General features: G+C 41.1%; 43 protein-coding genes (1 of these 43 running past the window's edge). 17 read left to right on the forward strand and 26 right to left on the reverse strand.

Features of this window, described 5'->3' with window-relative positions; all coding sequences use genetic code 11:
• Both HY063_08980 and HY063_08985 read right to left on the reverse strand, forming a co-directional pair.
• Nucleotides 1-372: PLP-dependent transferase (locus HY063_08980; protein ID MBI3501915.1), on the reverse strand; the 372-nt coding region annotated here is incomplete at its 3' end.
• Nucleotides 356-784, reverse strand: coding sequence for an OsmC family protein (locus HY063_08985; protein ID MBI3501916.1), 429 nt, complete (start codon nucleotides 782-784; stop codon nucleotides 356-358). The genes HY063_08980 and HY063_08985, both read right to left, overlap by 17 nt.
• A gap of 61 nt (nucleotides 785-845) precedes the next feature.
• Between HY063_08985 and metX the strand changes: the two genes are divergently transcribed.
• Nucleotides 846-1,856 carry a homoserine O-acetyltransferase gene (metX, locus tag HY063_08990; protein ID MBI3501917.1) on the forward strand — a complete coding sequence of 337 codons (1,011 nt, stop codon included), beginning with the start codon at nucleotides 846-848 and terminating at the stop codon, nucleotides 1,854-1,856.
• Here metX and HY063_08995 read toward each other — a convergent pair.
• The 3 genes from HY063_08995 to HY063_09005 all read right to left on the reverse strand — a co-directional run bounded on the left by HY063_08995 (nucleotide 1,853) and on the right by HY063_09005 (nucleotide 5,653).
• Complete coding sequence (locus tag HY063_08995) at nucleotides 1,853-2,512, reverse strand: CoA transferase subunit B (GenBank protein MBI3501918.1); 660 nt, start codon at nucleotides 2,510-2,512, stop codon at nucleotides 1,853-1,855. The genes metX and HY063_08995 overlap by 4 nt on opposite strands.
• A gap of 42 nt (nucleotides 2,513-2,554) precedes the next feature.
• Nucleotides 2,555-3,262 carry a CoA transferase subunit A gene (locus HY063_09000; protein MBI3501919.1) on the reverse strand — a complete coding sequence of 236 codons (708 nt, stop codon included), beginning with the start codon at nucleotides 3,260-3,262 and terminating at the stop codon, nucleotides 2,555-2,557.
• A gap of 90 nt (nucleotides 3,263-3,352) precedes the next feature.
• Nucleotides 3,353-5,653: a transglycosylase domain-containing protein gene (locus HY063_09005; GenBank protein MBI3501920.1), complete on the reverse strand. Its 2,301-nt coding sequence runs from the start codon at nucleotides 5,651-5,653 to the stop codon at nucleotides 3,353-3,355.
• A gap of 152 nt (nucleotides 5,654-5,805) precedes the next feature.
• Between HY063_09005 and HY063_09010 the strand changes: the two genes are divergently transcribed.
• The 3 genes from HY063_09010 (at nucleotide 5,806) to HY063_09020 (ending at nucleotide 10,819) form a co-directional block, all read left to right on the forward strand.
• Nucleotides 5,806-6,741, forward strand: coding sequence for a ribose-phosphate pyrophosphokinase (locus tag HY063_09010; GenBank protein MBI3501921.1), 936 nt, complete (start codon nucleotides 5,806-5,808; stop codon nucleotides 6,739-6,741).
• An 89-nt stretch (nucleotides 6,742-6,830) separates the two neighbouring features.
• Nucleotides 6,831-7,223 carry a hypothetical protein gene (locus HY063_09015; protein MBI3501922.1) on the forward strand — a complete coding sequence of 131 codons (393 nt, stop codon included), beginning with the start codon at nucleotides 6,831-6,833 and terminating at the stop codon, nucleotides 7,221-7,223.
• 113 nt (nucleotides 7,224-7,336) lie between these two features.
• Nucleotides 7,337-10,819 carry a T9SS type A sorting domain-containing protein gene (locus HY063_09020; GenBank protein ID MBI3501923.1) on the forward strand — a complete coding sequence of 1,161 codons (3,483 nt, stop codon included), beginning with the start codon at nucleotides 7,337-7,339 and terminating at the stop codon, nucleotides 10,817-10,819.
• 124 nt (nucleotides 10,820-10,943) lie between these two features.
• On the opposite strand, the gene HY063_09025 is transcribed toward HY063_09020, so the two are convergent.
• Genes HY063_09025 through HY063_09035 form a run of 3 tightly spaced genes read right to left on the reverse strand, consistent with a single transcriptional unit; the run spans nucleotide 10,944 to nucleotide 13,904 of the window.
• Nucleotides 10,944-12,878, reverse strand: a complete 1,935-nt coding sequence (locus tag HY063_09025) for a tetratricopeptide repeat protein (protein MBI3501924.1) — start codon at nucleotides 12,876-12,878, stop codon at nucleotides 10,944-10,946.
• Between the two features lie 51 nt (nucleotides 12,879-12,929).
• A complete protein-coding gene (locus tag HY063_09030) occupies nucleotides 12,930-13,334 on the reverse strand; it encodes a DUF1987 domain-containing protein (protein ID MBI3501925.1) in 405 nt (134 codons plus the stop codon).
• Nucleotides 13,335-13,337: 3 nt separating this feature from the next.
• Nucleotides 13,338-13,904: a hypothetical protein gene (locus HY063_09035; protein MBI3501926.1), complete on the reverse strand. Its 567-nt coding sequence runs from the start codon at nucleotides 13,902-13,904 to the stop codon at nucleotides 13,338-13,340.
• A gap of 107 nt (nucleotides 13,905-14,011) precedes the next feature.
• Between HY063_09035 and HY063_09040 the strand changes: the two genes are divergently transcribed.
• Nucleotides 14,012-14,722 carry a UMP kinase gene (locus HY063_09040; protein MBI3501927.1) on the forward strand — a complete coding sequence of 237 codons (711 nt, stop codon included), beginning with the start codon at nucleotides 14,012-14,014 and terminating at the stop codon, nucleotides 14,720-14,722.
• On the opposite strand, the gene HY063_09045 is transcribed toward HY063_09040, so the two are convergent.
• Both HY063_09045 and HY063_09050 read right to left on the reverse strand, forming a co-directional pair.
• A complete protein-coding gene (locus HY063_09045; protein MBI3501928.1) occupies nucleotides 14,719-15,741 on the reverse strand; it encodes an acyl transferase in 1,023 nt (340 codons plus the stop codon). The genes HY063_09040 and HY063_09045 overlap by 4 nt on opposite strands.
• 9 nt (nucleotides 15,742-15,750) lie before the next feature.
• Nucleotides 15,751-16,272: a hypothetical protein gene (locus tag HY063_09050; GenBank protein MBI3501929.1), complete on the reverse strand. Its 522-nt coding sequence runs from the start codon at nucleotides 16,270-16,272 to the stop codon at nucleotides 15,751-15,753.
• A 107-nt stretch (nucleotides 16,273-16,379) separates the two neighbouring features.
• Between HY063_09050 and HY063_09055 the strand changes: the two genes are divergently transcribed.
• The 6 genes from HY063_09055 to HY063_09080 all read left to right on the forward strand — a co-directional run bounded on the left by HY063_09055 (nucleotide 16,380) and on the right by HY063_09080 (nucleotide 23,321).
• On the forward strand, nucleotides 16,380-17,426 hold the full coding sequence (locus tag HY063_09055) for a PorP/SprF family type IX secretion system membrane protein (protein ID MBI3501930.1): 1,047 nt from the start codon (nucleotides 16,380-16,382) through the stop codon (nucleotides 17,424-17,426).
• Nucleotides 17,427-17,579: 153 nt separating this feature from the next.
• Complete coding sequence (locus HY063_09060) at nucleotides 17,580-18,263, forward strand: succinate dehydrogenase cytochrome b subunit (GenBank protein MBI3501931.1); 684 nt, start codon at nucleotides 17,580-17,582, stop codon at nucleotides 18,261-18,263.
• A 3-nt stretch (nucleotides 18,264-18,266) separates the two neighbouring features.
• Entirely contained in the window at nucleotides 18,267-20,249 is a 1,983-nt protein-coding gene (locus tag HY063_09065; GenBank protein ID MBI3501932.1) for a fumarate reductase/succinate dehydrogenase flavoprotein subunit, read from the forward strand.
• 57 nt (nucleotides 20,250-20,306) lie between these two features.
• Nucleotides 20,307-21,050, forward strand: coding sequence for a succinate dehydrogenase/fumarate reductase iron-sulfur subunit (locus tag HY063_09070; GenBank protein MBI3501933.1), 744 nt, complete (start codon nucleotides 20,307-20,309; stop codon nucleotides 21,048-21,050).
• A 3-nt stretch (nucleotides 21,051-21,053) separates the two neighbouring features.
• Nucleotides 21,054-21,383, forward strand: a complete 330-nt coding sequence (locus HY063_09075; protein MBI3501934.1) for a YbjQ family protein — start codon at nucleotides 21,054-21,056, stop codon at nucleotides 21,381-21,383.
• 15 nt (nucleotides 21,384-21,398) lie between these two features.
• Nucleotides 21,399-23,321, forward strand: coding sequence for a tetratricopeptide repeat protein (locus tag HY063_09080; GenBank protein ID MBI3501935.1), 1,923 nt, complete (start codon nucleotides 21,399-21,401; stop codon nucleotides 23,319-23,321).
• Here the strand turns inward: HY063_09080 and HY063_09085 are convergent.
• Together HY063_09085 and HY063_09090 are read right to left on the reverse strand one after the other, a co-directional pair.
• The gene (locus HY063_09085) at nucleotides 23,315-23,833 is read right to left on the reverse strand and encodes an FKBP-type peptidyl-prolyl cis-trans isomerase (protein MBI3501936.1); all 519 of its coding nucleotides are present in this window, start codon (nucleotides 23,831-23,833) and stop codon (nucleotides 23,315-23,317) included. The genes HY063_09080 and HY063_09085 overlap by 7 nt on opposite strands.
• Nucleotides 23,834-23,889: 56 nt before the next feature.
• Nucleotides 23,890-24,798: a toxin-antitoxin system YwqK family antitoxin gene (locus tag HY063_09090; GenBank protein MBI3501937.1), complete on the reverse strand. Its 909-nt coding sequence runs from the start codon at nucleotides 24,796-24,798 to the stop codon at nucleotides 23,890-23,892.
• 404 nt (nucleotides 24,799-25,202) lie between these two features.
• Here HY063_09090 and HY063_09095 point away from each other — a divergent pair, with 404 nt between their 5' ends.
• Nucleotides 25,203-26,720 (forward strand): M28 family peptidase, encoded by a 1,518-nt coding sequence (locus HY063_09095; GenBank protein ID MBI3501938.1) that lies wholly within the window; start codon nucleotides 25,203-25,205, stop codon nucleotides 26,718-26,720.
• On the opposite strand, the gene HY063_09100 is transcribed toward HY063_09095, so the two are convergent.
• The 4 genes from HY063_09100 to HY063_09115 all read right to left on the reverse strand — a co-directional run bounded on the left by HY063_09100 (nucleotide 26,721) and on the right by HY063_09115 (nucleotide 31,098).
• Entirely contained in the window at nucleotides 26,721-27,380 is a 660-nt protein-coding gene (locus tag HY063_09100) for a LysE family transporter (protein MBI3501939.1), read from the reverse strand. It abuts the gene before it with no gap.
• Between the two features lie 8 nt (nucleotides 27,381-27,388).
• Nucleotides 27,389-28,927, reverse strand: coding sequence for a GH3 auxin-responsive promoter family protein (locus HY063_09105; protein MBI3501940.1), 1,539 nt, complete (start codon nucleotides 28,925-28,927; stop codon nucleotides 27,389-27,391).
• Nucleotides 28,928-29,041: 114 nt separating this feature from the next.
• Nucleotides 29,042-29,893, reverse strand: a complete 852-nt coding sequence (locus HY063_09110) for a hypothetical protein (GenBank protein ID MBI3501941.1) — start codon at nucleotides 29,891-29,893, stop codon at nucleotides 29,042-29,044.
• Nucleotides 29,894-29,988: 95 nt separating this feature from the next.
• Nucleotides 29,989-31,098, reverse strand: a complete 1,110-nt coding sequence (locus HY063_09115) for a M42 family metallopeptidase (GenBank protein MBI3501942.1) — start codon at nucleotides 31,096-31,098, stop codon at nucleotides 29,989-29,991.
• A gap of 260 nt (nucleotides 31,099-31,358) precedes the next feature.
• Here HY063_09115 and HY063_09120 point away from each other — a divergent pair, with 260 nt between their 5' ends.
• Complete coding sequence (locus HY063_09120) at nucleotides 31,359-32,063, forward strand: glycosyltransferase family 2 protein (protein ID MBI3501943.1); 705 nt, start codon at nucleotides 31,359-31,361, stop codon at nucleotides 32,061-32,063.
• Nucleotides 32,064-32,102: 39 nt separating this feature from the next.
• On the opposite strand, the gene HY063_09125 is transcribed toward HY063_09120, so the two are convergent.
• From HY063_09125 to HY063_09145, 5 genes are all read right to left on the reverse strand, one after another.
• On the reverse strand, nucleotides 32,103-35,627 hold the full coding sequence (locus HY063_09125; protein ID MBI3501944.1) for a SpoIIE family protein phosphatase: 3,525 nt from the start codon (nucleotides 35,625-35,627) through the stop codon (nucleotides 32,103-32,105).
• 30 nt (nucleotides 35,628-35,657) lie between these two features.
• Nucleotides 35,658-41,099: an SBBP repeat-containing protein gene (locus HY063_09130; GenBank protein MBI3501945.1), complete on the reverse strand. Its 5,442-nt coding sequence runs from the start codon at nucleotides 41,097-41,099 to the stop codon at nucleotides 35,658-35,660.
• A 17-nt stretch (nucleotides 41,100-41,116) separates the two neighbouring features.
• A complete protein-coding gene (locus tag HY063_09135; protein MBI3501946.1) occupies nucleotides 41,117-42,577 on the reverse strand; it encodes a T9SS type A sorting domain-containing protein in 1,461 nt (486 codons plus the stop codon).
• Between the two features lie 104 nt (nucleotides 42,578-42,681).
• Nucleotides 42,682-44,118 carry a T9SS type A sorting domain-containing protein gene (locus HY063_09140; protein MBI3501947.1) on the reverse strand — a complete coding sequence of 479 codons (1,437 nt, stop codon included), beginning with the start codon at nucleotides 44,116-44,118 and terminating at the stop codon, nucleotides 42,682-42,684.
• Nucleotides 44,119-44,234: 116 nt separating this feature from the next.
• Entirely contained in the window at nucleotides 44,235-44,546 is a 312-nt protein-coding gene (locus HY063_09145; protein ID MBI3501948.1) for a hypothetical protein, read from the reverse strand.
• A 508-nt stretch (nucleotides 44,547-45,054) separates the two neighbouring features.
• On the opposite strand from HY063_09145, the gene HY063_09150 reads away from it, so the two are divergent.
• Nucleotides 45,055-45,714 carry a hypothetical protein gene (locus HY063_09150; protein MBI3501949.1) on the forward strand — a complete coding sequence of 220 codons (660 nt, stop codon included), beginning with the start codon at nucleotides 45,055-45,057 and terminating at the stop codon, nucleotides 45,712-45,714.
• A 159-nt stretch (nucleotides 45,715-45,873) separates the two neighbouring features.
• Here HY063_09150 and HY063_09155 read toward each other — a convergent pair whose 3' ends face one another.
• The 5 genes from HY063_09155 to lpxK all read right to left on the reverse strand — a co-directional run bounded on the left by HY063_09155 (nucleotide 45,874) and on the right by lpxK (nucleotide 53,151).
• The gene (locus HY063_09155; GenBank protein ID MBI3501950.1) at nucleotides 45,874-49,185 is read right to left on the reverse strand and encodes a PKD domain-containing protein; all 3,312 of its coding nucleotides are present in this window, start codon (nucleotides 49,183-49,185) and stop codon (nucleotides 45,874-45,876) included.
• A 102-nt stretch (nucleotides 49,186-49,287) separates the two neighbouring features.
• The gene (locus HY063_09160; GenBank protein ID MBI3501951.1) at nucleotides 49,288-50,526 is read right to left on the reverse strand and encodes a PKD domain-containing protein; all 1,239 of its coding nucleotides are present in this window, start codon (nucleotides 50,524-50,526) and stop codon (nucleotides 49,288-49,290) included.
• Entirely contained in the window at nucleotides 50,513-51,100 is a 588-nt protein-coding gene (locus HY063_09165) for a sigma-70 family RNA polymerase sigma factor (GenBank protein MBI3501952.1), read from the reverse strand. The genes HY063_09160 and HY063_09165 overlap by 14 nt, the downstream gene beginning before the upstream one ends.
• Before the next feature lie 193 nt (nucleotides 51,101-51,293).
• Nucleotides 51,294-52,118, reverse strand: a complete 825-nt coding sequence (locus HY063_09170) for a purine-nucleoside phosphorylase (protein ID MBI3501953.1) — start codon at nucleotides 52,116-52,118, stop codon at nucleotides 51,294-51,296.
• Nucleotides 52,078-53,151: a tetraacyldisaccharide 4'-kinase gene (gene lpxK / locus HY063_09175; protein ID MBI3501954.1), complete on the reverse strand. Its 1,074-nt coding sequence runs from the start codon at nucleotides 53,149-53,151 to the stop codon at nucleotides 52,078-52,080. The genes HY063_09170 and lpxK overlap by 41 nt, the downstream gene beginning before the upstream one ends.
• 112 nt (nucleotides 53,152-53,263) lie before the next feature.
• Between lpxK and HY063_09180 the strand changes: the two genes are divergently transcribed.
• The 3 genes in view from HY063_09180 to HY063_09190 are tightly spaced (at most 35 nt apart) and all read left to right on the forward strand, a layout consistent with a single transcriptional unit that may run on beyond the window.
• Nucleotides 53,264-55,003, forward strand: coding sequence for a tetratricopeptide repeat protein (locus HY063_09180; protein ID MBI3501955.1), 1,740 nt, complete (start codon nucleotides 53,264-53,266; stop codon nucleotides 55,001-55,003).
• A 14-nt stretch (nucleotides 55,004-55,017) separates the two neighbouring features.
• Complete coding sequence (locus HY063_09185) at nucleotides 55,018-56,982, forward strand: tetratricopeptide repeat protein (protein MBI3501956.1); 1,965 nt, start codon at nucleotides 55,018-55,020, stop codon at nucleotides 56,980-56,982.
• A 35-nt stretch (nucleotides 56,983-57,017) separates the two neighbouring features.
• Nucleotides 57,018-57,671: the beginning of a tetratricopeptide repeat protein gene (locus HY063_09190; protein MBI3501957.1), read on the forward strand. Its footprint extends 1,260 nt past the window's final position; 654 of the gene's 1,914 nt are visible here — the first part of the coding sequence; the start codon lies at nucleotides 57,018-57,020; its stop codon lies beyond the right edge, outside the window.

Here is a 57,671-nt window from a genome sequence, read left to right on the forward strand (position 1 = left end):
AATGCCCCACTTCGGAAAATATTTTACGAGCATGGTATGCGTGCTTCCGAAAATTGCGCGTGCGGAAATAATATGGTCTCCTGTTTTCAGAAATGCCATGAAACTTGCGAACACAGCAGCCATTCCCGTTGCGGTGGCGTAGGCGGCTTCCGTTCCTTCGAGCAGCGCCATTTTATCTTCCAACTCTTTTACGCCCGGATTTGAAAAGCGGCTGTAAATATTTCCTGCTTTTTCTTCGGCAAACACCGCGCGCATTTCTTCTCCTGAATCAAAGGTGAAACCGGAGGTGAGAAACAGAGGAGAAGAATTTTCTTTCTCCTGCGTTTGCTTCACGCGCGTGCGGACGGCTATGGTTTCAAATCTTTTTTTCATTCACTGAAACTTTATATTCAACCTTTGCTCCTGCCATCCGCAATGTTTTTGCCACCGAACAATATTTCTCTATCGAAAGTTCAACGGCTCGCTTTGCTTTTTCGGATTCAATTTTTCCTGAAAAAATAAAGTGCGCTTTCACAGTTGTAAAAACGGCTGCACCTTTCACGTGCTCCCTTTCGCCTTCTACTTCCACTTCAAACGATTTTATTTCCTGTTTTTGTTTTTTCAGAATAGAAACCACATCAATCGCGCTGCAGGCAGCCATTGACATCAGCAAGGTTTGCATCGGTCGAACGCCCTTGTTATGCCCGCCAATTTTTTCTGCTGCATCATAGTGAACAGTTCGTCCATCTTCATTCCTGCCTTCAAAATGAAAAGCATCGTCAATCCGTTTGAGAGAAACTTTCATAGCGGAGCCAAAGGTAATTAAAGAATTATATTTGCGCGGTGCGGATAACGAGTTTTTAAGAATGCTGAAAAAGTTTACATATAACCAGCGTTTCCTATTAGAATCAGGAGAGGAATTACCTTCGCTTGAAATTGCTTTTCATACTTACGGTGAACTGAACAAGAAAAAAAACAATGCGATTTGGATTTGCCATGCGCTCACCGCAAATTCCGATTGCGCGGACTGGTGGAGCGGTTTGGTTGGAGAAGGGAAAATTTTTGACACAAAAAAATATTTTATTGTCTGCGCGAATATTCCCGGCTCGTGCTATGGAAGTTCCGGACCGCAAAGTATAAATCCAAAGACAGGCAGAAAATATTATTCGGAGTTTCCGCAAGTAACAATTCGCGACATGGTGAACGCGCATATTCTCCTGCGAAAACATTTGGGCATAGAAAAAATATTTATTGGCGCGGGCGGAAGCATGGGTGCTTACCAGATTTTGGAATGGTCGGTAATGGAGCCGAAAATTTTTGAGCGGATGATTCTGATGAATACTTCTGCAAGAGAATCTGCCTGGGGAATTGCCATTCACTCTGCACAGCGGCTTGCAATTGAAGCCGATTCCACCTGGAAAAAAGAAGCGGATGAAGCGGGCGCAAAAGGATTGAAAGCCGCGCGCGCAATCGGAATGCTCACGTACCGCAATTACCAAACTTTTGCCGCGCAGCAAACCGATGAAGACAATGAGATGCTGGACAGCTTCAAAGCATCTTCCTATATAAATCACCAGGGAGAAAAATTAGTGAATCGTTTTAATGCGCAGTCATATTGGATTTTGACAAAAGCAATGGACTCGCACAATCTTGCCCGCAGAAGAGGGAAAATGGAAAGTGTTCTGAAAAAAATAAAATCAAAAACGCTTCTACTTGGAATGAGCAGCGATATTCTTTGCCCGAACGCGGAACAAAAATTTCTTGCAAAACATTTGCAGAATGCCTCTTTGAAAATTGTGGACTCTTCTTACGGACACGATGGGTTTTTAATTGAGTGGGAGAAGTTGACGAAAATTATTTCAAGATGGCTTCGTTAATTTAATTGCATCTCCAGAATTTCTCCTTCAACTATTAATTTACCTGCAGTGGATTTTTTTATATGGTCGACCGAAACCCCGGGAGCTCGTTCAATAAGTTTAAATCCTCCTTCAGGAACAATATCATACACGCCAAGTTCGGTTACAATTTTTTTTATGCAGCGAACTCCGGTAATCGGCAGCGTGCATTTCGGAAGAAGTTTTGATTCGCCCGCTTTGTTCACCTGCTGCATGGCGACAATAATATTTTTTGCGCTCGCCACCAAATCCATTGCGCCACCCATTCCTTTAACCATCTTGCCGGGAATTTTCCAGTTGGCAATGTCTCCGTTCTCGCTTACTTCCATCGCGCCTAAAATTGTCAAGTCAACTTTCTGCGCGCGTATCATTCCAAAACTCAAAGCGGAATCAAAAATGGAAGCGCCTTTCAAAAGCGTAACCGTTTGCTTTCCTGCATTAATTAAATCCGAATCTTCTTCGCCTTCATAGGGAAAAGGACCCATTCCCAAAATTCCGTTTTCGGATTGAAGAACAATGTCAACTCCTTTTGGAACATAGTTGGCGCACAATGTCGGAATTCCGATTCCTAAATTTACATAGTAGCCGTCTTTAATTTCTTTCGCGATTCGTTTTGCGATGCCGTCTTTATCTAACATTTTTTATTTCGTATTTTTCGTACAGTTTCGTTTTTCGAAGATTTATTTTTTTCTTACGGTTCGTTGTTCAATTCGTTTCTGATAATTACTGCCTTGGAAAATTCTATGAACATAAATTCCCGGCACGTGAATGGAGTCAGGATTTAATTCTCCCGGCTGAACTAATTCTTCCACTTCGGCAATCGTAATTTTTCCGCTCATCGCTACAAGCGGAGAAAAATTCCGTGTGGTTAATCTGAAAACTAAATTTCCTATCGTATCGCCCTTCCATGCTTTCACTATGGCGAAGTCGGGCTCGAAAGCGTATTCCATTAAATAATCTTTTTCTGTTCCGTTGAATTTGAATCTCCGCACTTCTTTTCCAGCCGCGACTTCTGTTCCCACTCCCGCAGGAGTATAAATCACCGGCATTCCATAACCGCCAGCCATTAATCGTGTTGCTAACGTTCCCTGCGGAATCAAATCCACTTCCAGTTCTCCGCTGAGCATTTGCCGCTCGAACTCCGCATTTTCTCCTACGTAAGACGAAACCATTTTTTTAATTTGCTTTTTGTGAAGCAGCAAACCCAAACCGAAATCATCCACGCCCGCATTGTTGGAAATGCACGTGAGCCCTTTCACATTTTTTTTCACCAGCGCTGAAATGCAGTTCTCCGGAATTCCGCACAAGCCGAAACCACCGAGGGCAATGGTCATTCCGTCCTGTACATCTTTTACTGCTTCGTCAGCGTTTTTTACTGTCTTGTTCATATTTGAAATTTTTTCTGGTAACGAAATAACGAATTTTGTTACGAATATTACAAATCATTTCTTACTGCCAACTGCCGCTGCTACTGCCGCTCAGAAATTCTCATCTTCAGTTTTATCCCCTTCTTGTCCGCCTCCTTGTTCCATTTCTTTATTATACTTATCGCAATCCATTTCCACATTTATTTTTCCTGCGGGCTTTTCAAAATCTCCCTGGTACAAATTTATTTTTTTATCGGCATATACTTTCTGCATATAATAAGCAAAAATCGGAAGCGCCATGGAAGCGCCTTGTCCTTCTGTCATGTTGGAAAAATGAATGCCGCGGTCTTCTCCGCCCACCCATGTTCCGGTTACAAGGTCAGGAGTAATTCCCATGAACCAACCGTCAGAATGATTTTGCGTGGTGCCGGTTTTTCCTGCGAGCGGATTCATCAATTTATATTTGTAGCGAAGGCGGCTTCCGGTTCCGTTCTGCACAACGCCTTGCAGCATGGAGAGCGACACGTATGCTTTTTCTTCGTTCATCACTTCTTCGGTTTTCGGGCGGAAGTCAGCAAGCACTCTTCCGTTTTTATCTTCAATGCGCGTGACAAAAATAGGTTCAACTCGTGTTCCTTTATTTGCAAACGTGCTCATGGCACCCGTCATTTCAAAAACAGAAATATCTGCCGTGCCGAGGCAAAGCGAAGGAACGGGTTCGAGCGGAGCAGTGATTCCTAATCGTTGTGCGAACTGCACCACCGGCTCGGGACCGAATTGTTTCATGATGTAAGCAGTAACCCAGTTGATGGAAAGCGCCAACGCGAATTTCATGGTCACCATTTTTCCGTTGTATTCTTCTTCCCCGGAATTTTGCGGAGTCCATGGCGGCTGATTCGGAAGTTCAAATGTTACGGGCACATTCGGAATTTTCTGGCAAGGCGACCATCCTTCCATGATCGCGAGCGCATACACAAACGGTTTGAATGTTGAACCGACTTGCCGCGTTGCCCTGCGGTTCACATGATCATATTTGAAATGTTTGTAATTGATTCCACCTACCCATGCTTTGATGTAGCCCGTGTGCGGATCCATGCTCATCAATCCCGCCTGCAGAAAATGTTTGTAGTAGCGAATCGAATCCCATGGAGTCATCGTGGTATCAAATTCTCCGTTCCAGGAAAAAACCCGCATGGATGCAGGCATATTAAAATCTTTTTTGATTTCTTCTTCACTCATGCCTGCGGTTTTCAGGTTGTGGTAACGGTCGGAGCGATGCATAGCTGAAACCATCAGCCCGTTTATTTCTTCATTCGTCAGGCGGAAATCAAACGGAGGATTTTTTTTCTTCTGGCACTCTTTGAAAAAACTTTTCTGAATTTCTTTCATGTGTTCTTCCATAGCACGCTCGGCATATTGCTGCATGCGCGAATCAATCGTAGTGTAAATTTTTAATCCATCACGATACACATCGTATTTTGTTCCATCGGGTTTCGGATTTTCGTCAATCCATTTCCGCATGAAATCATCGCGCAGGTATTCGCGGAAGTAAGGAGCGATGCCAAGGTTGTGGTCTTCGGGCTGGAAATTTAATCCGAGCGGAAGTTTTTTCAGCGAATCAAATTTTTGTTCGGATAAATATCCATACTTCACCATTTGCGCCATCACCACATTTCGCCTTTGCAGCGTTGTGTCGGCTCTTCGCTGCGGGTTGAACAGCGCAGGATTTTTGCACATGCCCACGAGCATGGCGGCTTGTTCTGTCTTCAGTGAATCGGGCGTGGTGTTGAAATAAATTTTCGAAGCGGATTTAATTCCCACAGCAAGATTGATGAAATCAAATTTGTTGATGTACATGGTGAGGATTTCTTCCTTGGTGTATTGCTTTTCCAAACGCGCAGCAATAATCCACTCTTTAATTTTTCTTGCCACAAGTTTTATCTTCGACTGATTTTTTTCCCTGGGGAAAAGCATTTTTGCCAATTGCTGCGAGAGTGTGCTTCCGCCACCGCTGCTTTCTTCTCCGCCAATAACCGTGCGGAACAACACCCGGAACAATCCGCGCAAATCAACTCCCGAATGATCGTAGAAGCGCGCGTCTTCCGTTGCAATTAATCCGTTCACCAAAGAAGGACTGAGGTCTCTGTATTTTACGTTCACGCGATTTTCTGCATAATATTTTCCCAGAATTTTTCCATCGGAAGAAATTATTTCAGTGGCCAGATTTGTTTGCGGATTCAGAAGTTCATTCGTAGAAGGAAGTTTTCCGAACCATTCCATGGAAACCATCCACACCAAAAGAAATATCAAAAGGAAAGGAACAATCACCAGCGCCCAGAAAATGCGCAGGTATTTTTTCAGTTTCTTCTCGGGGAGTTTTTGTTTTTTCTTTTCTGGGTTTGTTTCGCTCATGGAAATAGGTGGATAAAGGTAGAAAATCTACGAAAGGCGAAACAATACGAACAATACGAAACGGAAGAGAAAATATTGTATTCATCTTTCGTATTTTTCGTACAAATTCGTTTTTCGCTGATTTATATTTTCTATCTTTGTTTTCGCTCTCAATGACCACTCCCGACATAAAAATATTTTCAGGAACTGCCAGCCATATTCTTGCGGAGAAAATCGCTTCCGCCTGCGGACAACCTCTCGGAAAAGTTTCATTAAACAAATTCAGCGATGGAGAGTTCGCTCCTTCGTTTGAAGAAACAGTTCGAGGGAATAATGTTTTTCTTGTTCAATCCACTTTTCCTCCGGCAGAAAATCTTTTTGAACTTCTGCTGATGATTGATGCGGCTAAGCGCGCTTCGGCAAAAAATATTGTGGCGGTGATTCCTTATTTTGGTTTTGCGCGGCAGGACAGAAAAGACCAGCCGCGAGTTCCTATTGGCGCAAAACTCATAGCGAATCTTCTTACTGCAGCAGGTGCAACCCGCGTGATGACGATGGATCTGCACGCTGACCAGATTCAAGGATTTTTTGAAATGCCGGTTGACCATCTTTTTGCTTCCACGATTTTTATTCCGTACATAAAAAAATTAAATCTTTCCGACCTTTCTATTGTTTCTCCGGATATTGGCGGCTCGAAGCGCGCAAATGCCTACGCGAAATATCTCGGAGCAGAAATCGCAATCTGTTACAAGCAACGAAAAAAAGCAAACGTGATTGAAAGCATGACTGTGATTGGAGAAGTGGAAGGAAGAAATGTAATTCTGCTGGATGATTTGGTAGATACTGCCGGAACTCTCTGCACCGCTGCTGATATGCTGATGGATAAAGGAGCGAAAAGTGTCCGCGCAATTTGCACGCATCCGGTTCTTTCCGGAAAAGCGTACGAGAAAATTGAAAAATCAAAAATGCTTGAGTTGATTGTGACAGATACAATTCCTCTGCAACAGGAAAGCAAAAAAATAAAAGTGATTTCGGTTGCCGAACTTTTTGCCAGCGTAATTGACAAAGTGCTGAGCCATGAATCCATCAGCGCGCATTTTATAATGTAAAAATTTAGTTCTCGGTTATTAGTTCATGAAACCAAAACCATAAACTAAAAAACCAAAACAAGAAACAACAAACTAAAAACTAAATCATCATGAACTGGAAATTAATCTTCGGCTGCTCATTGTTCGGACTGGCAATGGCAATTTCAACTGCGTTTTTTCTTCCCGGGAAAATTGAAATGATTTTTTGGCTGGCAATTTTTCTGATAGTCGCGTATCTCGTAGCGAAAAGTGCAGCAGGAAAATTTTTTCTTCACGGATTTCTAATCAGTTTAGTAAATTCTGTTTGGGTGGTGAGCGCGCACATTCTTTTCTTCAAAAATTATATGGAACTAAATCCCGAAATGTGGCAGATGCAAGCGCAAATGCCCATGCCCGAACATCCGCGCATGATGATGGCAATAATGGGACCAATCATAGGAGTTGCATTTGGAATTATTCTTGGCTTGTTCTGCTGGGCAGCTTCCAAAATGGTGAAGAAATAACTCCTTAAAAAAGTCAGCAATAATTTTGACTTTCTCAATCTAAATTTTACCTTTACCAACTCTTTTTTCAAAAACAAATTAAATCCAATAAACCAATCATAAATTTTTCCGCTATGAAAAAATTTCAACTCCAACAGTTTATACTGCTTGCCGCAGTATTGTTTACTTCATCTCTCTTTGCCCAGGACTGGGTGAAAATGATGCAAGACCCCACTGTAAATTTCTTCGATGTGCAAAAAGCATTTAACCAGTATTACACAAAAGCAGAGAAGAAAATTGAAAGAGAGAAAAAAGAAAACTACAAAATGCAGGCAACCAACCGCAATGAAGAAGAAGAAATGGAAGTTCCCGGCACTTCTATTTATAAACGCTGGGAATGGTTTCAGCAGCCGCGGGTTTCCTCTACGGGCGAACGCTTTTCTCCCGATGCCGCATGGAGAGCATCGGAACAATATAAAAAAGGATTTCAAACGATGGGAACGAAAGGCGCAGGCAATTGGACAGAAATCGGACCCAAAACTTCTTCCGGCATGTCGGGTGCAGGACGCCTGAATACTCTCCGCATAAATCCAGGCAACGCAAACACATTATATGTTTGCTCGCCTGCCGGTGGATTATGGACTTCTACCAATGGCGGTTCTTCCTGGTCGGTGATGACAGACCAGCTTCCGCAGGTAATCGGCTGCACCGATCTGGCGTTTGACCCTACTAATTCAAACACCATGTATCTGGCAACAGGAGATGGAGAGGCAGGAGATAATTATTCGGTTGGATTATTAAAATCGACCGATGGTGGAGTAACCTGGAATGCAACAGGGCTCTCGTTCAATCCCGCGCAATACCGCCTGCTAAGCAGAGTAATTGTAGACCCAACTAATGGGAATAATATTTATGTAGCAACTTCTGCCGGAATTTATAAAAGCACCAATGCTGCTTCTACTTTTACTCAGGTATTAGCCGGTTCTTTTAAAAGCATGGAACTAAAACCCGGAACGCCCTCTACCATTTATTGCTGCGGAACAGAGTTTTATTATTCCACCAACAGCGGAAGCACATGGACAAAAGCAACCGGATTTCCGGCAGCAGCTTCCCTCAGCCGCCTGACGCTTGCAGTTTCTGCTGCCAGCGCCACTACTGTATATGTCAATTCAGGATTGGCAGCGCCTAATTACGGAGAAGACGGTTTTTACAAATCAACCAACAGCGGAGTAAGTTTTACCAAAGTGAGCACGCCTTCCGGATTCGGAAATCAGGAATGGTATGACTTGCCGGTGGCGGCAAATCCTTCCAATGCAAGCGAAGTGATGATTGGCGGACAAACTATTTTCTACAAATCTACTAACGGAGGAACATCCTGGTCGCAAATTGCAAGCACGACTCACGTAGATTATCACGGTATTACCTATGATGCAACCACTCCCACCACCGTTTATATCTGCAGCGATGGTGGAGTTTATAAATCCACCAATGGCGGAACTTCATGGAGTAACAGTAATAACAATTTAGCTATTGCAGAAATATACGGCTTCGGGCAATCAACTTCTGCTACCAATCCTATTATCACAGGACATCAGGATAACGGAACCAATATCTGGAACGGCACTTCTTTCAATGCAACCATGGGAGGAGACGGGATGCTGGCATTTATCAGTTGGAGTAACAGCAACACCATGTGGGGTTCGCAATACAACGGCTCGCTGAATAAATCCACCAATGGCGGAGGTTCGTGGAGCACCATGTCGGGAATCACCGAAACTTGTCCTTGGGTTACGGAATGGAATGAAGACCCGATAACAGGAGGAACCGCTTATGCGGGCTGTGCAAATGTTTGGAAAGCCAGCGGAACAACTTTCACGAAGTTAACCGGAAACCTTGCCGGCACCAGCACGGTAACAATTACTTCCATTGGTGTTTCTCCTGCGAACAACCAAACAATATGGGCTGCAAAAGGAGGAACATTGTATAAAACCACTAATGGAGGCGGTTCGTGGTCAGCAATTTCTTCGCTGCCATCAGGAACCATTTCCGATATTGTTTGCCACAACACCGATGTGAACAAAGCGTGGGTTTCCTATTCGGGATATTCCAATTCATACAAAGTATACGAAACCACCAATGGCGGAACTTCCTGGACAAATCTTTCCGCTTCGCTTCCCAATGTGCCCATGAATTGCATGGCGTTCGATAAAAATTCAAACGATGGAATTTATGTGGGAACGGATATAGGAGTATTTTATAAAGATGCAACCATGACTGTGTGGCAGCCCTTCTATAATCAATTGCCCAATGTGGTGGTCAGCCAGATTGAAATGTATTATACAGGAAGTAAAATACGCTGTTCCACTTATGGAAGAGGCGTGTGGGAATCTACCTTATATACACCCGGAGCGTATGCGCCTATGGCAAATTTCGGTGCCGATAAATATATAGGATGCCCCAGCATGGGAGTTCAGTTCACTGATTACTCTGCTTATCAACCCACTTCGTGGAGTTGGTCTTTTCCTGGCGGAACCCCTTCTACTTCCACGCAGCAAAATCCCTTTGTAGTTTACAATACTCCGGGAACTTATAATGTTTCGCTTACTGTAACCAACGCCAACGGCTCCGACACAAAAACCGTGAACACTTATATCACCGTAAGCACCAGCCCCTATGCAGCGCCAAGCGCGACCGGAAAAAATTTCTGTGCGCCAAGTACTGTAACGCTGAATGCAACTCCTGCTGCTCCGGGAACTGTTCGCTGGTGGGACCAGCCCGCAGGCGGAAATCTTCTCGGAACAGGAAATACGTATACTACTCCAACGCTTACTACCACCACAACTTATTATGTGGATGAATCTTTCCCTTCAGGAAGTTCTTATAACGTGGGCGAGTTGGATAATACCATTGGCGCGGGCGCTATGTTCACCGCCAATGATATTCGCGGGCTTTACTTTGATGTAACGAAACCGGTAATCATTAACAGCGTTCAGGTGTATTGCAACTCTACAGGAGTGCGCACCATTGAAATCATTGATGCGAACGGAAATCTTGTTACTGATACCACGCTGAATATAAACGCAGCCCCAAGCACGCTTCAAACGGTAACCATTAACCGCACGGTATATCCTGGAACCAGTTATTTTATCAAGTTCCGCGGAACGGTGGATTGTTACCGCAACTCGGCAGGAGCGGTGTATCCTTACACTTCGCCAGATATTAATATTACAAACAGCAACGCGGGATTGCCTGGTTATTATTACTTCTTCTACAACTGGACATACACCGAAATTGTCTGCAACACCGCGCGCACTTCAGTTACAGTTACGGACACTTGTTTGACGGGAATGAATGATTTGTTCGCGAACAATTACATGGATGTTTATCCCAACCCAAGCAACGGAGTATTCAATGTTGCTTTCCATATTGATAATACCGATAACTATGTAATAAAGGTTGCAAACGCTGTCGGGCAAACTGTGTATGAAGAAAAATTAGAAAACTTCAGCGGAACATACTCCAATAAAATTAACCTTGCTTCCATGAGAAAAGGAGTTTACCTGCTGAGCGTTTCAAATTCGAAAAACCAATCCGTGAAAAAGGTGCTTATTTATTAATGTACTTTTCTTGGAGAAATGTAAAAGGGCTTGCGGAAATGCAAGCCCTTTTTATTTTGTTTCAAGTGAAAATTATTTCATGCTTTCTTCCCCATTGGGGTTTACTCACAGATTTTTTATTTTTTTAATTGTGTTTGTGAATGCTTCGCATTTCGCTGCTCTCCACAAAATACATTTCAATCTCTCCTTTGTTCTTGGCGGGGATTTTTCCGCGGTGGGTGAATACTAATCCTTCAAGGTTTTGAAAACCTTGAAGGATTTGGTACGTTGCACCCGAAATATTTATTTTTCCCGGCTCGCCAGAAGATTCCATTCGCGATGCAGTATTCACCGTGTCTCCCCAAATATCATAGGCGAATTTTTTATCGCCAACCACTCCTGCGGTGACGGAACCGCTATGGATTCCTATTCTTAATTGCCATTTATTATTTTGTTCTTTCATCCAAGATTGGATTTCGATTCCCGCTTTTACAATTTCTTCTGCGTGATTTGTGTTTGGAGTTGGCAATCCGCTTGCGCACATGTATGCATCACCAATGGTTTTTATTTTTTCAATATTGTACTTAGAAATAATTTCGTCAAATTTTTTGAAAAGGAAATCTAATTCTGAAACTAACTCTTCCGCAGAAAGTTTTTCGGCAATGGTGGTGAATCCTTTGAAGTCGGTGAACATGACGGTTACGCTTTCATAATATTTCGGAGATGCTTTCCCTTTTGATTTTAATTCTCTTGCTGTTTCAACGGGAAGAATATTCAGCAAAAGTTTTTCTGATTTTTTTCTTTCGCGGAAAATGAAAATGGAAAGTATTAGCACAACTAATAATCCTCCCGCCACAGACCAAATCACAATCTTCTGCCGGTTCAACTGAGCATCTTGTAATTCTTTGTCTTTGTTCAATAAATTTATTTGCTGTTCTTTCTTCTCAGTTTCATATTTGGTTTGCATTTCGGCAATTTGTTTGCTGCTTTCTTCGTTGAGTAAAGAATCTTTTAAGTCGGAATATTTTTTGTGGTATTCATAGGCATTCTTGTAGTCTTTTAATGAATCATAGGTAACCGAAAAACCTTCATAGGCATCTTTCCGGCCTTCCTTAAATCCAATGGAAGAAGTCAGCTTTAAACTTTTTTCATAGGAAGAAAGTGCTTTTGAATATTGTTTTAATTCCCTGCTGCAATTTCCCATATTAACTAAAACCGCAGCAATGCTGTTTTTATCGCCTAACTCTTCCATAATGGCAAGACATTGCGAGTGATATTCCATGGCTTTTGAAAAATTTTTCTGTTCCTTGTAAACATTCCCGATATTGTTCAATGTGGAGGCAATATCTTTTTTGTCTCCAAGTTCTTTTTTTATTTTCAGCGATTGCAAATAATAGTCGAGCGCCTTTTCGTAATCCTTCTTTTTTTTGGAACGGTTGGCAATATCAACATAAACAATTCCGATATTGGTGAGCGATTTTGCATAGCCGCTTTTATCTCCCACTTCTTTTTTCAACGCAAGTGATTTAAAATGGTATTCCAGGGATTTTTGATAATTTTTTTGACGCCAATATATAATTCCAATATTGTTCCATAATGCAGCAATTTCTTTTTTGTCGCCCATTTCTTCCCTGATTTTTAACGCTTCAAAATAATATTCGAGCGTCTTCGTGTAGTTTCCCAAATAGGAATTATCCACGCCAAGATTGTTAAGCGATTTTGCAATGCTTGCTTTGTCTTTTATTTCGCGGCTGATTTTCAGCGCCCGCTCGTGGCATTCCAGCGCTTTGTTTGAATTGCCTTTGTTTTTATGGAGGAGCCCGATAGCATTCAGCCAACTCGCCTCATTTTTTTTATCACCGGTCTTTTGCGCAAGCGCGAGCGCATCATTTCCATATTGCAGCGCTTTATCGGGCGCATTGTTGCATTCTTTGAAAAGAGAAACAAAGATTTTTAATTTAAGGGAATCAACTTCGGTCGAGTTCAAAATTTTTTCAAGCGAATCAATTTTTTTTGACTGGGCGAAAAGCGGGGAAATGAAAAAAAAGCAGCATGAGAAAAGAAAAAATATTTTTTTCATTTAAAGATAAAGTAACTTATTTGCCGGCAGAAAATTTCGTTGAGATATGCCTCAGGTTTCTATAAATTCAATCTGGAGTTTTTTGAGAAGTTTTGAAAACTCTTCGCCCGATTCCTTCATGTCTTCATCCCGCCTGTCGTAATACCATTTTGCTTTTACAGGGTAGCCCTCCTGCGCCATTTTATCTAATTGAAGAAGCACATCCATAATAAATTTGGCAGAAGTGGAATTGAAATAATCAAACTTAAATTCAAAAATTTTCGGAGGAATATTATTTACTTTATCTTTTTCCCAATACAAAACGCTTTGGTATTGCTGCAGCCATTCGAGCAGCGGAATATAAAACTTGCTTGTGTTTTCGGGGCGCGATTCTCCCGAAATCTCAAAGAAGTTTTTCAGCGGGTCGAAAACCACCTTGGGTGAAAAATCGCTGGGCTCTATTACTAATGCGTTCATAGTTTAGTTCAGGGGTATTTTTGCCTGTATAATATAAAAGGAAATTTCCTTTGTTACAGGACGAAATTCATATTCCAGTTTGTTTCCCGATTTGATGGCGATGTCAATAATTCCCAGCCCGGCATTGTCTCTTTCCAGAGGCGATTCCTTTGCCAGCGTGGCGCGGTAATATTCCTGCAATCCTTTTTTATCGAGCGAATTCACGAGTTCAATTTTTTTTATCAGCAAATCAATCTGGTTGTTTGGAATATGATTGCCGGTAATGATGAAATAAAATCCGTTACTGCGGCTTAACATGAAAATGGGAGGCGAATACCTGCCGAGCACTTTTTCAATGTCATTTGCAATCCAATGCTTGGCAATATTGTCGAGGCATTCCACAATAATTCCGTACAGGCGCTTTTGAGTAACAATATCCACATTGGAATTGCTCATGTCCTCCTTCAGATTTTTCAAAAGGGAAGTAGTTACCTGATGGGTAAGTTCGCCCATGAACGACATAATTACATTGCGCTCGTTCATGAACTGATGAATCTCCAACGCTTCAGTTATCTCTTTTGATTTTGACATAAGGGGAGTTTCCGGGGATAAATGAAAACTCAGATTCACAAATTTAGGAAAATATTTTTTCTGCATCGAAAAAATAATTTTGGAGGAAATTGCATACCTTTGCGCTGGTGAAGTACAAAAGAATTCTCCTCAAACTCAGCGGTGAAGCCCTCATGGGCGAAAAACAATTCGGCATCGACCATAACCGCCTTCACCAGTATGCCGAAGAGATAAAACAAGTTGCCGATAAAAAAGTTCAGGTTGCCGTTGTAATCGGTGGCGGAAATATTTTTCGCGGCATACAAGGAAATACCGAAAATGATTTTGACCGCGTGCAGGGCGATTACATGGGAATGCTTGCCACGGTAATAAACAGCATGGCGCTGCAAATGTCTTTGGAAAAAGTCGGTTTGCAAACGCGCCTTCTTTCCGCCATTAAGATGGAACAGATTTGCGAACCGTTTATTCGCAGAAGAGCCGTGCGGCATTTGGAAAAAGGACGAGTGGTGATTTTTGGAGCCGGAACCGGAAATCCTTATTTCACTACCGACACTGCCGCCTCGCTGCGCGCCATAGAAATTGAAGCCGATGTGATTTTAAAAGGCACGCGCGTGGACGGAATTTATTCTGCCGACCCGGAAAAAAATAAAGATGCCATCCGCTTTGATACAATTTCTTTTGATGAAGTTTATAAAAGAAAACTTCAGGTAATGGATATGACGGCATTCACACTCTGCAAGGAAAATAAAATTCCCATTATTGTTTTTGACATGAACAAGCCCGGCAACTTGAAAAAAGTTGTGGTGGGAGAGCAGGTGGGAACGCTGGTGGAATTTTAATTTGCCTCCATTAAACTACATCCGCGCAAATCGCTGTTATCCATTCTTCCCAGCACTTCGAATGAACCATCGCTGTGAATTTTTCCTACATCCTGCGTGGCAATAAAAGAACAGGAATAAATATTTGCCAAATCAATAATGTTGAGCGCACCTGTTTTCCCCGGTGAAAGAATTTGAAACGGGTCATTCACATCACGCGCGAAAACTTTCATCCATGGAGGAGATTTGAAAATTCCATTTCCTGTTGAATATGCTTGAGATAAAAGTTCTGTCATGCCATACTCGGAGTGAATTTTTTTTATTCTGAATTTTTCAGAAAGAATTTTATGAAGTTGTTCGCGCGTGATTTCTTCTCTTCTTCCTTTCATTCCGCCCGTTTCCATTACAATTAAGTTTTCCAAACCCTCAAGCGGAGAAGACCCGCCTGCGGAACGGGCAGGAATTTTTTCTGCCAGTTCTAGCAAAGCAAATGAAACTCCGAATAAAATTATTTTTTGTTTTTTCTTCAGCAGGATATTAATTGCCTGCAAAATATTTTCATCTTTCGCAGTATAAAATGCACTGTATTTGTTTCGGCTCCTTTTTATCAAATCCATTGTCATATAAAGCAGCGAAGAATTTTTGTTTGCATAATAAGAAGGAAGAACGGCAAGAACGGCATACTGTTTTGGTTCTCCGTAAAAAAGTTGAAAACACTTCCGGAAATTTTTTTCGTAAATAGAAATATCGGAAACACAATGCTTACTTCTTTCCATTCCGCTTGTGCCGCTGCTGAGAAAAACTGATGACTGACGACTGACGACTGACGACTGGCGACTGATTATTTCATGCGTTTTAAAAAATTCTATCGGAAGAAATGGAATTTCCGAAGTGATTTTTATTTTTTCAGAAACAATTCCCAACTGCTCAATATATTTTTTATAAACAGGATTTTTTTTTGCCTGAAAGCGAAAAATTTTTAGCGCTGCCGCCTCAAAATCTTTTTTGCTTCGGATGGAAAAAATTTCGCGCGGAGTCACAGCAGAAAATTACGGAAAGGTAATAGCAGGAGTGGAAATGCGGTTGCTTTTATTCCGCGCCTCGTCATACATATATACATCTAATTTAATCTTCTTAAAAACATTAATCCAGGGTTTTATCTTGGCATAAATCAATCCTTTCATGGGCTGGCTCTTTTCTCCCTCTTTTAAAACCAGCGGCACTCTGTAATAATAGGTAATAGTATCCAGGCGAGTTGTAGTATTAGAAGGAAAAGCAGGAGCCCAAATGCCCGATGAATCCCAAAACTCAACCATATAAAAATTTCCATTCTTGAAAATGCCGGTTGAGTCGGCTTTCTCCAGCCCAATATCGCCTTCATTGTCGGTAAATGAAACAACCAGTTCAACAGAATCTTTCGAATAGGGCATGGAGGGAAGAGGTTTTCCATAACTAAGAAAATTCTTATACGCAATAACCGGCTGCGAAGGGTATTCGGGCTTTTTTACGCAGGAATAAATAGTGGCACCTGCAAATAAGAATAATAGGAGGTATGGAATTCTAAGTTTCACCTGCAATTTATAGAAACAAATATAAGGAATATTCTAACAAAAATTTTGCCCTGTCCAAGAATATTTGCATCTTTACAGTCCTGAAAAACAACTACACAACCATTCCAATGAAAAAATATTTTATTGCGGGAATTTTTTTTCTCTCGGCAGCCGTTTTCTCTTTTGGCCAGGATGTTCACTTTTCCCAGTACAACCTCACTCCCCTTGTAATTAATCCTGCGCAGGCGGGCGCGTACAAAAATTTCGAGGCGATTATTAATTATAAAAATCAATGGACGAGCATTTCGCCCAACGCCTATAAAACCATGATGGTTGAAGCCGATGGGCGCTTCAAACAAAAACAGTGGAAAACAAAATGGCTGGCAGGAGGAATTAATTTTTATACCGATAAAGCCGGTGACGGAAATATGAAAACAAATTCTGTGAGCGGTTCTTTCGGCTATCACACGCAGTTGAATGACCAGAATACTTTAGGCGGCTGCTTAATGGCTGGCTTTACCGGCAGAAGCATTGATTATACCAAATTGCAATGGGATGAGCAATATCAAAACGGTTCTTATAGTTCAAGCAATCCAAGCGGAGAAACAGTAAATCAAACCAGCAATAAATTCGGTTATCCCGATTTTGGAATGGGAATTCTTTACCAATACAACAAAGGGCAAATGTATTCCACTGCGAACGATATGTTTATCATTCATAGCGGGCTTTCTTTATTTCATTTGAACAAACCCAAATATTCTTTTTACGGAAACACCGATGAAAAACTTTATGTGAAAGTTATCGGGCATGTAGATGCAATCATTGGAATAAAAAATACAAACTTTGCTGTTGTTCCCGGATTTTTATACATGGGGCAAGGACCTTCGCATGAAGTTCTTCCCGGTTGCTATTTCCGTTACATGCTTCGCGAAGAATCTAAATTCACCGGCTATGTAAAGGGGGCGTCTATAATGGTAGGAACTCATCTCCGCGTGAAAGATGCGTTCATTCCCTCTGTTCAGCTTGAAGTGGCAGAATATACTCTCGGAATCAGTTACGATATGAACGTTTCAGGATTGAAGACAGCAACATCAGGCAAAGGCGGCTTTGAAATTTCATTACGCTATGGAAATCCGAACCCGTTCCTTTACAAATCGGCAGCAAGCTTCCAGTAAGAACTTTTTTCTGTTTGAAAGAAACCCTCATCGTTAATAAACTTTGAGGGTTTTTTATTTCTTCAATTCGCTGCGCGTATTACATTTGCAAGCCACGAATTTCACTAATTAACGAAAAAAATAATTAGTGATAATTCGTGTAATTAGTGGCTTATGACAATTGACCAATTCATCAATTCCAGTTTAGGCAGAAAAGCAGTGATGTCGCTCACCGGACTTTTTCTCATTGTGTTTTTATGTGAACATCTTTACGGAAATCTTCTTCTTTATTATAATGATGGCGGAGCAGCGTTTATCGAATATTCTCACACGCTTGTTCACAGCATCCTTATTAGAACAGTTGAAGTTGTTTTGTTTGCAGCAATAATCATCCATGTGGTGCAGGCAATTTATCTCACGAAACAAAATTCAGATGCGCGACCGGTAAAATATGCAATGCACAAAACAAATGAAACATCTTCGTGGTTTTCGCGCAATATGGGAATTACAGGAAGCGTGATTTTATTTTTCATCGTTGTTCACCTCAACCATTTTTTTGTTCCGTATAGAATTACAGATGCCGTTGGTGGCGAAGGGCAAATGAATGTTGCACAAATGGTGAAGGATGGATTTCACAACGGATGGTTTGTTTTGCTCTATGTAACTTCCTGTTTGTTTCTCGCTTTTCATCTCAATCACGGTTTTCAATCCGCATTTCGTTCTCTCGGATTGAACAATAAAAAATATCACAAACTGATTTCTCTCACAGGAAGTTTTTTTGCGTTCGGAATTGTGTTTGTTGGCTTCGCAAGCATTCCTGTTTTATTTTACTTCGGCATTGCCGGAAATACTTTTTAATTTATGTCTGAAAAATTAAAGTCAAAAATACCAAGCGGACATCTCGAAACAAAGTGGACAAACTATAAATCCACTGTTCCGCTCGTAAATCCTGCCAACAAAAGAAGTTTGGAAATTATTGTGGTCGGTTCAGGGCTTGCGGGTTCTTCTGCTGCCGCTTCGCTTGCTGAACTTGGTTACAAAGTAAAATGTTTTTGCTTCCAGGATTCTCCGAGGCGCGCGCATTCTATCGCGGCACAGGGCGGAATCAACGCGGCAAAAAATTATCAGAACGATGGCGATTCGGTTTACAGATTATTTTACGATACAATTAAAGGCGGAGATTACAGAGCGAGAGAAGGAAATGTTTACCGCCTTGCGGAAGTTTCTTCCAACATTATTGACCAATGCGTGGCGCAGGGAGTTCCGTTCGCGCGTGAGTATGGCGGATATCTGAGCAACCGTTCATTCGGTGGAACGCAGGTGCAACGAACTTTTTACGCAGCAGGACAAACCGGACAACAACTTTTGCTCGGAGCATATTCTGCTCTCGAAAGACAAGTTGGACTCGGAACTGTAAAAATGTTTTCACGCCACGAAATGCTGGAAGTGGTGGTGATTGACGGAAAGGCAAGAGGAATTATTGCGCGCGATCTGATTTCCGGAAAACTGGAAAGGCATTTCGGTCACGCGGTTCTTCTCTGCACGGGCGGCTATGGAAATGTTTTTTATCTCTCAACAAATGCGATGGGCTGCAATGTAACCGCAAACTGGAAAGCGCATAAGAAAGGTGCCTTCTTCGGAAATCCCTGCTACACGCAAATTCATCCGACTTGCATTCCTGTTTCCGGTGACCATCAATCAAAATTAACTTTGATGAGCGAATCCCTTCGCAACGATGGACGAATCTGGGTTCCGAAAACAAAAAGCGATACCAGAAAAGCAAATGAAATTCCTGAAGACGAACGCGATTATTATTTGGAGAGAAGATATCCCGCCTTCGGAAATTTAGTTCCGCGCGATGTAGCTTCGCGTGCTGCGAAAGAAAGATGCGATGAAGGATTTGGCGTTGGCGCTTCGAAAATGGCGGTGTATCTCGATTTCGCTTCCGCCTATGAGCGCTACGGAAAAACTCAGGCGAACAAAACAAATCTTCATAATCCAACGGCAGAAAAAATTATTTCTCTTGGCAAAGAAATCGTCAAAGAAAAATATGGAAATCTTTTCGAGATGTATGAAAAAATTACGGGAGAAAATCCATACGAAGTTCCGATGCGGATTTATCCTGCCGTGCATTATGTGATGGGCGGGTTGTGGGTTGATTACGATTTGATGACGACCGTTCCCGGAATGTACGCACTGGGCGAAGCAAATTTTTCCGACCACGGTGCGAATCGTCTCGGTGCTTCTGCGCTTATGCAGGGATTGGCTGACGGATATTTTGTGATTCCCTATACAATCGGTTCGTATCTCTCTTCTGAAATCCGCACGAAAGCAATTTCCACCGAGTACGAAGCGTTTGCGGAAGCAGAGAAAAAAGTTCAGGAAAATATTGATACGCTGATGAACATTCGCGGAACAAAATCAGTTGACCATTTTCATAAACGCCTCGGAAAAATAATGTGGGATAAATGCGGAATGGGACGCAACGCGAAAGGTTTGACCGAAGCGATTTCAGAAATAAAAAATCTCCGCGAAGAATTCTGGAAAGATGTGCGCATTCCCGGAATACAAAATGAATTAAATCCCGAACTGGAAAAAGCAGGACGTGTGGCAGATTTTCTCGAACTCGGTGAACTGATGTGCAAAGATGCGCTTCATCGCAATGAAAGTTGTGGCGGGCATTTCCGCGAGGAATACCAAACCGAAGACGGAGAAGCAAAACGCGATGATGAAAATTTTACTTATGCGGCCGCCTGGGAATTTAAAAATGTTGGAGAGTGGGAATTGAATAAAGAAGATTTGAATTTTGAAGTTGTTCATCCAACGCAAAGAAGTTACAAGTAATGCGTCATTGCGAGCGAAGCGAAGCAATCTCACAATTGACAAAAAAGAAAATATAATATGAATCTTACTCTCAAAGTCTGGCGGCAAAAAAATAAATCCGACAAAGGCGGATTCGCCACTTATGCGGTTGATGGAATTTCCGAGGACATGTCTTTTCTAGAAATGTTCGATGTGCTGAATGAGCGCCTCATCGCGAAAGGTGAAGAGCCAATCGCTTTCGACCACGATTGCCGCGAGGGAATTTGCGGAATGTGTTCGATGTTTATCAATGGCCGCGCGCACGGGCCGAACAAAGGAACAACAACCTGCCAACTGCACATGCGCTTTTTCAAAGACGGAGATACGATTGTTGTGGAACCGTGGAGAGCGAAAGGATTTCCGGTGATAAAAGATTTGGTGGTTGACCGCACCGCGTTCGACCGCATTATGGCGGCAGGCGGATTTGTTTCCGTGAGCACCGGCAACGCAAAAGACGCAAATAATATTCCCATTCCGAAACCGGATGCGGATGAAGCATTTGGCGCTGCCGCTTGCATTGGCTGCGGAGCGTGCGTGGCTTCGTGCAAAAATTCCGCTGCGATGCTTTTTGTTTCAGCAAAAGTTTCTCAACTCGCGCTTCTTCCTCAGGGACAAGTGGAAAGAAAACAACGCGTGCAAAGCATGGTGGCGCAGATGGACGAAGAAGGATTCGGCAACTGCACAATGACCGGCTCCTGCGAAGCGGATTGTCCGAAAGAAATTTCCATCCTGCATATTGCGAGGATGAACAGAGAATATATGATGTCAAACATAATCGAATAAAAAATGGACGCACACAACATCACCACCGCATTTCAATTAGACGGATTTCAGATTACAAAAAATCTCGGAATCGTAAGAGGAATTACCGTTCGCTCGCGCAGTGTGCTCGGAAATATTGGCGCGGGATTTCAGGCGCTGGTGGGCGGAAATATTTCCATTTACACCGAGCTCTGCGAGAAGGCGCGCATCGAAGCGTTTGAAATTATGATTCGCCACGCAGAACAAATCGGAGCGAATGCAATTATCGGAATGCGCTACGATGCCAATGAAGTTTCAGCGGGAATCACGGAAGTTCTCTGCTATGGAACTGCGGTTGTGGTTGAGAAAGCATAGTTCTTATTTTTGCTTATGGCAAAGCCGAAGCAAAAAGTTCTTCCTTCTCAGAATTTATATTCCAACAATTTTTTATCGGGATATGAGAAATATTTTCTGCCGATAGTTATTGCGATTACTTTCATTTGCTTTTTTCCTTCTCTCCAAGATAAATTCACCAATCTTGACGACACAAATTATATTATAGACAACCCGGTTGTCAAAAATATAAACGCGGAAAATATAAAAGCAATTTTTTCTAAGCAGTTCGTGGGAAATTACCAGCCGCTTACAATGCTGAGTTATATGGTTGATTATAAATTTTTCGGACTGAATCCTTTCGGCTGGCATTTGATAAATTTGATTTTTTATTTGCTCTGTGTCGCGCTTGTTTTTCTTATTGCTGAAAAATTTTCTGCGCACAAACCCATAGCTTTTATTACTTCTCTGCTGTTCGGAATTCATACGCTTCACGTAGAATCTGTAACCTGGATTTCAGAAAGGAAAGATGTGCTGTATGGATTTTTATTTTTGTGGTCGCTCTACTTATATATATTGCATGCGAAGCAGGATAAAAGATTCAGTAAATATTTTTTCTTCTCTCTTTTTCTTTTTGTCTTATCTATTTTGTCAAAGGCGCAGGCAGTTGTTTTGCCTGTGCTTTTTTTCGCGGTAGATTTTTTGATGAATAGAAGGTTTGATAAAAAACTTTTCATAGAAAAAATTCCATTCTTTGCTTTGGCTTTTATTTTCGGATTCATTGCAATAAAAGTCCAAGGGAAAGCAGGCGCGATGCAAACCTTCCAGTATTTTCCTTTTTACGAACGGATCCTTTTCTCCTGCTACGCACTGATGACTTACCTGCATAAAATGATTTTGCCTGTAAATCTTTCGTGCTTCTATCCATATCCGGAAACGAATGATAAAATAAATACTGTGTGGGTTTATTTGAGTCCGGTTGTTTTGCTTGCGATTGCGTTTCTCATATGGAAATTTTTCAGAAGAGAAAAAATTGTTCTATTTGGATTTGCCTTTTTTCTCATCACAATTATTTTGGTTCTGCAATTACTTCCCATTGGCGATGCATTGTATGCCGACCGCTATACTTTCATTCCTTCCATCGGAATATTTTTTATTGCTTCTAACTATTTAGTTCCGCATTTAAAAAATAGAATTGTCCTGACGATTGCTTCAGGATATTTATTGTTCTTTTCTTATTTAACTTTTCGGCGAACAAAAATCTGGCACGACAGCATTACTCTTTATGCCGATGCAATCAATCATGGCTATAAAGCTGCGATCATTTACAACAATCGCGGAGCAGTTTTATCTGACTCAAGTAGGAATGAAGAGGCGCTGAAAGATTTTACTTCTCTGGTTGAACTTAAACCGCGCTATCCGAACGGATGGAGAAATAAAGGTTTGGTAGAAGAGCGCCTTAAAAATTTTGATGAGGCGATAAAATCTTATACCGAAGAAATAAAATATTATCCGGACGACACAAAAAATTATTTGAGCCGCGGAACAATTTATGTCAATCGGAATGATTTTGAAAATGCAATTAAAGATTTTTCAAAGATGATTGGGCTTAATCCGAACAGCGGAGAAGGATATTACGCGCGTTCGGAAGCTCTCGGCAAAAGTGGAAAATTAAATGAAGCACTTGCTGATATTAATAAAGCAATAGAATTTTCTCCTGACAACGGACAGGCATATAACAATCGCGGAATTATTTTTTCTATGAGCGGAAGATATCAGGAAGCAGTAAATGATTTTACAAAATCACTTCAACTTAAACCGGGTAATACAGGCGCATATACAAACCGGGCGCTTGCCTATAAAGGGATGAAAAAATATTCTGAAGCACTTCAGGATATGATGACAGCAAAAGAAAAAGGAATTGCAGTGGATGAAAATTCCATTAGCGAATTAAAAAATCTGGCGGCAAAAAATCAATGATGATGTCCGCCCGGTCCGTGCACATGCCCGTGAGAAATTTCTTCAGCAGTAGCGGGGCGAACATTCAGCACTTCGCCTTTGAAATGCAATTCATGATCAGCCAGCGGATGATTGAAATCCATTTTCACATGTGCAGCAGTAACTTCTTTCACTTCTCCCTGCAATTGATTGCCGTGATTATCATTCATGTGAAGCGTATTGCCTACACGAATCTCGTTCAAGTTTAATGTCCCGCTTTCATCTTTAAAAGAATCTATTGGAATATTCATCACATACTTTTCATTTCGTATTCCATAACCATTCGAAGCAGTAATAAAAAAATCGAACTTGTCGCCTGCTTTTTTTCCTGAAAGATTTTTTTCGAAATCAGGAAGCAATTTCCCCACTCCAAATAAAAATGTAAAAGGATTTGCCGAATCAGTTTTTTCAACCTGTGTTTCTTCGAGTGAAAGTCCCTTTCGTGCGGTGAGTGCATAACTAACTGACACCACTTTATTTTTTTCGATCGTCATAAAAAAATTTCTTCTTTGAAAGAAAAGCAAACAAATGCAAATAAGAGATGAAAATTTTAATGTTCAGGCATTACAAGCACATCGTTCTCAATGTCCTTTTGCTCTATAGGAGATTCGCCAATATATTTACCATCTTTATATAGGGCAATGCGCTCAAGATTTCCTTTGTCATTATAGATATAATCTTTTCCATCTATCAAACGGTAATTTCGAAAAAGACCGTCCTTGGAAACTCGTTTGTTAGTATTAAAAAGTTTTGCATAGCCGTTTCCATCAAAGGGCTTTTGTGCTTCGTTTGTTTTTTCAACTTTTATATCCACGATTTTAGTCGGCTCTTTGGATGAAGATACTTCAGTTTTGATAAATACTCGGGCGGTTGGTTCATACACTTTTGTTTTCTCTGCATCGAGTGCACCATCATTGAAAATTTTTTCTTCTCTTTTATCGCCATTTTCATAATAGCCATCCCATTTCCCGTTTTCTTTCCCCTCTTTCATATTTCCTTTCATCATTAGTTGTCCATTTTCATAAAAGTATTTTTGCTCTCCTTCTCGTTTGCCACCATTGTTATAATTAAAATCCATAAATGTTTGTCCGTTTTCGTGATAGGATTTAAAAGTTCCTACCCATCTGTTATTTTTCCATTCTCCTTCTTCCGCCATGGAACCGTTTTCGTTAAAAATTTTTGCGTAGCCGTTAGGACGGTTGTTGAAATAAGTTACCTCACATTTAATGCTGCCGCCCGGATAATATATTTTCCACATTCCATTTTTCTTGCTATCGGCATAATGCCCTTCTTCTACTTTAGCATCGGAGGGATAATCCGGAAGTTTTTTTATGGTGTTGTAAATAATCCAATACCCTTGACGGAGCCCTGAGCCATCCACTTTGTTTGTATCGAGTCCGGCAAAGGAAAACACCGGGCAGAAAAATAGCAGAGGAAGAAAAAATTTCTTAAAACTCATTTTCAAAAATTTATATTCAAAGATATTATTTAATCTGCTCATAAAATTAGAAACCCGATCTACCTTGTAAACCGGGTTTTCTAACATCGCCATGAAACAAACTGCTTCCAATAAAGGGAGCATTATTTTTAGATTAACCAAATTTTCTTTTATTGACAGCCAAATGTATGCTGTAAATTCAATTTGTCAAGGGGAAAATTTAGGTTTTAGACGAATGATGTGAATTCTTAGACGAATGCCCTAATATCTTCGATGAATTTTAATAGGGTTGACGAAATAAATTATGATAAAACCTCATCAAATATATTTTCTTAGGTTTGTAACGCATGAGAAAAAATATTTTCCTATTTATATTTGCTAATGTATGTTGTTGCGGCTTTTCGCAATCACCCGATATAAATGCAATGAGATTTGCAAAAGTTATTACTTCAGAAGACGCACGCAAACATCTCTCGGTTCTTGCTTCAGATGAATACGAAGGGCGTGAAACCGGAAAAGAAGGACAGAAGAAAGCCGCAAAATATATTTCTGAATATTTTAAATCCATTGGATTAAAACCGGCAACCGATAAAACATATCTTCAAAAATTTCCGCTCACTCAAAGCACACCCGAAAGTGCGGACATGGAAGTGAGCGGGAAAAAATATGAAAACTATAAGGACTTCTATGTTTTCCCTAATGGAAAAAATTTGAACCTTGAAGCAAAAGAAATTTTATTTCTCGGCTATGGAATTTCAGATAAGAAATATGATGACTATAAAAATGCAGATGTAAAAGATAAAATCCTTCTGGTGCTTGGCGGTGAGCCGCTGAATAATGATTCCACTTCATTCATCACAGCCACAAAAGAGTTGTCGGATTGGACTACTGATTTCCGAAAAAAATCCCGGTTTGCAAAAGAAAAAGGTGCAGGTGCATTAATTGTCATCAATATGAATTTTGATGCCAACATTCAGTTCCTGAAAAATTATCTGGAGTCACCTGTGCTGAAACTGGAAAATGCGGAAGAAAAAAAAGAAGACAAATCAAGATATGGAAAAAAAATTCCACAGGCGGGCATTTCCATAAAAACCGCCAATGAAATTCTTGCAGAGAAAAAAATAAATGTGGACAAAATAAAAAAGAAAATACAAAAGAAACACAAAGCCGTTTCGTTCAAAATAAAAACTCCGATAGTGATTGAAATGAAAAATAAAGAGGAAGCAATAAGTTCTGAAAATATTTTAGGAATGATTAATGGAAGTGAATTCCCCGATGAAGTTATTTTCATTACTGCGCATTATGACCACCTTGGCGTAAAAGATGGAAAAGTTTATAACGGTGCAGATGATGACGGCTCGGGCACAACAGGTGTTCTTGAAATTGCAAACGCTTTTGAGAACGCAAAAGATGCCGGCTTTGTTCCTAAGCGCTCAATTGTTTTCATGACAGTTGCCGGGGAAGAAAAGGGACTGCTTGGCTCTTCGTATTATACCGATCATCCAGTTTTCCCTATAGCAAGTACTGTTTGTGATTTGAATATTGACATGATTGGAAGAGGGGATGAAGAACATAAAAGTGATTCGAACTTTGTTTACATCATCGGTTCGGATAAAATCAGCACTGAGTTGCATAAAATAAATGAGAGTGCAAATTCAACTTACACCAAATTAAACCTCGATTATAAATACAACGACCCGAATGACCCGCAGCGCTTTTATTATAGATCCGATCATTACAACTTCGCGGAGAAAGGCGTGCCGATAATTTTTTATTTCAACGGAGTGCATGAAGATTATCACCAGGAAACCGATGAGGTGCAAAAAATAAATTTCCCGCTTCTTGCCAAACGCGCACAACTGGTTTTTTATACAGCGTGGGAAATAGCGAATAGAAAAGAAAGAATTAAATCAGATGTTATTCAGGGAGAAGAAAAAAAATAATTAAAGAAACGTTTTAACCACTTTCCAGATTAATGTTACACCGCTGATTATCAAAATCACTCCGGCAATCCGGTTTATCCAGTGAAGAATATTCGGATTCAGAACGCTGGTAATTTTATGCGCGCCCATTGATTTCAGAATATCGGTGAAGAGAACGGTGAAAAGCGTTGCAGAAAAAACTGCCGCCACGTGCATATGCGAAAATTCATAGCGCGTGCTTTCCACGCTCACCACGCCAATCCAGAAAAGAATTACAAACGGATTAATCAAATTGATTCCAAAACCTTTCAGCGCAACAAGAATTAAATTCACATGATTATTTGAAGAAATTATTTTCGTGACAGCTGCGCCATTCTCCAAATCAAGCGGATGCTTTTGAAAAATGTTGAAGATGCCGAACATGATAAGAATGGTTCCTCCGATAATTCCAATCACAAAATTATTTTTCGGGTCACTGAAAATTCGCAGCGCACCGAGGTAGGAAAGCAGAATGAGCGTGGTGTCGCTGAAAAAAACTCCGATGGCGAAAGCAATTCCTGATTTATAGCCGTTGCGAATGCTTGTTTGCAGCAGCGCGAAAAATGCAGGACCTGTGAGAATGGCAAGCGTAATTCCCAATCCTATTCCTTCTGCAATGGCGCGGGCGAATGAAGCAAACATTACATAAATTAATTTTTAACCGCTTGTTTTTGTTTTAGAAATTCTTCCCACTCTGCAAGGTGCTTGTTTTTCATCACGCGCGGAAATTTATTTTGCGCGCCCATTTTTCCTTTTTGTTCCATCCATTCATAAAAAAGAGAAGAAGGAAGAATTTCTACTATGACATCTTTGAGTGCGGCAATCCGCTCCACGCGGTAATCATCGTTCAGATTTTTTAAATGCTCGTCTAATTTTTCTTTAAGCGCTTTTGCATTTACAGAATCATCTGTGCCTATGAACCATTTATGCGCAAAGAGAGAGCCGTAAGGAATTCCGGTTACGGTGAATTCTTTGATTTCAATATTCAATTCTCCGGCTGCAAGTTCAATGGCGCGGTTCATATTATCCTGCGAAAGATGTTCTCCGCATAAACTCAGAAAATGTTTTGTTCTTCCCGTAATAATTATTTCCTGATTCTTCAGCGAAGTAAATTTTATTGTATCGCCAATCAAATATCTCCACGCGCCCGAGCATGTGGACATCAGCAAAGCATATTCTGTTCCTTCTTCAACTTCTCCTATGGAAAATGTTTCAGGATTGTCTTTCAGGTTTCCATCTGCGCCAAAATTAGTTGAGGTGAACGGAACGAACTCGAAAAAAATTCCGTTGTCGAGCACCATCCGCATGCCTTCGCTTTCCGGATTATCACAGTATGCCATGAATCCTTCGCTCGCAAGATACGTTTCCATGAAAATGAGCGGGCGTGCTGTGAGTTTTTCAAAACCTTTTTTGTATGGCGCAAGCGAAACTCCACCATGAACATAAATATTCAGGTTCGGCCAGATATCGTGAATGGTTTGCACATTGTAGTGCGCAATGATTCTTTCAAAAAGAATTGTCACCCACGCAGGCACTCCGCAAATGGTAGACAAATCCCACTGCTTCGCAGTAAGAATAATTTCTTCGAGTTTTGCATTCCAGTCGCGCTCGCGCGAAATTCTTCTGCCGGGTTTGTAAAAATGTTGAAACCAGAATGGAATATTGCTCGCAGTAATTCCGCTGAGGTCGCCTTCGAAATAAGTTCCATTGTAATTAAGATGGGTGCTTCCGCCCAGCATAAGGATTCCGCGCTCGAAATGTTCTTTCGGAAGATTGTAATGCGACTGCGCCAGGATTTGTTTTACGCTCGCCCTGCGGATGGCGCGAATCATGTCTTTTGTAACAGGAATTTGTTTGCTCGATGCTTCCGAAGTTCCCGAACTCAGCGCGAAATATTTTACTTTTCCCGGCCAGCAAATAAATGGTTCACCATTGAGTGAACGATACCACCATCTTCGGAAAATTTTATTGTAATCGTGCGTGGGAACTGCTGATTGAAATACTTTCATCACATCTTTTTCATTCAGGACTTTTGAAAAGTTGTATTGCTCTCCGAATGCGGTATACTCTGCGCGGGAGAGAAGTTTTCTCAGCGTGCGCGCCTGAGTTTTCGCAGCGTTCTTCGGAAGTCGCGGAATGGATTTGCGCAAATCAATTGCCTGCTTGATTATATTTCCGAGCAATGCCATGGTTGCTAATTACAAATCTTCTGCGAATATTACGAATAACAAATATAACGAATGCAAACAATACATAGGCATTCGTAATATTTGTATTAATTCGTTATTGGTAACCGAAAAAAGTTAATGAGAAATAATTTTACTGCGCACCAGCGAAACTTTCTGATTCAGCGAAGCCATTTCCGATTCATTGATATCCGATTTATCAGAAAGATGGTCGTAAACATTTTTAATATCTTTCAGATCAATTACAAGATTTACATAGGCGATTTCCTCTTTGAACTGTTCGAGCAAACCAATAATCATGTCGAGATGATTTTTTTGTTCCCAGATTTTTTTGTAAAGATTTTTTGTCTTGTCGTTTTTCGGAGCGGAGCCGAGCGTCTTTAGGGTTGCAAATAATCCTTCAATCCACCCTCCGGTTACTACCAACGAAGCAAGCCCGATGCGCTCATTTGATTTTAATGTTTTGTCAACTTCGCTGTAAGAATTAAAAACAATTTTTTCCAAACTGTCTTTATTCGTCCCGTACTTTTTATAAGTGGCAAGTGCAGTTTGGTCAAAGGCAAGCGGAATACCCAAATCATCGGCAAGTTTTTTTGCACACTTCAGGTAATTTCCCATCTCATCAAATTTTTCATACGTAATACTGTATGCCAAATCGCCTCCGTAAATTCCAAGGTTCAATGCTTTTTGCGTGCTGGAATAATAATAAGGAAGATTGGAAGTTGAATTCACCGCATCGGAAGTATAACTTAATTGTGCGTCTGCATGCATGCGAAGAATATCGAACGGGATCGGAACGTTGCTGATAAGTTTGTCATATTTAAACTGCGTGAGCGCATCCACATTAGCAGAATCTTTTTTGGAAATTACAACCGAAGTAGTATCGGTACTTTGTTCATTGCTTCCGCACGATACGAGAAGGAACAAAACAATTCCAAAAAGAATGAACGAAAAAAATCTGTTCAGCATGCGAGTGTTATTAGATAAAGCAAAACTAAATATAAAATGCAATTGGGCAAAATGCCTGAAATATTTTTAGGCACAAAGCCATGTTGAAAAGAAAGTCAGAGATAACCGAACTTCTGATTCTTCTTAATGCTGCGGAGTGTTTCGTAAATAAGTTTGATTACGCTCTCCACATCATTTTTGTGAACCGATTCAACGGTGGTGTGCATATAGCGCAGCGGAAGAGAAATCAGTGCCGAAGCAATTCCGCTTCCCGAATAAGCAAAGGCATCCGTATCAGTTCCGGTGGAACGCGAAACGGCTTCGCGCTGGAAAAGAATTTTATTTCTGCGCGCGGTGGAAATTATTTGACCAAGCAGATTGTTGTGAACTGCCGGACCAACCGTAAGCGCAGGGCCTTTTCCGCAGGCAATATCTCCCTGCTGGACTTTGTTCATCATGGGAGTTTGCGTGTCGTGTGTAACATCGGTGATGATTGCCGCGGCAGGTTTAATATTATTCGCAATCATTTTCGCTCCGTTCAATCCAACTTCTTCCTGAACAGAATTCACAATGTATAATCCAAACGGAAGTTTGATTTTATTTTCTTTGAACAATCTTGCCACCTGCGAAATCATAAACCCGCCCATGCGGTTATCGAGCGCGCGTCCCACGTAAAAATTATTGTTGAGCACCATGAATTCATCGGGATAAGTAACTACACAGCCCACGTGCACGCCAAGTTTTTCCACTTCTTTATCGCTCTTGCAGCCGCAATCCAGAAAAAGATTTTTCACCGAAGGATTTTCTTCCTTGCCCGGCTCGCGCACATGAATGGCGGGCCAGCCGAAAACTGCTTTTACAATTCCTTTTTCGGTGTGAATGTTCACGCGCTTGCTCGGGGCAATCTGGTGGTCGCTGCCGCCATTGCGCCTCAAATAAATGAAACCGTCTTTGGTAATGTAATGCACGAACCAGGAAATTTCATCCGCGTGCGCTTCAATCACAATTTTATATTCTTCTTTCGGATTTATGATTCCCACAGCCGTGCCGTAGGTATCTACAAAAAAATCATCGGTGAGCGGTTTCATATATTCAATCCACAACTGCTGTCCGGCTTTTTCTCCATGCGGCAATTTACATTCGAATCCGGTGGGGGAGGGAATGTTAATGTAGTTCTTCAGGAACTCTACTGCCTGAGGCGTAACAATGTTGTTTGATTTTGCCATAAAAAAAATTTATTGAGGCGCGAAGATAGAGGAAAAAATTTGGAGGAATAAAAAAAATTTCTTCTCTGCTTAAGCGGCATTTGCAATTTTGTTTGCTTCCTTTCAAATGAGAGTTGTCAGGAAAAAGAATCATGCCGCCATGTTTATTTTTTTTATTCCATGGGAAAAAGAAAATTATTTTGCTCAACTTGGGAATTTTATTTCGTATGAGTAAATGATTTTACGCTCAATAGTTTATTTTTGCGCATCCTTCTTGCGCAATGAAACTATCTGTAATTATTCCCGCTTATAATGAGGAGAAAACCATTCCTCTCATCCTCGATAAAGTTCTTGCGGTAAAATTAATTTCAGAAATTCAAAAAGAAGTGGTTATTGTAAATGATTGCTCAACCGACAGCACAAAAAACGTAATCGAAAAATATATTTCTTCTCATCCCGAACAGAAATTTATTTTTCATTCGCAGGAAAAAAACCAGGGCAAAGGCGCAGCCATTCACAAAGGAATTGAACTTGCTGCCGGAGATTTCATCCTCATTCAGGATGCGGATTTGGAATATAATCCCGAAGAGTATAATATTTTGCTGAAGCCGATTCTTGATGGATTTGCCGATGTGGTGTATGGTTCACGCTTTATGGGCGGCAAGCCGCACCGCATTTTATTTTACTGGCATTCCATCGGAAATAAATTTCTCACTGCGCTTTCCAATATGTTCACCAACCTGAACTTAACGGATATGGAAACCGGCTATAAACTTTTCCGCGCGGGAGTAATCAAAAAAATTAATCTTCAGGAAAAAAGATTTGGATTTGAGCCGGAAGTGACTGCAAAAATTTCCCGCCTGCCGGATATCCGAATTTACGAAGTGGGCATTTCCTACTATGGCAGAACCTATGCAGAGGGGAAAAAAATTAATTGGCGCGATGGGCTGCATGCGCTCTGGTGCATTGTGAAATATAATTTATAGAAACAGGATTGTTTTGCAAAAAATTTCTGTAGAAAAAATCTACACTCTCACGCCTATTACCAGTATGTCGTCAATCTGCTCAAGCGTTCCTTTCCATTCATCCATAGTTTTTTTCAGAATGTCGTGCTGTTCGTTCATAGATTTATTCTGCATGGAAAGAAGCAGTTGCTTGAACTGCGAGTACTTGAATTTTTTTCCTTTCGGTCCGCCAAACTGGTCGGCATAGCCGTCTGTAAAAATATAAAACGTATCTCCCTTCTGAAGTTCCAGAGAATTGTTTTTGAAATCTCCCGTGCGGTCGCTGATGGCTACGGGCATCGGGTCGGGGTCAATTTCTTCCAGCACGGGCGCGCTGCTCTTCCTTATTATATACATGGAATTGTTGGCGCCTGCATATTCCAGTTTCCAGTTTCCGGTCTCTTGTTTCCGGTTTTGTTGTTCTGATTGTAAACCCGAAACTGCAAACCGTAAACTTATTAGAGCCACATCCATTCCGTCTTTCTGCTCGCCCACTTCTCCTCTTTGTTTCAAGGAACGGATGATTCCTCTTCGCGCATGGTTCAGAATTTCATTCGGAAAAATATTTCCCTCGTTCACCGCTTCATTCAGCAGCGAAGTGTTTATCATGCTCATGAATGCACCGGGAACTCCGTGCCCCGTGCAATCGGCAGCAGCGAGCATATAAGAGCGCACTCCGTTTTTTTCCGCTTCATTGAACCAGTAAAAATCTCCGCTCACAATATCGCGCGGCTGAAATAAAATAAATGATTCGGAAAATGCTTTTTTTATTTTTTCCGTATCGGGCAGAATTGCTTCCTGAATTTTTTGCGCGTAGTTAATGCTGTCGGTAATGTCTTTGTTTTTTTCTTCAATCACCTGCTTTTGTTCTTCCAGCACTTCTTTTTGTTTTACCACTTCGGCAGTGCGCTCAATAACTTTATCTTCCAGAATTTTTTTCTCACGAATGAGCGCCCGCTCGCGGTATTTCACAAATGAATAAGTCCCGCCCACCAGCAGAATCACATAGGCGATGTAGGCATAAGTCGTCCTGTACCAGGGCGGAGTAATGGTGAATTTAAAAGTTGCCGGCTCTTCGTTCCACTTTCCATTCGCTCCGGCAGCAATTACCTTGAACGTATACGTTCCGGGAGATAATGCCGAAAAGGTAACCGAAGTTTCTTTCCGGTCGGGCGACCATCCGGCATCTGCCCCTTCGAGCAGGTAACGGTATTTTACTTTTTGCGAATTGCTCAAAGAAATGGCTGCGTAATCAAACGTAAGGTGATTGTCGGAATACGGAAGCACGAGCGATTGCGGAAGGTTGAACCAGGGAACCAGCGAATCGTTTCCGCGCGCTTTCCAGTCCACATCTTTAAAAAAAAGTTTTACGTTGGTGATGTGCACCAGCGGAGCATTTTGGTTTTGAATTTCGGCAGAAGGATTGAACTTTGTCAAACCCTTCACCGTTCCAATCCAGATGTTTCCTCCGGCATCGCGGTACATGGCGTTGTCATTGCACTCCACTCCCACAAATCCATCGCTCGCATTGTAATTTCTGATGTTGAGAATTTTTCCTTTATCGTCAAACGTGATTTTATCAATTCCCTTATCGGTGCCCACCACCATTTCCTTTACATCGCGTCCCGATTTTTTTTCATCGAGAAAAATAATGGCGCGCACGGAATTTGAACTGAGCAAACTGTCATTTGCAATCAACCGGATTTTTTTCTTGTCATCGGTGAAAACATCAAAGCGGTAAAGCCCCCCGTTGTTGGTTCCTATCCACATATTTCCGAACGGGTCTTCGGCAAGGCATTTTATTTCTTTGTGCATTAATCCTTCCGCTTCGTCAAAAGTGGTGATGATGCCTTCTCCGCTGTACTTTGCCAGCCCGCCTCCCGTTCCAAACCAGAGGTTTCCGTTTTTATCCTGCATGATGGCGTTCACATCCTTGTTGCTTATTTTCATCGTCTCCATATCCATGGTCACAAATTTTGTTCCGTCAAAGCGGCTGATGCCCGCCTTGCTTCCCGCCCATACAATTCCGTTTTTGTCAACGAGAATGCTGTAAACATTGTTATCGAGCAAGCCCTGCGATTCGGAATAATTGCTGAACTTTTTTCCATCGTACTTGGTGATTCCCGCATTGGAAACCGCTGCCCAGAGATTTTTGTTATGCCTGGTTTTTCCGGCAGAAACAGAGAGGACAATATTTCCGCTCAATCCCTCTTTCATGGAATACGATTTGCAAACAAGGGGATTCGATTTTAAATTCATTTCCACCAATCCTCCCCCGCTGGTGCCGAACCACAGCGTGCCGAGCGAATCCATGTCAATGCCCTGCACGTTGTTGGCGGGCAAGCCGTCCTTTTCCGAGTAATGAGAAAAAATATCGCCCATGAATTTGCAGAGCCCGCTTCCGCCCGAACCAATCCAGATATTTTTTTCTTTGTCTTCAAACACGCAGAGCGTTTGGCTGAACGGCATTCCTTCTTTCTCGGCAAACTTTTCAAAAGAAATTTTAGAGAGCAGCGAATCGGACGGAGGAACATTTTTCATCCGCAGCAATCCGTCTTCCACCGAAGCGAACCACATTTCACCGCTGCGTGTTTTTAAAATTTTCCAGATGGCTTTCGCATTAAACCCGTTTGATTGATTGAACACAGTGATTTTCCGCGAGAGAAGTTCGAGTTTGAAATTTGACTTTGCGCGTTCGGAAGAAATTTTTGGCGCAAGGCGGAAAACCCCGCCATCGTACGTTCCGAACCACAGCGCGCCCGCATTATCTTCGGCAATGGAAATAATCTGGTCGCTCGGAATTTCTCTTCCGCCCCGCAGCTGGTCAACTCTGAAAGTATCTTTTTCAAACGAAATAATATTTATTCCTCCCCACGTTGCCAGCCAGAGATGCCCGTCTTTATCTTTATGAATATCAAAAACCGAACTGTTGCTGAGCCCTTTGTTATCGCCAATCACTTCCACGCTGAACGAATCTTTCACCGCAGAAATTTTATTCAGCCCGCCATTATCGGTACCCGCCCACACGGTTCCGTCTTCGTCCTGAAACATGCAAAGCACCGCATCGCCCGCCAGCCCGTTGTTTTTCCCTATGGAAATAAATTTTAATCCGTCATAAATAATAATGCCCGCGTCTTTGGTTCCCGCCCATATTCTGCCTTTGTTATCCTGCATGAGCGAGCGCACAATATCGCCTTTAAAGCCGTCTTTTTTATTATAGGTTCTGAAATTAATTCCGTCAAAACGGCAAATGCCCCCGCCATCGGTTCCCAGCCACAGGTAGCCGCGGTTATCCTGAATGATGCAGTGAATGGTTGCCTGCGGAAGCCCCTGCTCGAGCGAATAAGTTTGAAAATTGTTGCGCTGCGCGGAAGCAGAAATGAGAAGTAAAAAATTCGAAGCAAGAAGTAAAAAATAATATGATAAAATTCTTTTTTTCATTTCAGAAAAACGAGTGGCAAATGTAAAGAAAAAGTAATCTGAAAATTTTGCTTCTGAAGGGTAATCCATTTCCTTTTTCCCCATATAAAACATTATTTTTTTCATTTCCCAAAAAATCAACCGGAAATTGCGGTTTTAATTTTCGAAATCGGAAATTACCGTACGCCTCGTGACGTGAGTGGTACGCCTCGTGGCGTGAGTGGTACGCCTCGTGACGTGAGTGGTACGCCTCGTGACGTGAGTGGTACGAACGCTGACGATTACCGCACCACCGCTGGCGTGAGTGGTACGAACGCTGACGACGCGGTAAAAATACACGCCTTCCTGAAAATTATTTTCAGAAACAGAAAGCGTGTTTGCCTCTGAAGGCAGGAGGTAACTCGCTATTTTCACTCCCACCACATCGTAAATTTCAAATCTGGCTTGCTGAGTTTGTTCAAGTGAATATTTTATTGTCATGCTGCCGTTGCTGGGGTTGGGATAAATGGAAATTGTGGATTGTGATGCGGAAACTTCCGGCTGTTTTGTTTCTGCTGAATTATTGTTTTGCTGTTGAGTGCGCAGAGATGAAGATGCTTGGTCGCATTGTATATATTTCACCGTAGCATAATCGCTTTGGCTTGCAATCTGCGGATAGGTTAAGCTGAATCCAGAATTTGTAATTCCTGTTACATATACATTGCTGTTTTTATCCACTGCAATTGCAGTAGCTCCGTCATCAGCATTTTGTGAGCCATTAAAATGTTCCACCCATTGCCGAACTCCGTCAGTGCTGTATTTTATAGTTGCGTAGTCATGATTATTATTAATGAGGGTGAAATTATATCCCGTCACGTAGGCATTTGAACTGTCATCAAGCGCAATGTCAAGCGCAATATCATTAACTGCAACTGAACTATGATAATGCTGAACCCATAACTGCGAACCGCCTGCATCGTACTTTAAGGTTACAAAATCATGAAGTGTCAGCAGGGTAAAATTGGCTCCTGTTATATAAATGTTTCCTAATTTATCTACGGCAATTGCATTGGCTGCATCATCAAGATTGGCGGGCCCGTTATATTTTTTAAGCCAGAGTTGATTGCCGTCCGTATCATATTTGATGGTGGCAATGTCGAGTCCTGAAGTATCTCCCTGGCTGAAGCCGGTTACAATTACATTGTTGCTTGCATCCAAAGCAAGCGCATTCGTCATGTCATTTCCATTGGCGCTTCCATTAAAGGTTTGAGTCCACAATACATTTCCGTTTGCATCGTATTTGAGCGTGGCGAAATCCATATCAGTGAGGTTCGGTCCCATCTGTATGCAGCCGGTGATATAGGAATTTCCTGAAGCATCCACTGCAATGGCAGAAACATTGTCCATTCTTCCCGTTCCATCGAATGCCTGCACCCAGAGTTCATTTCCCGAAGCGTCATATTTAATGGTGGTGTAATCCTCGCCTGTTCCGGCATTATCGGCATCGCCTGTTACATACACGTTTCCGCTGCCATCTACGGCTATGGATTTTGCTTCGTCATTTGCGCCCGAAGTTCCATCGTGCGTTTTTACCCATTGCAGGTTTCCGCTGTTATCGTATTTCAGGGTGAGGAAATCAAAATCACCGTTAGAAGAGAATGTTTTTCCCGTTACATATATATTTCCGTCCTTATTAAGCACAAGCGCATTGGCGCGGTCTTCTCCGTTTCCGCTGCCGTTATATCGTCTTGTCCAGAGGGTATCGCCTGCCGAATTGTATTTGATGGTGAGAAAATCCAATCCGCTTCCTATACCTGTGCTGCTTCCGGTTACATAAACATTTCCTGCATCATCCACGGCAATATCTTTCCCTCCGTCTCCAGCATTGGCGGGACCATTGTATATGGCTGACCATGCCTGCACAATATTTTTTCCTGATATTCCCAATGTGAAAAGACCACCGCTAACCCACTCTCTTATTGTTTTAAATTCCGGATTATCTATTATGTATTTATTAGTATCAAGATAAAATCCAAACAACTGAGTTGTATCAAGCAATCTCAATTGATAAGGGTCAAATACAAATCTTCCATTACTATCAGTAAGAACACGTGAAATATTTGTTTGAACATTATTATTATTGTCAAGAATTCCAATAGAAATATTTTTTACATTGTTACTCGAACAATTGTTTGTTAATGCAACATTGCCAACTATGGTTCTTCCGGTAATTTCATCATCTATGAAATCTTTGTTAAACTCAACTTTCATCACTGCACGGGCGGAGAATACTGCCGGGCCTGCATTTATTGAATTCAATGATGCAATGTTTGTTAAAATGGAAATTTCGTTATCTGTTAAGGGGCGGGCAACAGGATAATGATAGGCAATAATAATTCCAAGCACCTGCTTTAAATATGTTTCAAGAGAAAAGGAAGGGTGCAACCCGGCCAGCATTCCGTTTGCAGTAACATAATTCCCTTGCCCGATTGCATCTTCAACTTTTACAACTTTTTTGATAAAATCTATCACATCGCTATTGCCTTCATGTGTCTGTAATTTTTTCACATAGTATTCGTAATCTGCTTTCCATTGCTGAACGCTGTCAACAAAAAAAGCGCGAACATTCTTGCTCGAATCAGGTGGGGGAGCAATATTTTCGCAAGGCCCGTTTGCAGAGGTTGTATTTGAAATAGAAGCCGCACATCCTGTATACATTATATTCGGCACTTTCCCGGTTTTAAAAAACCATTGATTATATCTCTTGATAGTAGAATATTGATTTGCATCGCTATTAAATAATTCCACTTCTCCACCCCACGAAGCTGCATTTGAAAACGAATTGTCGCGCGGAGAATTAACGGTGCCATGGGTATATATGTCTCCAACTTGAGAAGGGAATGTTACCGGATTTCTCAAGGTAGTGCTTGCCAGTTGAGTTCCAATAACATTTTTGCTTAATGTATTGCAGTATATATGCGAAAAACGAACATTGGTTACAAGATGAATTCCTTTTCCCGCCTGAACAGTGTTATCGTGAACCAAACTATATTCACAATCCGTGGCATTAATTCCGCTGTTCATCCAACCATAAGGATTATCAGAAGCAATATTATTTTCATTAATCCTTAACCCGGGGGAATTAGTTGCCTGAATTCCTCTTGTCGAGGAAGAAAAAGTGGTCACAAAATTTATAGTATTATTTTTTATATTGCTCGATGATGATGATGAAAGAATAAGCGAGTATGAATTATTATCTCCCCGAATGTTGTTCAACTTTATTCCGTTTCCGATATTATTTATGATGTTATTGCTAATATCAAGAAGTTGAAAAGTTTTAGACGAACTCAGCGCCCATTCCTGCACGACAATTCCATCGGCATACGGAGCGCCATTAAAATCATTGCCAATGATTTTTATTTGCGCGCCACCGTTTGTCTGCGCCATAATTGCAGCCCAGTTGTTATTATTAAAAATATTTTTCTGACCGGAAGAATTCCCTCCGATTATCAACTGCCTGTTGTTATTGCTCTGCCAGAAAATTCCGAAATGAATTCCATTGTTAAACGTATTTCCCTGTATAGTGGAATTTACTCCATTATGCAAATAAATTCCCTGCGTTACAGAATTAAAAATATTTTTGTCTGTAACATTTATACTTTTATTGCCGCCTGAGCCATCTCCTTCAATAGCAGTATTCAGAATAGTATTGAAATTATTCTGCTGAATAGCAGCATACGAATTGGAAATTTTAATTCCATACTGGCCCCGGTTAAAAGCATTTTTGAAAGCGCTGCTGGAAGGGTCGCCAATAATTACCGTGCTTGTTGTATTTAAAATTTCAATGCTTGTTTTTCCTTTATATGCTCCGTTATCCTGAACTCCGGTTAATTGCTGCCCGAAAAATTGGTCTTTCAATGGAAGCATATGGGAAAAAGCACAACCAACTGTTCTTATATTAGAGCCGGAAACATTTGTAAGTCGAAGATGTGTTCCGTTGGCATTAAACTGAGCGTTGCTCAGGTTTACTTTCGCATTCGTACCGCCCGCATCTATGGCAATTTTTGCATCGCGAATCACTGGATGAAGCGAAGTATTGCCGCTGTTATTCATAACTAAATTTCCTCCGTCATCAACTATGATTCCCTGCCACATTGAATTGCACTGCACCCCTGCCAGCAATGTATTATCTAATATTAGTTGTGCGCCTTTTTGCACTTCAAGCGTTGCGTTTGGGCCAAATTCAAAAAACATGTTTCCCATTGCGAGAGTTAAACCAGTGGGAATTGTAAGCTTTGTCTGAATTCTTATAACAGGCGGATTTGAAGTGCCTGTAATATCATTGCTCTGCATTGTCCATACTTTGATGGGAGGAGTATTTGGCGCGGTAAAACTGGTGGCAGTATAGGCAAGCGGAGTAATGTTGAACGAACTGTAATTCTCCCCGTCAATCTGATCGGGCAGGGTAAAAAAATCGGGCCAGTTTGAAAAAAAACCACCGTTATTGTTTTTGCCGGGTGTAATCGAAGAAATATTTGAATTGGTAGGGCCAATTATGTTGTTGACTGGATCGATGGGAATTGCAACATTTGATTTTGCCGCATAAATAAAACCATTCTGCGCTAATTCTAATTGCGAGAATCCAAGCCCCTGAACATCTGAATTAGTAATACGCGTTTGACTTGAAGTGTTGTTTACAGGAACATAAAACACCCCATCACTTCCTGCCCCCACAAATAATTTTGTGCTTGTTGCATCAAATTCCACACCGCGTCCCATGAACCGGTTCACATCAATTATTCCCACATTAAACTGCTTCACTATGTTGTTAAAATTTCCTGTGCTTGCAGTGAGTCCTATGATATTATAATTGTAAAGAGTTGGAAATTGATGCAAACTTCCCCATGCCAGCCATTTTCCATCGGGCGAAAGGTCCATTTCCATAGTATGATAATCAAAAGAGCCAGGAATTGCAAGCACCTGCCAATCGGATATACCGGTGAAATTATTACTCGCATCAGGAACCGAAATTGTAAATCGCTCAAGATGGCTGCGCATTACATATACATAGCGCTTGCCGCCTACATTTTTTCCAACCGCAATGCCGCCCCACGAACCGTCAAATTTGTCAGTCCAGATAGTATACGGAGTGTTCCGATAGTTACTTGACACAACAACGGGGCTGCCCGATGACATATCTATTACCGTAGCCCACAACTCCATGGGACCAAAATCAATTGGCTCGTCTTCAATAAAAAACACATAATATTTTTTCTTATTGCAGGCGTCATTATCCATAAAAGGCACGATAGCAATTTCATTTTTTCCTATGTGAGTGGCATTATCTCCGAGAGGAGAAATGGCAGTGGAACTGCCCGCTTTGTATATGTTATCATCCGAACAATAGAACATAAGATTATTGTTTGCATCATATATTCCGTTCGCTTCATGGGTAACAGAAACTCCGCTTGAAATACTTGTAATCGTAGGAATTGGATTAGAAACATCTGCCTGATTGGGAGGAATCACCCAGTTTCTCATTTGAGTTTGTGAAATGGAAACATTGCAGCAAGAAAAAACAATTACTGCGAACAATGAATAGAGTAATGATGTTTTCATTGTAATAGGTTTAGTTTTTATTGAATAATAATTTTGGAAATAAATTCATGGCTATTAGAATACACCTTAAGAAAATAAATTCCTGCAGGGGATTTTTTTTCAATCATAAATTGTTTTTGCCCAGGAGCGATTTTATTTCTTTCAATCAATTCCCCAAAAAGATTAAAAATTTCGTAATGCATTTCCGTACTACCAAGAGGTTCAGGAATACAAACAGTAGCCGTAGAAACAAGGGGATTTGGAAATACAAGAATGTTATTCTTTATTGACAGTATTTGATTTATTCCAGTAGTTGTAAAACCAGCACTATCCGTTTTAACAAGGAAAATTGAGTAAGGAGCCCAACTGTCGCTTTCACCAGTAACAATGTAACCGCCATCGTTTGTTTGTCGGATAAAATATCCTAAATCAGGACCGCTTCCTCCAAAGTTTTTGGTCCATAAAGTATCTCCAAGATTATTCGTTTTGATTAAATAAACATTACCATAACTATTTGGAGGCATTGCAATGCTTCCGCCCATAATATATCCACCATCATTTGTCTGCTGAACCGAATAAGCGTTGTTAGAAACAAGTGTATCATATTTTTTTGTCCACAAAGTATCGCCTACAGAATTTGTTTTTACCAGATAAGAAACAAGATTACCAGTAGAAGAAATGGTTTGTATCCCCGCAATTATATAGCCGCCATCAGTAGTTTGCTGAACAGAAAAACCGCGCGCCTGATTGCTACCTTTAAAAACTTTTGTCCATAGTGTATCACCCGCTGAATTAGTTTTAATTAAATATGCATCTATTTCTCCGGGGTTAGAACTAAAAGTATATCCCGTAATAATATAACCGCCATCTGTTGTTTGCTGTAAAGAAGTTCCCACATCAGCATCTGTCCCTCCAAAAGTTTTGGTCCATGCAGTATCGCCACTGGAGTTGGTCTTGACTAAAAAGACATCATTACTTCCCGCGCCTTTTGCTGAGGTGTAACCACAAACGATATAGCCGCCATCAGTGGTATTCTGAATGCATTCAGAAACGTTGGCGCCCATTCCTGCGGTAATTGTTTTCGTCCAAGCCGTGTCACCATTTTTATCAGTTTTTAATAACCATATTTTGCTATTGGTAGATGAAATAGCATCCTTGTCTCCTACAGCAATAAATCCGCTATCGGGTGTTTGCTGAATAAATGTTCCGCCATCGTTATTTGTACCTCCATAAGATTTTAACCATTTGAGATTTCCTACAGAATCAGTTTTTAAAATAACAACATTGTTATTGCCTGCATAAACAGAATGAGTCCCTGTAATTATATACCCTTCGTCAAAAGTTTGCTGCACACACTGCCCGCTATAACAATTAATAGTATCGTAGTATTTTTCAAAAGTGATTTGAGCAAAACAGTTGGCAGTTGGCAGTAAGCAGTTGGCAAAAAATACAAAAGAGAAAACAAAAGAAGAAAAAAATATTTTTACCTGCCTGCGCATGGAGGAAGGATTGAAACAACGCTACAAACGTAAGAATATTTTTTTGAAAAACAAACTGCAATAAGAATAAAGATTAATTTTTTCATGTGGTTGTAATTTAAAGATTACTGTATGATGAATTTTCCGCTGAACAGGAATTTTGTTTTACTTGTTACAGCATAAAAATAAATTCCGGCAGAAAGCCCCTCTTTGTAAAAACTGGTCATTGCATTTGTAATTTTAATATTTCTTATTTCCTTACCCATGCTATCAAACACTTTCATTTCCGCTTCAGGCCAGAGATTAATATTGTTAATATATAAAACTGATTTTTCGGAAAACGGATTGGGAAACAGTATTCCTTTTACTTCCTGTGCCTCATTAGAGAATATACTTGTAAGCGTATCTGAAATTTTTACGAGATATAAATCTAAATCTCCATTACCAAAACTATATGTGTTGCCTCCTAAAATTAGCGAACCATCGGATAAGTGTTTTATAACAACAAAGCCATCAGGAGAATTTCCACCAATTAAAACAGACCAGATTTGATTGCCGTTCGTATCGGTTCTAACCACATAACCATCCCTGTTTTTTGCTCCAAAACTATCTGTCCAACCGGCTATGGCATAGCCACTATATACTTTAATTGCATCATAAGAATATTCTCCTGCAGGTCCGCCATACGTTTTTATCCATACAGCATTACCATTGCTATCAGTTTTTACAGTATACATGTTTTCCATCACCGAAGGAAATTTTCCTTCTTCTCCGGTAGCAATAAATCCTTTATCGCTTGTTTCATAAATTGAATATGCCGATTCCCAAAGCGTATCAACGCCAAAAGTTTTTGCCCAAAGCGTATCTCCGTTGCTATCCGTTCTGATTAAAAATATGTCAGTATAAGTAGTATCTGAAAAACTCCGCGTTTCTCCAGAAAGTATAAATCCTCCATCTTTTGTTGTATTGAGTGAATGATACTCTGTAATATCAGCTTTTGAACCCCCATATTTCTTTGACCAGAGCATATTGCCATTTGAATCAGTTCGGATTAATCTTATATCATTTCCATCAGGATAGCCGGGTAGACCGCCTTCCGTACCCACCACTGCATAACCGCCATCAGATAATTGCACTACGCCTGAACCCCAGTTGCAGCAAATTGTTCCTCCGAATCTTTTCACCCATTGGGGGTTTCCGCTTCCATCGGTTTTTAATAATCCTATCGAATATTGCCCGGTTGTTGTATCCCAGAATTGCCCTGTTATTATATATCCATAATCATTGGTTTCTTTAATATCGTATGCGTATTCGCCCCAATTAATGATTCTGGTCCACAAGGAATCACCGTTAGAATCGGTTTTTACCAAATAAATGTTATAGGTAGGTTTTGTGTAACCAGCTAATATATATCCGCCATCGCTTGTTTCAGAAACAGAATATAAAGCATCTTCTCCTGTACCGCCAAAAGTTTTCTGCCATAATATATTTTGGGAAAAAGAAAAATTTTTACAGAAGGAAAATAATAAAAGACAAAAAAGTATTTTTAATTTCTTGCGCATGAGGTGTAATTGAAACAACGCTACAAACCTAACAATATTTTTTTAAAAAACAAACGGAGGAGGGAATAAAGAATAAGGTAAAAGGTATAAGGCGGAAGGAAGCCGGCTTTCACTATTCATCCCTTCCCCGGTTTTTTCGGAAAGCGGGTTTCATCTTTCTTTTCTACGGGCAGCGGAAGCATGTCAAACACTACTGTCTGACAGGTGATGTAAAAAAACTTATTAAGTTTTTTCCAGCTTGGTTTGGAAGGGCGCATGTCGGTAGTCGGTTGAAATTTGTCGAATAAAATATTCCACCATGTTTCATAGTTGTTTTCCATCCATGCCAGCAGTTGCTCGTGGTTTTCAAATTCATGAATAAGAAACACCAGTCCGGCTCCGTTATCATCCATCGGTTCCCAGTCAATGCCTGTCTGCCTGAACGCCAATTTGTAAAATAACTCAGTGGGTACTGCATGAATTATGGCCCGGTTTACAAATTCCATGTACATTTTTTCATTAACGGATAAGCACCGCAAATATTTTGCCATTTGCCGGTTACTCGGCAAAACGACCGGTTACTCAACGAGCAATTGCCTGCCAAAGTTTTAGACGAGCGCGGGTGTTTCTCCTATGAGAATAGGAGTTTCTTCCATGAATGAGGCAAATTCCCCTATGAGAAAAGCAATTTCCATAGGGGAAATTCAGAGTTTGGCACACTGTTGGATATAGGTATGCTTAACTGCGAACTGTAAAACTAAAAACAGGGAACAGTAAAAAAGATGAGAGAGAAAAAGTACACAACAAAAATTCCCTGCGATGGCAGGGAAGAACGGAGTACCCCCGATAACAACAGGGGTTGTCAATCCTTCCGTTCCGTAAACAGGCAGCGTGCCGGTTTTAAATTCAACAGTGAAGCGGAATGTGCGGAGGGTAAAGTGAAAGGAGATATAAAAAATGGCAAAACAGAAAAAAGCGACTGAAACCACTTCGAAGAAGAAGTTGGATTTTATTCCCAAAAGGAAAGGCAACCGCATTCTCTGGTCAACGAACATGCGCGCGAAAATTCAAACGCATGGTCCGAACCTCAGTTTGACAGGACAGGAAGTTACCGATAGCGTCAACTTTATTGACGGCTATACGAATACCGAAGCCGCGCTCGATGCCGTTAAAGTGGATGCACATAATAAATCCAAAGCGGTAAAGAACGCGCTGAAGGCAATGACTTCCGACCTGCGCAAAAAAGCCAAACGCATGAAAAACTGCAATGGCTATACCGATGCGATTGGCAAAGACCTGGAAATTGAAGGCGCTGAGCACCTGGCTCATCTTGATTTGTACAAACCGAAAATCAGGAAAGCGTTCATAGATTCCGGTTTTGTGCACATCTTAGCGATGAAAGGAGATGCCGAAGCATACAACGTGTATGCCCGCCTGAAAGGTCAGACAGCGTGGATGCTGATTGGCTCCAAGGTGAAGTACACGCCTTTTGTGGATAACCGCTTGTTGTCAACCCCCAACGTTCCCGAAGAACGGGAGTACAAACTCCATGGCGTATTCGGTGACCGTGAAATCGGGCTCGACAGCAGCATAGCATCTATTGTGTATGGAGGATAACCAAGCCGCGAAAATCAAAACATCATTGTCCGTTAATTCGAACCGTGATTGTACCTGACCCCGGAGAAGCATAGTAACCGGGGTTTGGTGTTTTGATTGTACCTGACCCCGGAGAAGCATAGTAACCGGGGTTTGGTGTTTTATGCCCCGCCATCCGAATTACTTCACCACGCTCACATGCCCTATATACTCATGCACCTTGTCAAAAATATCGGTAAGTTTCACCTTCCACACATACACATCTTCCTGCACCAGGTCGTTGCTGTTTCCGCCTTCCACCTTTGAATCCCACTTGCAGGCAGAGGACATGCCGCCCTGCCCGAATTTATCCCAGTCCACATTTTTGCCGGAGTAATGGCAGTCATAAATCATATTTCCCCATCGGTCAAAAATCCAGATATTGTAATCCTTCACCCCGCGGCTCTTTCCGAAGAAAACATCGTTGATTCCGTCCCCGTTCGGAGTTACGCAGTTGGGAATGTAGAACGAATATTCGGGAGTAAGCGTTACTTCGTGGCAGGTGCTGTCGTAGCATCCGTGCACATTCTGAACCGATACGCAGACATTAAAGGAATAAAAATCATTGTTAGTCGCCACCGCAGAATAAGAATGGGCGGGGTTTGTATTCTGGTTGTTGGAAGAGTTTCCGCTCACCGTGGGCGAGCCGTCACCGAAATCCCATGTCCATTGCGTAACATCATTCGTCCATTGCGGGCAGAAATAGAATTGCGGGTCATTCACGCTGGCTTCGTTGGTGTTCATGCAAAAGTCAGCATTGGGCCATCCGAAAATGGTAATATAATTTGGCTGGAATAAAGTATCCTTGCAGCCGTATTGCGTGGTAACAATTAACTGAACGCCATAGGTGCCCGGTATGCTCCAGGAAGAACAGCCGCTTTGCGCAGTGGAAGTTGCCGGAGTTCCCCCGGGAAAATTCCAGTACCAGTTGGTAAGGATGCCGTCCGTTGATGTTGATAAATCCGTAAAGCAGAATGTCTGGGGAGAGCATCCGCTGTCGGGTTTTGTAAAAAGGGCGACAGGAGGATTATAAACCGTCACGGGTTTATTCACGGTATCCTTGCATCCCTGCGGAGTGGTAACAATGAGCGTTACGGTATAATTGCCGGCTGCGGTAAATACATGCGAAGGATTTTGCAGGGCGGAAGTATTATTTCCCGAACTCGGGTCACCGAAATTCCACGACCACGCGTTCACAGTGGAAGTGGAACCATCCGTAAAATTAGTGGATGCATTTAAGCACACTGCCGTGCTCGAAAAATTAGCAACCGGAAGCGCGTAATTGGTAACCTGAAGCGGTGTGGAACTCTGGCATCCGCTGTCTGATGTAACCGTAAGGAAGACAGTGTAGGTATTGGGCGCAGTAAATATATGGCAGGGGTTTTGCAGCGTTGAAGTGTTGGAAGGCGAACTCGGGTCGCCAAAATTCCAACTCCAGCCCGTAATGCTGCCCGAAAAAATACTTGAACCGTCTGCAAAACTGGTGCAGCTGCCGAAACAAACGGGAGTGTAGGTGAAGTTGGCAACGGGCAGCGGGTTCACCACCACCGTTGTAACATTCGAATCTTTGCATCCATAATTATTTGTTACCACCAGCATGATCGTGTAAGTACCCGGGCTTCCAAAAGTGGTGGTGGGATTCTGCGAAGTGGAAGAAGACGGATTTCCTCCGGTCATAGTCCAGTTCCATGCGCTGATGGTATTGTTCCCGGTAGATAAATCAGTAAACGTGGTAAGATTATTAAAGCAAACATTGTTTCCGCTCAGGTTGGCAACGGGAGGCGGATTGAAGGATACCGGCATAGAAATAGTAGAAGTGCATCCTCCCTGGCTGGTAACCGTAAGCGAGGCGGTATAATTTCCCGGAGGATATGACACAACAGGATTCTGAGAAGTAGAGGTTGCCGGATTTCCGCTCGGGAAACTCCAGCTCCACGATACAATCGGGTCGCCTTGTGCTGCCACGGAAGCATCAGTAAACGTGGTGGCTTGTCCCGCGCACACGGAAGTAACCGTAAATGCCGCCTGCGGTAAGCCATTTACATTAACTGTATGGGTAATGGAAGCCGTGCATCCTGCCGAACAGGTTACAGTAAGCGTGACGGAATAATTTCCGGCATTGGGATACGTAACCGTTGCAGTGGAAGTAGTGGCGGAAGTGGGATTCCCCCCGGGAAAACTCCAGTTCCATCCGGTGATGGTTACATTGGAAGGAATTGCCGTACTGCTGTCCATAAAAGTAAACGTGCCGCATTGTCCCGTGAAATTAAAATTCGGCTGCACGGTTGCAGGAACATACAGTAAATGAAAGTTACATCCGGACGGCTGCTGAACTTCTACAGTAAGAGTATCTCCCGGCTGGGAAGTATAGGTGATGCATTGCTGTGTTCCCTGCGGAGGTGGAATTGGGCTGCCATTCACATACCATTGATAAGTATAACTTATATTAGGGTCAACAGGTCCGCATACGGTGGCTGTATTTCCCACGCAGCCGCCAGCCAGCGAAGCAGTGCCGCATAAAAAGTCCCAATAAGAATAACAAAAATGCCCGCCATAAACGCAATCACAATTTGTTATAACTACATTTAATGTTTGCCCAACATATTGTGAAAGGTTTACTCCCACCAAGGTCCAGGGTTTATACTGGTCGGAGAACGGATAGGCGCAGCAGGCAGCAGGGTTTACTTTGTAAAAACCAGGAATACTTGGGCCTCCTGTGTAAATAAGCGGAACGCATTGTACCGGATTACAATTATTATCATAAATAGTAATTTCACAATAAGGTTGTTCGTTTGGAAGATGCCCCGCATCTTCAATTACGATGGCATAAGCAAAAACAAAATTGGTATCCTGCGCAGTTACATTTAAAGGATAAGTAAGTTGTTCGCAGTTTGAACCAACACCGCAGTTGTCGCCAATTTTTATGGATTGATTTCCAAAACCCGGGCAAACCACCGGAATAGGCGGGTCGCCTGCATTGGGTCCAGGGGTGTTGCAGTCAATTCCTGCACCGCTCGTAATATTGTAAAAAGTGGGACTGGTTGCGGGATTTGCATTAGGACCTGGGCCCCATGTAGGAGGATTTGAACCACTGTTCGTTCCATTCTGCCATTGCCATGCGCCCCAGCCGCTTTCAACGCCCAAGCCACCGCAAGGGGCGCTTCCGTTTGGTGTGCAATTTCCATTCGTTGCATTTGACCACTTATAATTCCCTCCCCGCTGAACCCAGAGTTTCCTTTGCGCAAGCAGTTTATCAATAACAGGTTCAAAAAGACCATCCTCCTTCATTTTTTTACGGATGGTTGCTTCATCCATCTGGCTGGTTTCATGCGTGGTAATCTGCATGTTTTTTTCTTTGTACTTCACTTCCTGTGCGGTTGCCGTTTGAAAGCAAAAAAGCGCAATCAGCGCTTCACAGAAAAGAAATCGGGAGAGGGTAAAAACTTTTTTCATGGGATTGAAATAGTTGGGGAATATTTTTTTTAGTGCGACCAAAGGTAAATTTTGCATAACCCAATGTCAAGTATTTAATGTTATTTTTTAATTCACATTTCTTTATTCGGCAATTAAGATAAATCCGGTATACGATGTTTCTTTCCCGTTTTTATTTTTCACAATCAGTTTCCATGTGAACCGCTCGCCTGTTTTTGCTCCGCTTCCATCCCACGAATCATTCTTATTAGAAGTTTTGAAAACCGTATTCATATTTTTATCAAACACCGTAAGCGTGAAATTGAAATCACCGTTTTGCAGCGAAGCCGGCATCCATGTATCGTTCAATCTATCGCCATTTGGGCTGAATGCATCGGGCGCAAGCGGGAAAAGATTTTCAATAGTTACATTTCGTTTATCCGCAGCAGTGCATCCAAAAGAATTTTTTGCAGTCAGCGTAACCTGATACGTTCCTTTTTTCATGTAATTGTGAACCGGATTTTTTTCCGAAGAGGTTTGCTTGTCGTCAAAGTTCCATACGTATTCGGAAATAGTATTTCCTTTCGCTTCAAAATTTATTTCGGAAGGATTGTTTTCTGAAGAAGTAAAATCAATTTCCACATAGGGAACAGGATTAACAGGGAGCGCAAGTTGTTTTTCATCCGAAAGGTTTTGCTTTGAGTCGGTGAGTTTAAGTTTCACGGTATAATTTCCCGCTTTTGCATAAACATGCGAAGGGGATTTTTCTGCCGATGTTCTTCCGTCACCGAAATCCCACCTGAACGCGCAGGAACTTGCCGCATTGTCAGCAATGAACTGAACGGCAGTTCCTGCACATGCAGTGGGCTGATTAAAATGGAACGTTGCATTGAAGGAAGAAGTAACAAGCACAGGCGAAGGTTCCTGCTTCGCCTGAATATTTTCCGGATTGGTTTTGTCTGATGTATTTTCTGCCGCAGTAGTTTTTTCTTCCTGCGTTTTAGTTTCAGCAGGAATATTTTTTTCTTTTACAGAATTTTTATTTTCGGAATTGTTAAGGGCCGCTGTTTGGTTTTTATTTTCTGCCGGTGTTTCTTGTTGCGCAGCATTTTCTTTTACCTTATTTATATCTGCATTCTGAGAAATAACTTTTTCTGCGTTGCTTTTTTCAGGCGAAGAAGAATTTCCCTGCATGAAGAAATAAATTAAACCCGCTGCCGCAATAACTCCTGCGGCAATTCCGGTAATTTTTCCTGCGCTGTAAGAAGATTTTCCAGCACCCGATTTGTTCAGGCGGTTCTGTATATCTTCCCAGTGAGCGGGATTATAATCTGCATTATAATTTTCAAGCGATGTTTTGATATGTTGTTCAAACTTGTTCATTGACTACTTTTGTTTTTTTTGCTAATACTTTTTTCAGGTTCTTTTTTGCTTTGGCGAAATTTGATTTTGAGGTTCCTTCATTTATTCCGAGTTGTTCTGCAATTTCTTTATGTGTGTATCCATCCACCACATACATATTAAATACGGTTCGGTAGGCGGGGGTAAGTTGCTGCACTGCTTCCATGATTTCACTGGCGCTGATGCTGAGAAATTCTTCTTCATTATTATTTTCTTCGGTTACTTCTTCTGCATTTTTTTCTACATACTCTGAATCGGCAAACAGCAGCGATTTTTTATTTCTCCGGTAGAAATCAATCGCGGTGTTAACCATTATTTTTCTCATCCACCCCTCGAGCGAGCCCTTGTTTCCGAAATGTTTCAGGTTCAGAAACACTTTTATGAATCCATCCTGCAAAACATCCAGCGCATCGTCTTTATCTTTTGTGTAGCGTAAGCAAAGTCCCATCATTGTTCCGTAAAACGATTCATAAATTTTTTGCTGGCAGTTGCGCTCGCCACGGATACATCCCTCAATAATTTCAAATAACGCTTCCGGGTTCTCTGGCAGATTCATCGGCTTTTCACCATTAAAGACGCGGGAACCGGAATTGGTTGCCTTTGAAATCAAAGTATTTTTTGAGGATTCTATGCTTTCTGCAGCCATTGCCTTGTTTATTAATTGAGCAGCCCAAAGGAAGAAAATTTATCGTTCAAAGTCAAGTTTTGAAAAGATTTATTTAAAAAGGAAAGTAGAAGATAATCAGCGCTTACAGCATTCCGACCATCTCTTTCATGATTTTTGTCATAAGCGGCTCGGCTTTTTCGGCAGCGCGTTGCACGTCTTCGTGAGTAGTGTTCATTATTCTTCCTTCCACGCCTACATCGGTGATGATGCTCATGGCAAAAACGGGAATGTTCATGTGATGCGCGGCAATTACTTCGGGCACGGTGCTCATGCCCACGGCATCTCCTCCGATAATGCGCGCATATTTATATTCAGCAGGAGTTTCTAAAGTTGGTCCTGTTAATCCCACATAAACTCCCTGCTGCACTTTGATATTATTTTTTTTCGCAACTTCTTTTGCTTTCGCGATTAAATTTTTATCGTATGCTTCGCTCATATCGGGAAAGCGAACACCCAGTTCATTTTCGTTTTTCCCGATGAGCGGATTAGGCATCAGGTTGATGTGGTCGGTGATAATCATCAAGTCGCCAATTGAAAAATCCGGATTTACTCCTCCGCTCGCATTGCTCACGAATAAATTTTTTATGCCGAGAAATTTCATCACGCGAACCGGAAAAATTACCTGCTGCATAGAATATCCTTCGTAATAATGAAACCGCCCTTGCATGGCAACCACTTTTTTTCCTCCCAGATTTCCGAAAATTAATTTTCCTGAATGTCCTTCTACTGTTGAAACGGGCATGTTAGGAATTTTTTCATAGGGAATTGTGTGAAGAATTTCTATTTCTTTCACTAATCCGCCAAGACCTGTTCCCAAAATAATTCCCACACTGGGTTCTCCCTTTAGTACCGGGGCAACTTGTTTCTTAATGAACTCCTCTGTGCTTTTGATTTGTTCTAATGACATAATCCGTTATTAGTTTATTGAACTCTTCTTTTTCTTTTTCATCAAAGGTAATTTCTATGGGAATATAATATAAAGGAAGTTTGTTCAGCACTTCCATAAATCCCGGTTGATCGAGCCGCATGGCATCTTTTTCAGTAGTAATAATTATTTTGTTTGCAGAAGAAATGCCGTTGAATTTTTCTATGAGTTGCATTACTTCCACCAGTGAATATTGATGATGGTCGGGATAATTAACCGGAATAATATTTCCTGCTTTTTCTTTCAAAAAATTTTCCAGCGGTTTTGGATTAGAGATTCCTGCAAGTAAAATACAAGTAAGATTAGTATCAAGGGAAATAGTTGATGTTCCGAAAACGGATACCGGTTCTCCGTAGTTGATGTGCGAAAAAAAAACATGCTGATGCGCCTCAGGATTTATTTTTTTATGAATGATTCTTTTTTCAACCGGAGAAAGAGTATCAGGACATTTTGTAACTACAATTATATCTGCGCGTTTTTTTCCCGCGCGCCATTCGCGCAAGGTTCCCACAGGCAAAAGAAAATCATCGTAATACATTTTTCCGTAATCGGTAAGTAAAATGGAAAGCCCGGCTTTCACTCTGCGGTGCTGAAAAGCATCATCCAGCAAAATTGATTTGAGTTCGGGAAACTGTGCGAAAAGTTTTTTTATTCCGTGCTTTCTGTTTTCATCTACGGAAACAATTACATCGGTGAATTTTTTTTTGAATTGCAGCGGTTCATCTCCGATTTGAAAAGAGCTTGAATTAGTGTCGGCAACTAAAAATCCTTTCGTGTGGCGCTTATATCCTCTGCTGAGTGTGGCAACAGAAAAATTTTCTTTTAGCAGTCGAATCAAATATTCTGTCATCGGAGATTTGCCGGTTCCGCCTGCCGAAAGATTTCCGATTACAATTACTCCTCTTTCAAATTCCTGTGAAGGAAAAATTCCGAAGTCATAAAACAGGTTGCGGAAAAAAATTACAATGCCGTAAAGCATTGCAAACGGGAATAATAAAAGGCGGAGGAAATTCATTTTATAAAAGTACGAATAACATTAGTAAGTTTGGGGCATGAAATCAAAAGTAATATACATTCTTCTTTTTTTGTTTCATTTTTTCAATTCGCAAGAAAATTTTTCACAGACCATGAGAACGATTGATAGTTTATTGCAAGTCCTTGAGAAAATAAATGCAGATACTGCAAAAGTAAAGATGATGAATAATATTTCATGGGAATACCGTACAGTGAATCCTCTGAAATCCCTTGAGTATGCAAGACAAGCGCTGCAACTTGCGCAAAAAATAAATTTCAAGAAAGGGCAAGCCAGCAGCTATAACAGTATTGGCGCTACCAATTGGCAGCAGGGAGATTATGTGTCTGCGTTGAATAATTATATTAAGTCCGTAAAAATCCGAGAGGAGTTAGGTGATAAAAACGGGATTGCTGCCAGCTACAGCAATATAGGAAGCATTTATTATTCTCAGGGAAATAATACTCTTGCGCTTGAAAATTATTTTAAATCCTTAAAAATAAAAGAAGAGATAAAAGACAGTTCGGGCATGGCGCACAGTTATGTTAAAATAGGCGCTGTTTACCACGAACAAAAAAATTATTCGAAGGCATTGGATAATTTTTCAGCCGCATTGAAAATTTTTGAAACCGTAAACGATAAAGCAGGAATAGATATGAGTTATGGAAATATGGGAGTAGTGTATAAAGAGCAGGGAAATTTTTCCCTTGCATTGGAATATCAATTAAAAGCATTAATGATAAGAAAAGAACTTGGCGATAAAAATACTTTGTCGGATTCTTATATTAACATCGGAGACCTTTATGAAGAGCAAAACAAACATGCAGATGCAATTAAGTATTTTAATAAAGCATTGGACATTGATAAAGAAATTGGCGATCAAGATGGAATGAAACATGTTTATGACGGACTGTCTATATCATACGCGAAACAAAATGATTTTAAATCCGCTTACGAATACCACAAAAAATATTCTGATGTAAAAGATTCCATGCTGAATGAAGAATCTTCCAAGCAGATAGCCGAAATGCAAACCAAATACGAAACCGAGAAGAAAGAGCAGCAGATAATTTTATTGAACAAAGACAAAGAACTGCAGGATGCGCAACTGAACCGACAGAAGATTGTGATTTGGTCGGTTGCCGGAGGATTTTTAATTGTGTTGATACTTTCCATTTTTATTTTTCGTGAGAGAAAGAAATCAGAAAAACTTTTATTGAATATTCTTCCAGCTGAAACCGCAAAGGAATTAAAATCAAAAGGTAAAGCTTCTCCGAAATATTATGAAAGTGTAACCGTAATGTTCACCGACTTCAAAGGATTCACAACCATTGCAGAAAAATTATCTGTCGAAGAATTAGTTTCGGAATTGGATTTTCTTTTCAAAAAGTTCGATGAGATAATTTCAAAATACAACATTGAAAAAATAAAAACAATCGGAGATGCGTACATGTGCGTAAGCGGATTGCCAACTCCGAATGCAAATCATGCAGAAGAAATTGTGAAAGCGGGATTAGAAATCCAAAATTGGATGATTGAACAAAATGGAAAATGGAAATTGAGAATTGGAATTCACAGCGGTTCTGTCACCGCAGGAGTGGTAGGCGATAAAAAATTCGCTTACGACATCTGGGGAGACACGGTGAACGTTGCATCGCGCATGGAGTCATCGGGCGAAGCGGGAAAAATAAATATTTCGGGAGCAACATACGAACTCGTAAAAAATTCCCCCTTAACAAAGGGGGATAAAGGGGGTTGTCAATTCACCCACCGCGGAAAAATTCCTGCAAAGAACAAAGGAGAAATTGAAATGTATTTTGTCCAAAGGACTCCTTACGGAGTGGAAAGGATATGAAACAAATTTTTTATATGTCTTTTTTTCTTTTCTGCTCCTGGTGCTTTGCAGGGCATAGCAAAATAGATTCTTTACAAACTATTTTGAAAACTGCAAAAGAAGACACGAACAAAGTAACTATCCTTAACGAACTATGCAGGCAATTATGGCAAAAAGGACAGTACGACACTGCGTACATACATGCTGAGAACGCAAAACGGCTTTCCGAAAAAATAAATTTCAAAACAGGTCTTGCCGATGCTTACAACAACATGGGCACCATCTGTAAAAGCAAAGGCGATTATAAAGAGGCGATTAAATACCATCTTCTTGCATTACAAATCAGAAAAGAAATTGGTAATAAAAAGGGAATTGCTGCTTCCTATAACAGTATCGGGCTGGTTTATTCACACGAAGGAAATTACCCCGATGCACTTAAAAATTATTTTCTCTCTTTGAAAATAAAAGAAGAAATTTTACAAAATGCAGAGCATATTAAAAATGCCGGTGATATATATGCCGGCAAAAGAGGAATCGGAACTACATATAATAACATTGGAGGCATTTATGCACGTGAAGGCGAATATTCGCAGGCGCTGAACTATTTTTCACAGTCCTTGCAGGTCAGGCAGGAGATTGCGGATAAGCAAGGAATTGCCGATTGCTACCACAATCTCGGCAGCGTTTACCAGAATCTGAAAAATGATTCGGAAGCATTAGAAAATTATTCGCGCGCGCTAAAAATGTTTATGGAAATCGAAGACAAGGACGGCATAGCCATGTGTTATGATAATATGGGCATCATTTACAAAAACCAAGGCAAAACAGCAGATGCCCTCACCAATTATTTGCACTCTTTGAATATAAACCAAGACATCGGCAGCAAACAAGGCATGGCTGCTGCTTCTATTAACATTGGTGTAGTTCTGACGATAGAAAAAAAATATATAGAGTCGCAAAACTATTTAGATAAAGGATTAAAATTAGCCAATGAAATAGGAGAAAAAGAGTTTATTAAAGAAGCATATAGCGGTTTATCCGATTTATCCGCAGCCAAAGGCGATTTCAAATCCGCCTATGATTATCACCAAAAATATTCGCAGATAAAAGATTCCATACTCAACGAAGAATCCTCCAAGCAAATTGCCGAAATGCAAACAAAGTATGAAACCGAAAAAAAAGAACAGCAGATTACTTTATTAAATAAGGATAAAGAATTACAAGATGCGCAACTGAACCGACAGAAGATTGTGATTTGGTCGGTTGCCGGAGGATTTTTAATTGTGCTTGTGCTTTCTTTGTTCATATATAAGGAAAGAAGGAAAAGCGAAAAACTTTTGCTGAACATTTTACCTGCCGAAACTGCGAAAGAATTAAAAGCGAAAGGCAAGGCATCTCCAAAATATTATGAGAGCGTAACCGTAATGTTCACCGACTTCAAAGGGTTCACCACCATTGCAGAAAAATTATCTGCCGAAGAATTGGTTTCAGAATTGGATTTTCTTTTCAAAAAGTTTGATGAAATCATTTCCAGATATAACATTGAAAAAATAAAAACAATTGGTGATGCCTACATGTGCGCCAGCGGGTTGCCTCTTCCAAATGAAAATCATGCAGAAGAAATTGTGAAAGCGGCATTGGAGATTCAGAATTTTATGAAAAGTTTGGAGTTGGGGGTTCGGAGTTCGGAGACAAATACAAATCACCCAACTCCCAACTCCTCACTCCACTCTTTGAGAATTGGTATTCACAGCGGTCCCGTTACCGCAGGAGTGGTGGGCGATAAAAAATTTGCCTATGACATCTGGGGAGATACGGTGAATACCGCTTCGCGAATGGAATCATCAGGCGAACCGGGAAAAATAAATATTTCAGGAGCAACTTACCAAATCCTTCAAGGTTTTGAAAACCTTGAAGGATTAGAATTCAAGTTTCGCGGAAAAATCCCTGCCAAGAACAAAGGAGAAATTGAAATGTATTTTGTGGAAAATAAAGTGTAACAATGAAGAAATTTTTTTACTGTCTGTTTTTTTTCATGGTTGTAGTTTTTTCTCACGCCCAACAAAAAAAACTCGATTCCCTTTTTTCTGCTTTTAAAGTTTCAAAAGAAGATACAGGAAAAATTAAACTTCTGAATTCCATTTCAATGATTCTTCTTAAGAATAATCCCGATACAACCATTATTCTTTCTGGGCAGGCAAAAAAACTTGGCGATGAACTTCTTCCCTCGGCAAATGAAAAAACGCAAATTGTTCTTCAAAAAAATATTGCACTGGCGTGTACCAACATTGGTCTTGCTTACACCCATTTGGGAAACCACAATAAGAGCGAACACTATTTACATGAAGCGTTGAAACAATTTGAACGGATGATTGAAAATCGTAACCCAACTGTTTCGCTGGAAGGCAAAACCGGAAAAGCAAGTGTATATAATAATTTGGGAAGTATTTTTCTGGTAGAAGCCAACTACGAAAAAGCAATTGAACAATATTTCAATGCGCTTAAAATGTATGAGCAGATTGAAGATAAAAAAGGAACCGCCAGTGTGATGAATAATATCGGAAATGTTTTTTACAAGCAGGGCAATCTTGCAGGTGCATCCGATTATTTTCAAAAATCATACGAGTTAAAAAAAGAAATCGGTGACAAAAAAGGAATGGCGCATACATTGAGCAATCTTGCGAATATT

The sequence above is a fragment of the Bacteroidota bacterium genome, assembly GCA_016195025.1.
In the GTDB taxonomy this organism is placed as follows: Bacteria; Bacteroidota; Bacteroidia; order Palsa-948; family Palsa-948; genus Palsa-948.

Excerpts from the sequence above, each read along its gene's own strand:
- lpxK (MBI3501954.1), bottom strand. The coding sequence starts at position 53,151 with ATGAATTTCCTCCGCCTTTTATTATTCCCGTTTGCAATGCTTTACGGC.
- HY063_08995 (MBI3501918.1), bottom strand. The coding sequence starts at position 2,512 with ATGTTAGATAAAGACGGCATCGCAAAACGAATCGCGAAAGAAATTAAA.
- HY063_09005 (MBI3501920.1), bottom strand. The coding sequence starts at position 5,653 with ATGAGCGAAACAAACCCAGAAAAGAAAAAACAAAAACTCCCCGAGAAG.
- HY063_09080 (MBI3501935.1), top strand. The coding sequence starts at position 21,399 with ATGGCAAAGCCGAAGCAAAAAGTTCTTCCTTCTCAGAATTTATATTCC.
- HY063_09000 (MBI3501919.1), bottom strand. The coding sequence starts at position 3,262 with ATGAACAAGACAGTAAAAAACGCTGACGAAGCAGTAAAAGATGTACAG.
- HY063_09020 (MBI3501923.1), top strand. The coding sequence starts at position 7,337 with ATGAAAAAATTTCAACTCCAACAGTTTATACTGCTTGCCGCAGTATTG.
- HY063_08985 (MBI3501916.1), bottom strand. The coding sequence starts at position 784 with ATGAAAGTTTCTCTCAAACGGATTGACGATGCTTTTCATTTTGAAGGC.
- HY063_09010 (MBI3501921.1), top strand. The coding sequence starts at position 5,806 with ATGACCACTCCCGACATAAAAATATTTTCAGGAACTGCCAGCCATATT.
- HY063_09120 (MBI3501943.1), top strand. The coding sequence starts at position 31,359 with ATGAAACTATCTGTAATTATTCCCGCTTATAATGAGGAGAAAACCATT.
- HY063_09070 (MBI3501933.1), top strand. The coding sequence starts at position 20,307 with ATGAATCTTACTCTCAAAGTCTGGCGGCAAAAAAATAAATCCGACAAA.
- metX (MBI3501917.1), top strand. The coding sequence starts at position 846 with ATGCTGAAAAAGTTTACATATAACCAGCGTTTCCTATTAGAATCAGGA.
- HY063_09155 (MBI3501950.1), bottom strand. The coding sequence starts at position 49,185 with ATGAAAAAAGTTTTTACCCTCTCCCGATTTCTTTTCTGTGAAGCGCTG.
- HY063_09180 (MBI3501955.1), top strand. The coding sequence starts at position 53,264 with ATGAGAACGATTGATAGTTTATTGCAAGTCCTTGAGAAAATAAATGCA.
- HY063_09130 (MBI3501945.1), bottom strand. The coding sequence starts at position 41,099 with ATGAAAACATCATTACTCTATTCATTGTTCGCAGTAATTGTTTTTTCT.
- HY063_09090 (MBI3501937.1), bottom strand. The coding sequence starts at position 24,798 with ATGAGTTTTAAGAAATTTTTTCTTCCTCTGCTATTTTTCTGCCCGGTG.
- HY063_09150 (MBI3501949.1), top strand. The coding sequence starts at position 45,055 with ATGGCAAAACAGAAAAAAGCGACTGAAACCACTTCGAAGAAGAAGTTG.
- HY063_09085 (MBI3501936.1), bottom strand. The coding sequence starts at position 23,833 with ATGACGATCGAAAAAAATAAAGTGGTGTCAGTTAGTTATGCACTCACC.
- HY063_09055 (MBI3501930.1), top strand. The coding sequence starts at position 16,380 with ATGAAAAAATATTTTATTGCGGGAATTTTTTTTCTCTCGGCAGCCGTT.
- HY063_09110 (MBI3501941.1), bottom strand. The coding sequence starts at position 29,893 with ATGCTGAACAGATTTTTTTCGTTCATTCTTTTTGGAATTGTTTTGTTC.
- HY063_09135 (MBI3501946.1), bottom strand. The coding sequence starts at position 42,577 with ATGCGCAGGCAGGTAAAAATATTTTTTTCTTCTTTTGTTTTCTCTTTT.
- HY063_09170 (MBI3501953.1), bottom strand. The coding sequence starts at position 52,118 with ATGTCATTAGAACAAATCAAAAGCACAGAGGAGTTCATTAAGAAACAA.
- HY063_09100 (MBI3501939.1), bottom strand. The coding sequence starts at position 27,380 with ATGTTTGCTTCATTCGCCCGCGCCATTGCAGAAGGAATAGGATTGGGA.
- HY063_09030 (MBI3501925.1), bottom strand. The coding sequence starts at position 13,334 with ATGAACGCATTAGTAATAGAGCCCAGCGATTTTTCACCCAAGGTGGTT.
- HY063_09015 (MBI3501922.1), top strand. The coding sequence starts at position 6,831 with ATGAACTGGAAATTAATCTTCGGCTGCTCATTGTTCGGACTGGCAATG.
- HY063_09075 (MBI3501934.1), top strand. The coding sequence starts at position 21,054 with ATGGACGCACACAACATCACCACCGCATTTCAATTAGACGGATTTCAG.
- HY063_09140 (MBI3501947.1), bottom strand. The coding sequence starts at position 44,118 with ATGCGCAAGAAATTAAAAATACTTTTTTGTCTTTTATTATTTTCCTTC.
- HY063_09185 (MBI3501956.1), top strand. The coding sequence starts at position 55,018 with ATGTCTTTTTTTCTTTTCTGCTCCTGGTGCTTTGCAGGGCATAGCAAA.
- HY063_09160 (MBI3501951.1), bottom strand. The coding sequence starts at position 50,526 with ATGAACAAGTTTGAACAACATATCAAAACATCGCTTGAAAATTATAAT.
- HY063_09025 (MBI3501924.1), bottom strand. The coding sequence starts at position 12,878 with ATGAAAAAAATATTTTTTCTTTTCTCATGCTGCTTTTTTTTCATTTCC.
- HY063_09165 (MBI3501952.1), bottom strand. The coding sequence starts at position 51,100 with ATGAATCTGCCAGAGAACCCGGAAGCGTTATTTGAAATTATTGAGGGA.
- HY063_09065 (MBI3501932.1), top strand. The coding sequence starts at position 18,267 with ATGTCTGAAAAATTAAAGTCAAAAATACCAAGCGGACATCTCGAAACA.
- HY063_09105 (MBI3501940.1), bottom strand. The coding sequence starts at position 28,927 with ATGGCATTGCTCGGAAATATAATCAAGCAGGCAATTGATTTGCGCAAA.
- HY063_09115 (MBI3501942.1), bottom strand. The coding sequence starts at position 31,098 with ATGGCAAAATCAAACAACATTGTTACGCCTCAGGCAGTAGAGTTCCTG.
- HY063_09035 (MBI3501926.1), bottom strand. The coding sequence starts at position 13,904 with ATGTCAAAATCAAAAGAGATAACTGAAGCGTTGGAGATTCATCAGTTC.
- HY063_09095 (MBI3501938.1), top strand. The coding sequence starts at position 25,203 with ATGAGATTTGCAAAAGTTATTACTTCAGAAGACGCACGCAAACATCTC.
- HY063_09060 (MBI3501931.1), top strand. The coding sequence starts at position 17,580 with ATGACAATTGACCAATTCATCAATTCCAGTTTAGGCAGAAAAGCAGTG.
- HY063_09125 (MBI3501944.1), bottom strand. The coding sequence starts at position 35,627 with ATGAAAAAAATAATGTTTTATATGGGGAAAAAGGAAATGGATTACCCT.